The sequence below is a fragment of the Bradyrhizobium sp. LHD-71 genome (assembly GCF_031157255.1).
Lineage (GTDB): Bacteria > Pseudomonadota > Alphaproteobacteria > Rhizobiales > Xanthobacteraceae > P52-10.
In genome coordinates this window covers 56,999-113,080 of the sequence record NZ_JAVIFX010000024.1, presented here as the reverse complement: position 1 = coordinate 113,080, position 56,082 = coordinate 56,999, and the positions used below count along the sequence as shown (strand labels likewise).

The 56,082-nt window shown below is 63.0% G+C and carries 56 protein-coding genes, 1 tRNA gene and 1 pseudogene (2 of these 58 only partly in view); 36 read left to right on the top strand and 22 right to left on the bottom strand.

Going from position 1 to position 56,082, the window contains the following annotated elements:
- Positions 1-595, top strand: the 3' portion of a protein-coding gene (locus tag RCO31_RS24605) for a DMT family transporter (RefSeq protein WP_374991529.1). Its footprint begins 320 nt before the window's first position; the window shows 595 of its 915 coding nt (coding positions 321-915); the start codon falls outside the window, past its left edge; its stop codon occupies positions 593-595.
- A 185-nt stretch (positions 596-780) separates the two neighbouring features.
- Positions 781-2,058 carry a flavodoxin-dependent (E)-4-hydroxy-3-methylbut-2-enyl-diphosphate synthase gene (ispG, locus tag RCO31_RS24600; protein ID WP_308971209.1) on the top strand — a complete coding sequence of 426 codons (1,278 nt, stop codon included), beginning with the start codon at positions 781-783 and terminating at the stop codon, positions 2,056-2,058.
- A 326-nt stretch (positions 2,059-2,384) separates the two neighbouring features.
- Here ispG and RCO31_RS24595 read toward each other — a convergent pair whose 3' ends face one another.
- The 3 genes from RCO31_RS24595 to RCO31_RS24585 form a co-directional block, all read right to left on the bottom strand.
- A complete protein-coding gene (locus tag RCO31_RS24595) occupies positions 2,385-3,992 on the bottom strand; it encodes a Na+/H+ antiporter (RefSeq protein ID WP_308971208.1) in 1,608 nt (535 codons plus the stop codon).
- Positions 3,993-4,147: 155 nt separating this feature from the next.
- The gene (locus RCO31_RS24590; protein WP_308971207.1) at positions 4,148-4,825 is read right to left on the bottom strand and encodes a DUF1345 domain-containing protein; all 678 of its coding nucleotides are present in this window, start codon (positions 4,823-4,825) and stop codon (positions 4,148-4,150) included.
- Positions 4,825-5,763 carry a farnesyl diphosphate synthase gene (locus RCO31_RS24585; protein WP_308971206.1) on the bottom strand — a complete coding sequence of 313 codons (939 nt, stop codon included), beginning with the start codon at positions 5,761-5,763 and terminating at the stop codon, positions 4,825-4,827. The genes RCO31_RS24590 and RCO31_RS24585 overlap by 1 nt, the downstream gene beginning before the upstream one ends.
- Positions 5,764-5,921: 158 nt before the next feature.
- Here RCO31_RS24585 and mtgA point away from each other — a divergent pair, with 158 nt between their 5' ends.
- The 3 genes from mtgA (at position 5,922) to RCO31_RS24570 (ending at position 7,875) form a co-directional block, all read left to right on the top strand.
- The gene (gene mtgA / locus RCO31_RS24580; protein ID WP_308971205.1) at positions 5,922-6,632 is read left to right on the top strand and encodes a monofunctional biosynthetic peptidoglycan transglycosylase; all 711 of its coding nucleotides are present in this window, start codon (positions 5,922-5,924) and stop codon (positions 6,630-6,632) included.
- 307 nt (positions 6,633-6,939) lie between these two features.
- A complete protein-coding gene (gene rpmF, locus RCO31_RS24575; protein WP_024509484.1) occupies positions 6,940-7,122 on the top strand; it encodes a 50S ribosomal protein L32 in 183 nt (60 codons plus the stop codon).
- 132 nt (positions 7,123-7,254) lie between these two features.
- Positions 7,255-7,875 carry a hypothetical protein gene (locus RCO31_RS24570; protein WP_308971204.1) on the top strand — a complete coding sequence of 207 codons (621 nt, stop codon included), beginning with the start codon at positions 7,255-7,257 and terminating at the stop codon, positions 7,873-7,875.
- Between the two features lie 8 nt (positions 7,876-7,883).
- Here the strand turns inward: RCO31_RS24570 and RCO31_RS24565 are convergent, their stop codons facing one another.
- Positions 7,884-8,090 (bottom strand): hypothetical protein, encoded by a 207-nt coding sequence (locus RCO31_RS24565; protein ID WP_308971203.1) that lies wholly within the window; start codon positions 8,088-8,090, stop codon positions 7,884-7,886.
- A gap of 274 nt (positions 8,091-8,364) precedes the next feature.
- On the opposite strand from RCO31_RS24565, the gene RCO31_RS24560 reads away from it, so the two are divergent.
- Positions 8,365-10,074 carry a bifunctional diguanylate cyclase/phosphodiesterase gene (locus tag RCO31_RS24560; protein ID WP_308971202.1) on the top strand — a complete coding sequence of 570 codons (1,710 nt, stop codon included), beginning with the start codon at positions 8,365-8,367 and terminating at the stop codon, positions 10,072-10,074.
- A 111-nt stretch (positions 10,075-10,185) separates the two neighbouring features.
- Here the strand turns inward: RCO31_RS24560 and phaR are convergent, their stop codons facing one another.
- Positions 10,186-10,785 carry a polyhydroxyalkanoate synthesis repressor PhaR gene (gene phaR, locus RCO31_RS24555; protein WP_308971201.1) on the bottom strand — a complete coding sequence of 200 codons (600 nt, stop codon included), beginning with the start codon at positions 10,783-10,785 and terminating at the stop codon, positions 10,186-10,188.
- Between the two features lie 289 nt (positions 10,786-11,074).
- On the opposite strand from phaR, the gene RCO31_RS24550 reads away from it, so the two are divergent.
- The 4 genes from RCO31_RS24550 to RCO31_RS24535 all read left to right on the top strand — a co-directional run bounded on the left by RCO31_RS24550 (position 11,075) and on the right by RCO31_RS24535 (position 13,754).
- On the top strand, positions 11,075-12,250 hold the full coding sequence (locus RCO31_RS24550) for an acetyl-CoA C-acetyltransferase (protein ID WP_308971200.1): 1,176 nt from the start codon (positions 11,075-11,077) through the stop codon (positions 12,248-12,250).
- A gap of 145 nt (positions 12,251-12,395) precedes the next feature.
- On the top strand, positions 12,396-13,121 hold the full coding sequence (phbB, locus tag RCO31_RS24545; RefSeq protein ID WP_308971199.1) for an acetoacetyl-CoA reductase: 726 nt from the start codon (positions 12,396-12,398) through the stop codon (positions 13,119-13,121).
- Positions 13,122-13,197: 76 nt separating this feature from the next.
- Entirely contained in the window at positions 13,198-13,539 is a 342-nt protein-coding gene (locus RCO31_RS24540) for a hypothetical protein (RefSeq protein ID WP_308971198.1), read from the top strand.
- 125 nt (positions 13,540-13,664) lie between these two features.
- A tRNA-Ser gene (locus RCO31_RS24535) sits at positions 13,665-13,754 on the top strand.
- Positions 13,755-13,798: 44 nt separating this feature from the next.
- On the opposite strand, the pseudogene RCO31_RS24530 reads toward RCO31_RS24535, so the two are convergent.
- From RCO31_RS24530 to RCO31_RS24515, 4 genes and pseudogenes are all read right to left on the bottom strand, one after another.
- Positions 13,799-14,206 (bottom strand): annotated as a pseudogene (locus RCO31_RS24530) (IS481 family transposase); the annotation flags it as partial.
- Between the two features lie 99 nt (positions 14,207-14,305).
- Complete coding sequence (locus RCO31_RS24525; protein WP_308971197.1) at positions 14,306-15,511, bottom strand: hypothetical protein; 1,206 nt, start codon at positions 15,509-15,511, stop codon at positions 14,306-14,308.
- Positions 15,512-15,663: 152 nt separating this feature from the next.
- Positions 15,664-16,203, bottom strand: a complete 540-nt coding sequence (locus RCO31_RS24520) for a carboxymuconolactone decarboxylase family protein (RefSeq protein WP_308971196.1) — start codon at positions 16,201-16,203, stop codon at positions 15,664-15,666.
- A 9-nt stretch (positions 16,204-16,212) separates the two neighbouring features.
- A complete protein-coding gene (locus RCO31_RS24515) occupies positions 16,213-17,946 on the bottom strand; it encodes a thiamine pyrophosphate-binding protein (RefSeq protein WP_308971195.1) in 1,734 nt (577 codons plus the stop codon).
- A 594-nt stretch (positions 17,947-18,540) separates the two neighbouring features.
- On the opposite strand from RCO31_RS24515, the gene RCO31_RS24510 reads away from it, so the two are divergent.
- Entirely contained in the window at positions 18,541-19,449 is a 909-nt protein-coding gene (locus RCO31_RS24510; RefSeq protein WP_308971222.1) for a squalene cyclase, read from the top strand.
- Positions 19,450-19,972: 523 nt separating this feature from the next.
- Here the strand turns inward: RCO31_RS24510 and RCO31_RS24505 are convergent.
- The 5 genes from RCO31_RS24505 to RCO31_RS24485 form a co-directional block, all read right to left on the bottom strand.
- Positions 19,973-20,608 carry a glutathione S-transferase N-terminal domain-containing protein gene (locus tag RCO31_RS24505; protein ID WP_308971194.1) on the bottom strand — a complete coding sequence of 212 codons (636 nt, stop codon included), beginning with the start codon at positions 20,606-20,608 and terminating at the stop codon, positions 19,973-19,975.
- A gap of 94 nt (positions 20,609-20,702) precedes the next feature.
- Positions 20,703-22,478 (bottom strand): monovalent cation:proton antiporter-2 (CPA2) family protein, encoded by a 1,776-nt coding sequence (locus tag RCO31_RS24500; protein WP_308971193.1) that lies wholly within the window; start codon positions 22,476-22,478, stop codon positions 20,703-20,705.
- Complete coding sequence (locus RCO31_RS24495) at positions 22,478-23,548, bottom strand: LLM class flavin-dependent oxidoreductase (RefSeq protein ID WP_308971192.1); 1,071 nt, start codon at positions 23,546-23,548, stop codon at positions 22,478-22,480. Before RCO31_RS24495 ends, RCO31_RS24500 begins: the two co-directional genes overlap by 1 nt.
- A 72-nt stretch (positions 23,549-23,620) precedes the next feature.
- Positions 23,621-24,979, bottom strand: coding sequence for an alginate export family protein (locus RCO31_RS24490; RefSeq protein ID WP_308971191.1), 1,359 nt, complete (start codon positions 24,977-24,979; stop codon positions 23,621-23,623).
- Between the two features lie 194 nt (positions 24,980-25,173).
- Positions 25,174-25,827 carry a hydrolase gene (locus RCO31_RS24485; RefSeq protein ID WP_308971190.1) on the bottom strand — a complete coding sequence of 218 codons (654 nt, stop codon included), beginning with the start codon at positions 25,825-25,827 and terminating at the stop codon, positions 25,174-25,176.
- Between the two features lie 153 nt (positions 25,828-25,980).
- Between RCO31_RS24485 and RCO31_RS24480 the strand changes: the two genes are divergently transcribed.
- Positions 25,981-26,874: a LysR family transcriptional regulator gene (locus tag RCO31_RS24480; RefSeq protein ID WP_308971189.1), complete on the top strand. Its 894-nt coding sequence runs from the start codon at positions 25,981-25,983 to the stop codon at positions 26,872-26,874.
- Between the two features lie 270 nt (positions 26,875-27,144).
- Entirely contained in the window at positions 27,145-28,080 is a 936-nt protein-coding gene (locus tag RCO31_RS24475) for a pirin family protein (protein ID WP_308971188.1), read from the top strand.
- 250 nt (positions 28,081-28,330) lie between these two features.
- Here RCO31_RS24475 and RCO31_RS24470 read toward each other — a convergent pair whose 3' ends face one another.
- The gene (locus RCO31_RS24470) at positions 28,331-28,924 is read right to left on the bottom strand and encodes a TetR/AcrR family transcriptional regulator (RefSeq protein ID WP_308971187.1); all 594 of its coding nucleotides are present in this window, start codon (positions 28,922-28,924) and stop codon (positions 28,331-28,333) included.
- Positions 28,925-29,064: 140 nt separating this feature from the next.
- Between RCO31_RS24470 and RCO31_RS24465 the strand changes: the two genes are divergently transcribed.
- The 3 genes from RCO31_RS24465 to RCO31_RS24455 all read left to right on the top strand — a co-directional run bounded on the left by RCO31_RS24465 (position 29,065) and on the right by RCO31_RS24455 (position 31,307).
- A complete protein-coding gene (locus RCO31_RS24465; RefSeq protein ID WP_308971186.1) occupies positions 29,065-29,622 on the top strand; it encodes a DUF308 domain-containing protein in 558 nt (185 codons plus the stop codon).
- 188 nt (positions 29,623-29,810) lie between these two features.
- The gene (locus RCO31_RS24460) at positions 29,811-30,449 is read left to right on the top strand and encodes a class I SAM-dependent methyltransferase (RefSeq protein WP_308971185.1); all 639 of its coding nucleotides are present in this window, start codon (positions 29,811-29,813) and stop codon (positions 30,447-30,449) included.
- Between the two features lie 135 nt (positions 30,450-30,584).
- Positions 30,585-31,307, top strand: a complete 723-nt coding sequence (locus RCO31_RS24455; RefSeq protein WP_308971184.1) for an alpha/beta hydrolase — start codon at positions 30,585-30,587, stop codon at positions 31,305-31,307.
- Here the strand turns inward: RCO31_RS24455 and RCO31_RS24450 are convergent.
- Positions 31,299-31,655 (bottom strand): hypothetical protein, encoded by a 357-nt coding sequence (locus RCO31_RS24450; protein ID WP_308971183.1) that lies wholly within the window; start codon positions 31,653-31,655, stop codon positions 31,299-31,301. The two genes, RCO31_RS24455 and RCO31_RS24450, sit on opposite strands and share 9 nt — an antisense overlap.
- 82 nt (positions 31,656-31,737) lie before the next feature.
- On the opposite strand from RCO31_RS24450, the gene RCO31_RS24445 reads away from it, so the two are divergent.
- From RCO31_RS24445 to RCO31_RS24435, 3 genes are read left to right on the top strand one after another with little or no spacing between them, the layout of a single operon-like run.
- The gene (locus tag RCO31_RS24445) at positions 31,738-32,160 is read left to right on the top strand and encodes a helix-turn-helix domain-containing protein (protein WP_308971182.1); all 423 of its coding nucleotides are present in this window, start codon (positions 31,738-31,740) and stop codon (positions 32,158-32,160) included.
- Complete coding sequence (locus RCO31_RS24440) at positions 32,157-33,053, top strand: alpha/beta hydrolase (RefSeq protein ID WP_308971181.1); 897 nt, start codon at positions 32,157-32,159, stop codon at positions 33,051-33,053. The genes RCO31_RS24445 and RCO31_RS24440 overlap by 4 nt, the downstream gene beginning before the upstream one ends.
- A gap of 45 nt (positions 33,054-33,098) precedes the next feature.
- On the top strand, positions 33,099-33,401 hold the full coding sequence (locus RCO31_RS24435; protein WP_308971180.1) for a hypothetical protein: 303 nt from the start codon (positions 33,099-33,101) through the stop codon (positions 33,399-33,401).
- A 71-nt stretch (positions 33,402-33,472) separates the two neighbouring features.
- On the opposite strand, the gene RCO31_RS24430 is transcribed toward RCO31_RS24435, so the two are convergent.
- From RCO31_RS24430 to RCO31_RS24415, 4 genes are read right to left on the bottom strand one after another with little or no spacing between them, the layout of a single operon-like run.
- Positions 33,473-34,279 carry an SDR family oxidoreductase gene (locus RCO31_RS24430; protein WP_308971179.1) on the bottom strand — a complete coding sequence of 269 codons (807 nt, stop codon included), beginning with the start codon at positions 34,277-34,279 and terminating at the stop codon, positions 33,473-33,475.
- Complete coding sequence (locus RCO31_RS24425) at positions 34,276-35,268, bottom strand: NAD(P)-dependent oxidoreductase (RefSeq protein WP_308971178.1); 993 nt, start codon at positions 35,266-35,268, stop codon at positions 34,276-34,278. Before RCO31_RS24425 ends, RCO31_RS24430 begins: the two co-directional genes overlap by 4 nt.
- Before the next feature lie 14 nt (positions 35,269-35,282).
- Positions 35,283-36,284, bottom strand: a complete 1,002-nt coding sequence (locus tag RCO31_RS24420; RefSeq protein WP_308971177.1) for an ABC transporter substrate-binding protein — start codon at positions 36,282-36,284, stop codon at positions 35,283-35,285.
- A 49-nt stretch (positions 36,285-36,333) separates the two neighbouring features.
- On the bottom strand, positions 36,334-37,086 hold the full coding sequence (locus RCO31_RS24415; protein ID WP_308971176.1) for a GntR family transcriptional regulator: 753 nt from the start codon (positions 37,084-37,086) through the stop codon (positions 36,334-36,336).
- 267 nt (positions 37,087-37,353) lie between these two features.
- Here RCO31_RS24415 and RCO31_RS24410 point away from each other — a divergent pair, with 267 nt between their 5' ends.
- The 8 genes from RCO31_RS24410 to lon all read left to right on the top strand — a co-directional run bounded on the left by RCO31_RS24410 (position 37,354) and on the right by lon (position 45,747).
- On the top strand, positions 37,354-38,166 hold the full coding sequence (locus RCO31_RS24410; RefSeq protein ID WP_308971221.1) for an ABC transporter permease: 813 nt from the start codon (positions 37,354-37,356) through the stop codon (positions 38,164-38,166).
- Positions 38,167-38,168: 2 nt separating this feature from the next.
- Positions 38,169-38,945 (top strand): ABC transporter ATP-binding protein, encoded by a 777-nt coding sequence (locus RCO31_RS24405; protein WP_308971175.1) that lies wholly within the window; start codon positions 38,169-38,171, stop codon positions 38,943-38,945.
- Between the two features lie 65 nt (positions 38,946-39,010).
- A complete protein-coding gene (locus RCO31_RS24400) occupies positions 39,011-39,784 on the top strand; it encodes an aspartate/glutamate racemase family protein (protein WP_308971174.1) in 774 nt (257 codons plus the stop codon).
- Between the two features lie 14 nt (positions 39,785-39,798).
- A complete protein-coding gene (locus RCO31_RS24395; RefSeq protein ID WP_308971173.1) occupies positions 39,799-40,569 on the top strand; it encodes an aspartate/glutamate racemase family protein in 771 nt (256 codons plus the stop codon).
- Positions 40,570-40,623: 54 nt separating this feature from the next.
- Positions 40,624-42,054: a dihydropyrimidinase gene (gene hydA / locus RCO31_RS24390; protein WP_308971172.1), complete on the top strand. Its 1,431-nt coding sequence runs from the start codon at positions 40,624-40,626 to the stop codon at positions 42,052-42,054.
- Positions 42,055-42,294: 240 nt separating this feature from the next.
- On the top strand, positions 42,295-42,633 hold the full coding sequence (locus RCO31_RS24385) for a hypothetical protein (protein ID WP_308971171.1): 339 nt from the start codon (positions 42,295-42,297) through the stop codon (positions 42,631-42,633).
- A gap of 261 nt (positions 42,634-42,894) precedes the next feature.
- Positions 42,895-43,299 carry an Hsp20/alpha crystallin family protein gene (locus tag RCO31_RS24380; RefSeq protein WP_308971170.1) on the top strand — a complete coding sequence of 135 codons (405 nt, stop codon included), beginning with the start codon at positions 42,895-42,897 and terminating at the stop codon, positions 43,297-43,299.
- 15 nt (positions 43,300-43,314) lie between these two features.
- Positions 43,315-45,747 carry an endopeptidase La gene (gene lon / locus RCO31_RS24375; protein ID WP_308971169.1) on the top strand — a complete coding sequence of 811 codons (2,433 nt, stop codon included), beginning with the start codon at positions 43,315-43,317 and terminating at the stop codon, positions 45,745-45,747.
- 204 nt (positions 45,748-45,951) lie between these two features.
- Here the strand turns inward: lon and RCO31_RS24370 are convergent, their stop codons facing one another.
- Complete coding sequence (locus RCO31_RS24370; protein WP_308971168.1) at positions 45,952-46,533, bottom strand: PadR family transcriptional regulator; 582 nt, start codon at positions 46,531-46,533, stop codon at positions 45,952-45,954.
- A gap of 98 nt (positions 46,534-46,631) precedes the next feature.
- On the opposite strand from RCO31_RS24370, the gene RCO31_RS24365 reads away from it, so the two are divergent.
- The 7 genes from RCO31_RS24365 (at position 46,632) to RCO31_RS24335 (ending at position 53,399) form a co-directional block, all read left to right on the top strand.
- Entirely contained in the window at positions 46,632-47,474 is an 843-nt protein-coding gene (locus RCO31_RS24365; protein WP_308971167.1) for a class I SAM-dependent methyltransferase, read from the top strand.
- 341 nt (positions 47,475-47,815) lie between these two features.
- Entirely contained in the window at positions 47,816-48,904 is a 1,089-nt protein-coding gene (locus RCO31_RS24360; RefSeq protein ID WP_308971166.1) for an ABC transporter substrate-binding protein, read from the top strand.
- A complete protein-coding gene (locus RCO31_RS24355) occupies positions 48,882-49,910 on the top strand; it encodes an ABC transporter permease subunit (protein ID WP_308971165.1) in 1,029 nt (342 codons plus the stop codon). The genes RCO31_RS24360 and RCO31_RS24355 overlap by 23 nt, the downstream gene beginning before the upstream one ends.
- The gene (locus tag RCO31_RS24350) at positions 49,904-50,695 is read left to right on the top strand and encodes an ABC transporter ATP-binding protein (protein WP_308971164.1); all 792 of its coding nucleotides are present in this window, start codon (positions 49,904-49,906) and stop codon (positions 50,693-50,695) included. The genes RCO31_RS24355 and RCO31_RS24350 overlap by 7 nt, the downstream gene beginning before the upstream one ends.
- A 17-nt stretch (positions 50,696-50,712) precedes the next feature.
- Positions 50,713-51,855, top strand: coding sequence for an acyl-CoA dehydrogenase family protein (locus RCO31_RS24345; protein WP_308971163.1), 1,143 nt, complete (start codon positions 50,713-50,715; stop codon positions 51,853-51,855).
- Positions 51,856-51,885: 30 nt separating this feature from the next.
- Positions 51,886-52,983: an LLM class flavin-dependent oxidoreductase gene (locus RCO31_RS24340; RefSeq protein ID WP_308971162.1), complete on the top strand. Its 1,098-nt coding sequence runs from the start codon at positions 51,886-51,888 to the stop codon at positions 52,981-52,983.
- A gap of 161 nt (positions 52,984-53,144) precedes the next feature.
- Entirely contained in the window at positions 53,145-53,399 is a 255-nt protein-coding gene (locus RCO31_RS24335) for a hypothetical protein (RefSeq protein WP_308971161.1), read from the top strand.
- Between the two features lie 102 nt (positions 53,400-53,501).
- Here the strand turns inward: RCO31_RS24335 and RCO31_RS24330 are convergent, their stop codons facing one another.
- On the bottom strand, positions 53,502-54,512 hold the full coding sequence (locus RCO31_RS24330) for a LacI family DNA-binding transcriptional regulator (RefSeq protein ID WP_308971160.1): 1,011 nt from the start codon (positions 54,510-54,512) through the stop codon (positions 53,502-53,504).
- 90 nt (positions 54,513-54,602) lie between these two features.
- On the opposite strand from RCO31_RS24330, the gene RCO31_RS24325 reads away from it, so the two are divergent.
- Positions 54,603-55,928 (top strand): MFS transporter, encoded by a 1,326-nt coding sequence (locus tag RCO31_RS24325; protein WP_308971159.1) that lies wholly within the window; start codon positions 54,603-54,605, stop codon positions 55,926-55,928.
- Positions 55,929-55,946: 18 nt separating this feature from the next.
- Positions 55,947-56,082, top strand: partial view of a gamma-glutamyltransferase gene (locus RCO31_RS24320; RefSeq protein ID WP_308971158.1) — the beginning only. The gene runs 1,640 nt beyond the window's last position; 136 of the gene's 1,776 nt are visible here — the first part of the coding sequence; it begins with the start codon at positions 55,947-55,949; its stop codon lies off the right edge, out of view.

Below are 56,082 nucleotides of genomic sequence, written 5' to 3'. Positions count from 1 at the left end.
GGCGGTGATCTTTCTCTACACTGCGCCGTTCGTGGTCGCCTTCGGCGCCGTCAACCTGTTGGGTGAGAGGCTCAGAGGCGAGCAGTGGGCGGGACTTGCGCTTGCCTTCGCAGGCATCGTCATTGCTATCGGCGTGCCGCAAGCCGATGTCGACGCGAGGGTGCTGTTCGGCGACCTGCTCTTGATTCTCGGGGCGCTCGGCTGGGGCCTCACGACGCTCATCTTCAAGATGAGCAATTTGTCAAAGGCGCCGGCGGAAAAGACGCTGATCTACCAGACCGGTGTATCGGCGCCGCTGCTGACGCTCGGTTCCTTGGGTCTGGGTGAGACGCTGGCGCAAGTGCCCGGGCCGGTCGCGCTCGTGTCGCTGGCCTACCAGACCATCTGGGTGGTTGGGATCACGTTCCTGCTCTGGTACAGCCTGATGAAGACCTATGCGGCCAGCAAGCTGACCGCGTTTACGTTCGTGACCCCGCTGTTTGGCGTGCTGGCCGGACATATCGTGCTCGATGAGCCGATTTCGCTGGCCTTCGCGGTTGCCGTCGCGTTCGTGATTGCGGGCCTGTTCCTGGTTAACCGTCCGGCGCGCACTTGAAAGTTCTGTGACAGGGGTCGCAGGGCTAGGGAAAACACCCTAGCTAAGCCCTGTTTTGGGGCGTTTTCCTCCGTTCCAACTGGTTTGGGGGCGGGAACGGCCTGTCCGCCTTGAACCATTCGTTGTTGAAGTTCGGCATATAGGACTGATATTCAGGCCGCAGATAAGCTCCCCGGGAACCGACGATGAACAAACTCGCGAATGTCGCCGCTGACGTCGATATTGCAGGCCCCAGCCCGCGTCGCGTCAGCGTGCCTGTGATCGTCGGCGGCGTGAAGGTCGGCGGCGGCGCCCCGATCGTCGTGCAGTCGATGACCAACACCGATACCGCCGACGTCCAGGGCACCATCGCCCAGGTGGCAGCGCTTGCCCGCGCCGGCTCCGAGCTCGTGCGTATCACGGTCGACCGCGACGAGGCCGCTGCAGCCGTCCCGCACATCCGCGATGGCCTCGACAAGCGCGGCATCAACGTGCCGCTGATCGGCGACTTCCACTATATCGGCCACAAGCTGCTCGCCGATCACCCGGCCTGTGCCGAGGCGCTGGCGAAGTACCGCATCAATCCCGGCAATGTCGGCTTCAAGGACAAGCGCGACACCCAGTTCTCCGCCATCGTCGAGATGGCGATCAAGTACGGTAAGACCGTGCGCATCGGCGCCAACTGGGGTTCGCTCGATCAGGAACTGCTCTCCAAGCTGATGGACGAAAACGCGGCGTCGGACCGTCCGAAGGATGCGCGCGCCGTGACGCGCGAAGCGATGGTGCAGTCGGCGCTGCTGTCGGCCGTCCGTGCCGAAGAGATCGGCCTCTCGCGCGACCGTATCATTCTCTCCGCCAAGGTCTCGGCGGTGCAGGATCTGATTGCGGTCTATCGCGAGCTGGCGCGGCGTTCGGACTACACGATCCACCTCGGACTGACCGAAGCCGGCATGGGATCGAAGGGCATCGTCGCCTCGTCCGCCGCGCTCGGCGTGCTGCTGCAGGAAGGCATCGGCGATACGATCCGCGTTTCACTGACGCCGGAGCCCGGCGGCGACCGCACCCTCGAGGTGCAGGTCGGCCAGGAAATCCTGCAGACCATGGGCTTCCGCACCTTCGTGCCGCTGGTCGCCGCCTGCCCGGGTTGCGGCCGCACGACGTCGACCGTGTTTCAGGAGCTCGCCGGCGAGATCCAGTCGTTCATCCGCGACGAGATGCCGGAGTGGAAGGCCAAGTATCCGGGCGTCGAGCAGCTCAACGTCGCGGTGATGGGCTGCATCGTCAACGGTCCCGGCGAGTCCAAGCATGCCGACATCGGCATCTCGCTCCCCGGCACCGGTGAAACCCCGGCGGCCCCGGTTTTTGTCGACGGCAAGAAGTTCAGGACCCTGCGCGGCCCGACGATCGCGGCCGACTTCAAGGAGATGGTGATCCAGTACATCGATCACCGTTTTGGCGTGGGCAGCAAGACCGCGGCCGAGTAAGCGCCCGAAGCGACTGTTCGTCGTCGCGCCCCCTCTCCCTCGCACGCATGAAGGCGAGGGTGATTAAGAGCCTTACGCCGCCTGCCATTGACAATCGAACCCAATGAGTCGTCCCGGCCAAGCGAAGCGCCGAGCCAGGATCCATGCGCCGTGTCGTTTATCAGGCGATGTGCGCTTGTTGACGTCGTGAACATCCGCTTGCGAACACATTCGGCTCGGTGGTCTTAGGTCCCTGCGTTCGCAGGGACGAACCCGCAATGCTTGGCAGTGACGGCTCAAAACGTCGCCCTCATCGAGTTAGTGAACATCTATTGCAATGATGAACACTACAGCAGCATACCGGCGTGCTCGCGATTGCCGATGCTCGCCTCCTCGAGGTCGAGGTCGTGCTCGATCCGTCGGCGCGTCTCGTCGGTGATCCTGCCGTCGCGCAGCATCGCGTGAAGGAAGTGGCGTTCCTCCTGAATGAGTTTGCGATGCATCTTGCCGCTGAGCAGGAACAGGTCTGCGGCGATTTCCTTCTCCGGGTTCGGAAGCTGTCGCCAGCGATGCTGATGACGAGCCTCGAGCTCGTCGATGATTTCGTCGGCGATCTGATGGCTTTTGACGATGTCGAGCAGCGTCGCGTGCACGTTTTCCAGCGCCTCGCGCCGGGCAACGAGTTCGGCAACCCGCTCGCGCTGATATTCGTCGTTGCCGAAATGGCTGACGCCCAGCAGCTTGACGACCAGCGGCAAGGTCAATCCGAGTCCGACCAGCGTGACGAAGATGACGCCGAACGCGACGAACAGGATCATGTCGCGGTAGGGAAAACCTTCGCCGCCTGGCAGCGCAAGCGGCAGGGCGAGCGCGGCTGCGAGCGACACCGCGCCGCGCACGCCGGTGAAAGCAATGATGAAGACCTGACGCCAGGGTGGCCAGGGATCGCGTTGTGCAAACCTGCCGCTGACGAAGCGGCTCAGATACGTGCCGGGAAAGACCCAGGCGAAGCGTGCCACGACGACGACGACGGAAACCAGCGCGATGGCGCCGAGAATCTCGGTCAGCGGGAACGCCTTCGATTTTTCGATCAACAGCCGCATCTGGAAGCCGGTGAGCAGGAACAGCGCCCCCTCGGTGAGGTAGATCACGAGATCCCAGAAGAAGATCCCCTGCAGCCGCGTTGCCGACGAGATCAGCAGCGGTCCGTTCCAGGAGATGTAGAGTCCGCAGGCGACGGTCGCGAGCACGCCGGAGCCGCCAAGATGCTCGGGCACCCAGAACGCGATGTAGGGCGTGATCAGCGAAAAGATGATCTCGACCTTGGGGCTGTCGGCCCACCTGCGCAGGCGCAGTGAAAGCCAGCCAACAGCGAGGCCGAAGACGACCTCGCTGGCGACGATTGCGGTAAAGGTCGCGCTCGCACGCGACAATGAGAACGCGCCGGTCGAGATTGCAACCACAGCGAAGCGATAAAGGATCAACGCCGTCGCGTCGTTCGCGAGTCCTTCGCCTTCGAGGATGATGAGAATGCGCCGCGGCAGGCGCAGCCGGCGCGCGATGGCGAGCGGGGCGACCACGTCCGGCGGTGCAACGATCGCGCCGAGCAGGAATCCGACGCTCCACGGCAGGCCGATCAGATAGTGCGTGGCAGTTGCCACCGCGCAGGCGGTGAAGATCACGCAGCCGATTGCGAGCAGGGCGATCGGGCGCAGGTTCGCCTTGAAATCGCGCCAGCTCATGGCGACGCTGGCCGAATAGATCAGCGGCGGCAGGATCAAGAGCAGCACGAGATCGGGTGCGAGCTCCACACGCGGCAGGCCGGGGATGAAGGCGAGGCCGATGCCGGTGACGAGCAGCAGGACCGCCGGCGCGATATCGAGCTTCCTGGCCAGCAGCGCAACGCTTGCGAGGACTGCAAGCAGCACCAGGAATATCTGAAAACCGGCTTCCACGAGCGAAGGTGTCCTCCGCGCCCTCCTTCGCCCGTTGACCGGTTCAGGTCAACGCCTTTGCAACGGAAGTAGGGCCGGCACGCGTGCGACTTTCGACGATGTGAGCAGAACACGTTGCTGCCGGCGCAGGCCGGATGGGGCTCGTCGAGCCGCCGTCAAAGCGTGCTCGCCGCGATGTTCACCATCAGCGCCAGCAGTGCCGTGTTAAAGGCGAACGAAACGATGCCGTGCGCGGTCGCCGTCCGGCGGATGCCGCGATCGGTGATCGCGACGTCGGAGACTTGTCCGGTCATGCCGATGACGAACGAGAAATAGATGAAATCCCAATAGTCCGGCTTCTCCTCACCCGGAAACTTCAGCCCGCCGGCCACGCGCGGACGGTAGTAGTCATGGGCGTAGTTGAGCGCGAAGGTCGTGTGCACCATCGCCCAGGACATGACGATGGTCACGACCGCCAGCAGGATCTCGTTCATGCCGCGATGGGATGTGCCGATTTCGGCGACAATGGCGAGAAGGCTTGCAAGCGCAGCTCCCGCGGTGAGAAAGAGGATTGCGAACCGCCCATCGTCCGCGGCAATCGCATGGGTGCGAATGTGCGAGGTGTCCGTGCGCCGGATCATCGCGTAGGTGGTGACGAGATACAGGACGACGGTGACGTCCCAGGCGGTCAGCGTTCGGGTGGTCCAACGCCAGGCCTGCGGCAACAGCATGAGCACCAGCACGCCAGCCGCGACGGATCCGACAAGGCGGATCCGGACGCGGAGAAAGCGGATTGGGCGTGACAGCTCTTGAATGCGATCGAGACTGCGTCGGTCAGGATCGCCGGTGTTCATCAGCTCTGGCGCTCGGCCACAAATCTTGCGGTGGCACGCAGCACGTCGGCGCGGTCCGCAAAGCCGGAGAGCGCGGCGTCGGCCTGGCCGACGAGATTCTTCAGGCGCTGCTTCGCGCCGTCGACCCCGAGCAGCGTGACGAACGTGGTCTTGCCCATGGCGTCGTCCTGTCCGGCCGGCTTGCCGAGCGTCGCCGCATCGCTTTCGAGATCGAGCAGGTCGTCGGCGATCTGGAAGGCCTCGCCGAGCGCCCGACCGTAGCTATCGAGCGCGGCATACTCCAGCTTCGATGCTTTGCCGAGCAGGGCCCCGGCGATGCAGCCGAAGTGGAGCAGTGCACCGGTCTTCATTTGCTGCAACTTCTCGACATCCGGCGGCTGTTTGTCGCCGAAGCGACCTTCGCCGGCGAGATCCATGATCTGACCGCCGGCCATGCCGCCGATGCCCGACGCGCGCGCCAGGGCACGCGTCAACAACAGCCGCACACTCGCATCGCGGTGAACGTCGTCGCGGGTGATAATGTCGAAGGCGATCGTCAGCAGCGCGTCACCGGCGAGGATCGCAGTGGCCTCGTCGAAAGCCTTGTGCGTTGTCGGCCGCCCGCGACGGAGATCGGAGTTGTCCATCGACGGCAGGTCGTCGTGAATCAGCGAATAGCAGTGGATGCATTCGAGCGCTGCGCCGGCGAGCAGCGCCGACTTGTGCGGGACGTCGAACAGCGCAGCGCTTTCGACCACGAGAAACGGCCGCAGCCGCTTGCCGCCGTTGAGACTGCCGTAGCGCATCGCATCGAGCAGGCGCTTCGGTCGGACGATCTCGTTATCGAGCGGGTTGTCGGACAGGAGTTCGAGGAGAAGCGCTTCAGTGGCTGCTGCGGTGGCCTCGAGCCGTTGGACGAATGGCTTGTCGACAACAGGCTTGGCAGTATTGGCGTTCATATCGATCCATCGTGAGATGCTTTTCGGCTGGACATTCGATCATGGCGCGGAACTCGTCAATTCCGGCGAAAGACTTGACATTCCAGACCGGTGACCATCCCGATCAAAGGGTTAATCGTTCAAATCCGCTCTTACCCGCCGGTCCGGTTTTTCGCTTCATGGCCCATCGATTCCGCAGGTTGGCCCGGACGCTGTTCCTCGCCGTTTTCGTGCTGCTGGCGATGCCATATGTCCTGGTTCCAGTCTATCGCACGGGTCATCCCGTTTCGACGCTGATGCTGGCCCGCTGGTTCACCGGCCAGAATGTCACGCGCGAGTGGCTTGATTATGCCGAAATTGCCCCGGTGCTGCCGTTGACCGTGATTGCTGCGGAAGATGCCCGATTTTGCGCGCATCGGGGCATCGATTGGGATGCGCTGCAGGACGCCATCGACGAGATGCAGGATGGCGAGGCGGGGCGGGGCGCCTCCACCATCAGCCAGCAGACGGCGAAAAACCTGTTCCTCTGGCCCGGCCGCAGTTTCGTCCGCAAGGCGCTGGAGTTTCCGCTGGCGATCTGGATCGATTTCGTCCTGCCGAAGCGGCGCGTGCTGGAAATCTACCTCAACATCGCCGAGTGGGGGCCGAACGGTCAGTTCGGCGCCGAGGCGGGGGCACAGCATGCCTTTGGCCGGTCGGCCCGGAACCTGTCGCCGCAGCAGGCCGCCTTGATGGTAGCGATCCTGCCCAATCCGGTAACGCGAAGTGCCGGCAAGCCCCGCCCCGGGTTGCGGAACATCGCCGCCCGGTATGTGGCGCGGGCGCGGGGCGCCCCCGAAATCGCCGACTGCTTGAGACAGGCCAGCGGCACGGCCGCCAGCGCCAGATAGACCGATTTCCGGCCGGAATCCTGCACCGGCCTGCGGTTCTGCGGGCGCGCGCCACCGGTGCGGCCGCCAGCGCCGGATTTACGTCCAGGTTGCCTTAGCGCGGAGGCGGATCCAAAAAGCACACTAGCTTCATGGAGTTGCCAGCGCCTTTAAGGTTCTCGCGTTGGCAGGCGCCGTTATCGCAACGGATCCTAACGTTAGAACCGGACACTAGAATTGCCCGCGGCCATCCTCTATAAGCGCGGCTCATTTCCGAATTTCGACGCGCGCCGGCAGGCGGCGAACAAGAGTTCAAGGACACTCCCCTATGGCCGTTCCAAGACGAAAAACCTCGCCGTCCCGCCGCGGCATGCGCCGCTCCGCCGACGCGCTGAAGAAGCCGACCTATGTCGAGGACAAGGATTCCGGTGAACTGCGCCGTCCGCATCATCTCGACCTGAAGACCGGGATGTACAAGGGCCGCCAGGTTCTCAAGAAAAAAGAATCCTGATCGCACAGCTTATCGTCCGGACTGGACGATAAGCTCGTATCAGGCGTGCATTACGCTGCACGACGAGAGGCGGCGAGGGCCACAAGCGGCCCCGGCTCATGCAGTTCTTGATCGCTTGAGGAAGGCCAGCCGATGTCGATGATCGGTTTCCCGCTGCTTTTGATCCCGCTTGCGGTCGTCAACATCGTCGTCTTCCTGATGGGGCTGGGGCTCGACCGGCTGCAAGAGCCCGTCGCCACGGTCGGTCTGCCGTCGCTGCAGTCATGGACGATTACGTTCAGCGATGTCCTGCTGGCGGTCGGCTTGTTGCTGCTGTTCTTCGAAGTGGTGAAATCGGCCCGCCCAGGCGCCAAATACGTCACAGATCATCTGCTTTCGTTCATCGTCTTTGCGGCGGCTGCGGCGGAATTTCTGCTGCTGCCGCAATTTGCGAATTCGACGTTCTTTCTGTTGATGCTGATGGCCTTCGTTGACTTGATTGCCGGCATCAGCATTCGCGCGGTCCGGCCGAAGCCTGGGGTCGCACGCGCGGCGCCTCCGCCGCCCGCGGCTCCCGCGGAGCCTGTCGTCGCGCGGACGGCTGCACAGACCTCGCAGGCCGCGCCGGAGCCGGTGGCTCCCGAGATTGCCGAGACGCGCGCGCCCGCGCCGCACCCGGAGCGGCCGCAGTCCTCGGCTGAACAGCGCGATGCCCCGATCGCGCCGAATCAAGAAATCCTGCCTCCCGAACCGACCGACACGCCGCGGCGTTAACATCGGCTTCAGGCGTTGCGCGAGACCGCGAAACTGCTGGCGGCCCTGGCCGCGCTGGAATAGCGCGTTGCGGCATCGTCGGGTGCCGCCCGACCGAACTCACGGGTCTGCGGTGCACGAGTCGCTGTCGCAATGAGATGCACCACGAAGCGGGCATCGGGCTGGACCACCCAGTCGTACTTGCTGCTTTCCGTGTCCGGCGCTGTGACCGGCACGAGCGCGCGTCTTCTTGAGACGTTTGGATCGGGAGATTGTTCGGAAAGCACGCGCGACATTGCGATTTTGCCTCAAATTGGGACAAAGTCCGGTTCTTGAGTTGAGTTTCGCAAACTTCGGGCCGCGCATACCTGCTATGGTTGTGATGGAAGACCTGTGCTGCAATACCGCAGGCTTTCCGAAATGTTCAGAAAGGTCACTTAAGCGTGTCTCAAAACCGACAATGCGCCGTGGCGTGCGACCCGCGGCGGTGTCCTTAAAGATGAGGCGTCCGTGGCATCTTCTGATTCGCTTCAGACTGACCACATCCTGGCATCCGTCGAGCACGCCGGATTCGACTGGGACATCACCGCCGACGTCCTGAGATGGGGCGCGGGCGTGAAGACTTTGCTGTCGGGGTTTCCGCCCGACAAGCTCGCCTCGGGTACTGAATTCGCCAAGCACATCGAGCCGGCAAGCTCCGCCCGCGTCGACGCCATCATGAATTCATCGGCGCCTGACAAGGGCGACGGTGTTCCTTATCGCGTCGAATACGGCGTGCGCCGCGCAGCAAGCGCGCCGATGCTCTGGATCGAGGAAACCGGCCGCTGGTTCGCCGGCGCCGACGGCAGGCCGGTGCGGGCGCAGGGCGTAATGCGTGCGATCAACGAACGGCATGCGCGCGACGAGCAACTGATGCGGCTTTCGCAGCAGGATCCGCTGACCGGCGAACACAATCGCACTCGGTTGATCGCAGCGCTTGCGGAAGCGATCGAGGAAGCCCAGCGCTTTCGCTCCTCATTTGCCTTCATGGTCGTGGCCATCGATCGTCTGGCCCGGGTCAACGATGCGTTTGGTTTCGACGTGGCCGACGAGGTCATTCGTGAGGTGGCCGATCGTCTGCGCGCGCGGCTGCGCGGCGGCGATGTGCTCGGCCGTTTTTCTGGCAATAAGCTCGGCCTGATCCTGAAGAATTGCACCGCCGACCAGATGCGGCTGGCCGCGGAGCGCTTTCTCGCCGGCATTCGCGACGACGTGGTCCCGACAAAGTCCGGACCGGTGTCCGTGACCGTCTCGATCGGCGGCATCAACGTGCCGCGCCACGCCCGTACCGCCGATGATGTGGCCAGTCGTGCGCAGGAAGCGCTGGAGGCCGCGAAAGCCCGCCGCGCCGGCTCGTTCATGACATGGCTTCCGAACGTCGAGCGCGACGCGCAAAGGCGCGTCAACATTCGTGTCACCGACGAGATCGTCACCGCGCTGAACGATCGCCGCCTAGTCATTGCCTTCGAGCCGGTGGTGAAGGCGGACACGCGCGAAGCGGCGTTCTATGAATGCCTGGTTCGCATGCGTCACGACGGCGGCCTGATCCTGGCACCTGACGTGGTGCCCGTTGCCGAGCGGCTCGGCTTGATCCGCCTGGTCGATCACCGCGTGCTCGAGCTGGTGCTGGCGGAGCTTGCGACGTCGCCGACGGTCCAGCTCAGCCTCAACATCTCGCCGGATACGACCACCGATCCCGACTGGTGGAGCAGCATCGAGTCGTGCCTGCGCGCGAGCCCCTCGATTGCGCAGCGCCTGATCGTCGAGATCACCGAGACGGTGGCGATCCGCGACATCGACGACGTACGCACTTTCGTCACGCGGTTGAAGAATCACGGCTGCCGCATCGCCATCGACGATTTTGGCGCTGGCTACACGTCGTTTCGCAACCTGCGCAAGCTCGGCGTGGACATCGTCAAGATCGACGGCGCGTTCGTGCAGAACGTCGCGCGCTCGTCCGACGATCGCGCGTTCGTGCAGACGTTGATCGACCTTTCGCGGCGGCTCGAGTTGAAGACTGTCGCCGAGTGGGTGCAGGACGCGGAAGCGGCCAATCTGTTGCGCGACTGGGGTTGCGACTACATTCAGGGTCGCTTCATCGGCCTTGCGACGGACGAGCGGCCCTGGGTCGGCACAAACGACGACTCCGCCCGCAAGGCGGCCGCGCACAGCGTGGTGTGATCGACGCCCTCAGCGCGGCGACGATCGCGATGAAAGCGATATTCGATCTTGTCGGAGAGTGAGCCGCCGGGTGCCGGTGGCTGATGCGGGCTGCGGCAAAGCGCGTGCCCCTCAGGTCTTGTCCTGCTCCTTCGACATCCGCTCGAGCTTCTCCTGCATCTCCTTCATCTGGCGGCGCAGGGTTTCCATCTCGTCGGCGGTCTTGCCGTTTTCTTCGGCAGGCTTGTCGGCAGGCGGCGCCTCTGGGCGTCGCGGCGCCGTAAACGGCTTGAACATCGAAAACGTTCTCTCGAACATTTCCATGTTGCGGCGAACCTGCTCCTCCAGCGGGCCGAATGCGCTCATGCCGCCGAAGGCCTGGGTCATCTGTGTACGGAATTTCTCCTGCTCGCGCGTCAGCGTGTCGATCGACTGCTCGAGATAGCGCGGCACCAGCATCTGCATGCTGTCGCCATAGAAGCGGATGAGCTGGCGCAGGAAGGTCGTCGGCAGCAGGTTCTGTCCTGCCTTGTTCTCCTGCTCGAAGATGATTTGCGCGAGCACCTGGCGGGTGATGTCGTCGCCGGTCTTCGCGTCATAGACCAGAAAATCCTCGCCGTTCTTCACCATCGTGGCGAGGTCTTCGAGCGTCACATAGGTGCTGGTGCCGGTGTTGTAGAGGCGCCGATTGGCGTACTTCTTGATGGTGATAGGCTCTTCCGATTTCGCCATGGACACTCGCACAACAAGATGAAGAGGGACGGGAACCCGTCCGGAAGCGGCCCGGGCAGCGCGTGTTGGCGCGTTGCAATAAAGTAAGCACTTTCAAGAGCCTTCGGCTACCGTTTTGTGCAGGTCGGGTTAACAGCGTCGCCGGGCAGTGCTGCAGCTGGCCGGTCGCGCGCGCGACCATTATCTGCTAAGCGATTGACACGCATTCGCTGGCTTCACAGGATGTGGCGATCATTCCGGCCGCCGGCACCGAGCCAGCTCGAACGGACCACCCTCAGGAGTTTTCCCCATGAAGGACGATGTCGTCATCGTCGGCGCGGCCCGCACCGCCGTCGGCAGCTTCAATGGCTCATTCGCCTCGACGCCCGCGCACGATCTCGGCGCCGCAGCCATCAAGGCAGCGCTCGAACGCAGCGGCGTCGAACCGGGCCGCGTCTCGGAGGTGATCATGGGCCAGATCCTGACCGCGGCTCAGGGCCAGAATCCCGCCCGGCAGGCGTCGATCAAGGCCGGCGTGCCGGCCGCCTCGCCCGCATGGATCGTCAATATGGTCTGCGGCTCGGGTTTGCGCTCCGTGGCGCTCGGCTACCAGGCGTTGATGAATGGGGACTCTGATATCGTCGTCGCCGGCGGTCAGGAATCGATGACCCTGTCGCCGCATGCGCAATATCTGCGCGGTGGTCACAAGATGGGCAGCATCGAGTTCGTTGACACCATGATCAAGGACGGCCTGTGGGACGCCTTCAACGGCTACCACATGGGTAATACCGCCGAGAACGTCGCCAAGCAGTGGCAGATCACCCGCCAGCAGCAGGATGAGTTCGCCGTCGCCTCCCAGAACAAGGCCGAGGCGGCGCAGAAGGCCGGCAAGTTCAAGGACGAGATCGTGCCCTTCACGATCAAGGGCCGGAAGGGCGATATCGTCATCGATGCGGACGAGTACATCAAAGCGGGTGTCACCGTAGAAAGCGTGTCCAAGTTGCGTCCTGCCTTCGACAAGGAGGGCACGGTCACCGCGGCCAGCGCATCGGGCATCAACGACGGTGCCGGCGCGGTGGTGCTGATGCTCGCGAGCCAGGCCGCCAAGGAAGGCAGGAAGCCGCTTGCGCGCATTGCCTCCTGGGCGCAGGCCGGTGTCGATCCGGCGATCATGGGCTCCGGACCGATCCCGGCGTCGCGTGCCGCCCTGAAGAAGGCCGGCTGGAATGCCGCCGACCTCGACCTGATCGAGGCGAACGAGGCGTTTGCTGCGCAGGCCTGTGCAGTCAACAAGGATCTCGGCTGGGATACGTCCAAGGTCAATGTCAACGGCGGCGCCATCGCCATCGGTCATCCGATCGGTGCGTCAGGCACGCGCATTCTGATCACCCTGCTGCACGAAATGCAGAAGCGCGACGCCAAGAAGGGGCTTGCGACGCTCTGCATCGGCGGTGGCATGGGCATTGCAATGTGCGTGGAACGGTAAAGCCGGTGTCATGAAGAAACGCTACATGCCCGGCCCTGCGCCGGGCATGTTCGTCTCGGGCTCAAACTCCATCTAAAGGAGACATGGCCCGGGTGAGCAGGCAACGTACTGTTCACAGCGATGAAGACGTAATGGGAGGATTGTCATGGCACGGGTGGCACTGGTCACTGGCGGCACGCGCGGCATCGGCGAGGCGATCAGCAAAGCGCTGAAGGCGGCCGGCTACAAGGTCGCGGCAAGCTATGCGGGCAATGAGGCGGCCGCGGCCAAGTTCAAGGACGCCACCGGCATCCCGGTGTTCAAGTGGGACGTCGGCTCGTTCGAGGCCTGCGGCGAGGGCATCAAGACAGTCGAATCGGAGCTCGGTCCGGTCGAGGTGCTGGTCAACAATGCCGGCATCACCAAGGACACGCCGTTCCACCGCATGACGCTCGAGCAATGGAATGCGGTCATCAACACCAATCTCGGCTCGCTGTTCAACATGTCGCGGCATGTGATCGAAGGCATGCGCGCGCGGAAGTTCGGCCGGATCATCAACATCTCGTCGATCAACGGCCAGAAGGGTCAGTTCGGCCAGGTGAACTATTCTGCGGCGAAGGCCGGCGACATCGGCTTCACGAAGGCGCTGGCGCTGGAAGCGGCGCGGAGCGGCATCACCGTCAACGCGATCTGTCCAGGCTACATCAACACGGAAATGGTTCGCGCCGTACCGAAGGACGTGCTGGAGAAGAATGTGATCGCGGCCATCCCCACCGGGCGGCTCGGCGAGCCGGAGGAGATCGCGCGCGCCGTCGTGTTCCTTGCGTCCGACGAGGCCGGATTCGTCAACGGCTCGACCATGACGATCAATGGGGGGCAGTACCTCACATAGGCTGCGCGATCCGCCGCGGAACCGGCCGCGATGAAAATCGTTGTCGGCCGAGTGTTGCCGACCGAGGGAGAGCGACATGAATCCGGAACAGCGCGGCGCGCATCCGAAGATCGCGCGGATCTGGCGAGGCCGCACACCGGCCGCGCGCGCCGACGAGTACGCCGCCTATCTATATGAGCACGGCATCAAGCCGCTGGAGAAAAAGGCGCTGGGCGTGCAGTTGCTGCGCGAGGATCGTGCTGGCGAAAGCGAATTCGTGACCATCTCGTATTGGGAGAGCGTCGAGGCGATGTCTCGGTTCGCTGGCGCCGACCCCCGGCGCATCCATCACCTAGAGCGCGACCCTGAGTTCCTGGTCGAGCTTCCCGACGCCGTGCAGATCCTCGACATCGCCGCGAGCGCCGGTCGGACCGGCTGAGCAAGGCTGGCGGGGAGCAGGCGCAAATACCTATCTTTCAAGACGCTTCACCGCCTTGTCTGGCGGGCGAACCTCGCATAGAACGAGCCCGCAACCGGCCGGGAAACCGGCCCGATCGCCCCTTCGGAGAGGTGGCAGAGTGGTTGAACGCACCGCACTCGAAATGCGGCATAGGTGCAAGCCTATCGGGGGTTCGAATCCCTCCCTCTCCGCCACTTGCGGCCATGTCCGGCCCGGACACATCGGTAACAGATCGTACCTAAGACATGGGTGACAATCTCGTGCCGAACGGGTTGTCGAGGGGCTGCAGGGGTCCTCTGCTCGAGATCGAAGTATCCCAGATCGTAGTGCATGAAGCTGACGAGCCAAATACCCTCGTCGACTTCCTTGATGCCGAGTTTTTGGCCGGCCAGGACATGCGAGATGTTGATGCGCTTGCGGTGCAGGCATCGGGGTCCGCATGCGGTGACCAGCACGTCGCGGTCGTGGAACGGATAGGCAGCTCGGGCAGGCCTTGATAAGGGCGCGGTGAGGTCAGGTAGATCTCGGTGGGACACTTCATGGCCAGCGCCTCATACGGCCTTTCGCGATTGAACTCTTGGACGAAGGCATCGAAGCGGTCCTGCTGCTGCACGCTGTTTGCTCCTGGCGGCCGCGTCGCCTCCTTTGCGCTTGAAGCGGCGACGAGCCTGCGCAGCAGTACGCTCGCATGGCTTCCACCGAGCGACCAGCAACGCTCCAGCGCGCTGCAAACTCGTAAGGTGGGCTATTGCGAGAAGCCGATCCCGATCGGCTCACTGCGACGAACGCGCATGGCGTTGGTGCCGCGGACGGGTCCGATGTCGCCGAGGTAGAAGGTCGCGAGAAATGTCTTCTCGGCAAGGTCCACCGTATGACTCCACAGCGTTCGCTCGGGGAGCGGTGCGATCACTCCGGCCGCGCTGCTGTCGGCGAAGGCGCACGCGACAACGTCGATCAGCCCCTGCAGGTCCCCACGAGTATACGGTGCGTGGTGTCTGGAGATAGCGCTCGATAGCAAGCAGACACGCACGAAGCTGTTGTGCTCCTTGCCCATGTCGAGCGCGGGGAACGTCGAGCGATCGGGATAACGGTGCAGGGGGTGGTTGGTGACTATGAACGGCTCGTGCTGTCTGCCGTCAACGAAGCAGTACTGCCCCGTGCTGCCGTCGATCTCGAATACCGTCGCCATTCCCCTGGCGTCCGCGATCAGGAGATGCAGGCCGCTCGTTGGGCAGAAGATCCTTTGCTGCAGCAGGCAGTGCTTGGCCTCTTCCACTGTGGCGCACTGTCCCAACACCATGGCGGGAACCTGGAACTGGCTCAGTCCGGCGTCACGTCCGCCCGCCTGCGGCAGCGGCGCCGCAGGCGCCGATGGATCGGCCAGCACGGTCACGAACAGGCCTGCCTCATTGAGGCCGTCGACCCATGGATTCAGCAGGTCCCAGCCGCTTATGTGTAGGCTTGCCCGACCTTGCTCCGGCCGGAGTTCCGTGATCTGCGAGCGCGCGTTGAACGCGTACTCACCAGGCATGCGCTGCCCGCCATGAAACTCTCGTGGCGTGACCGTGAACCAGTCGTAGTTTCGTGCGACGAGCGGGTGGCCATTGACGCTGAGGCTTGGCGGAATGAACACCGCGGAGCAGCCGGCGCCGCCCATGTCCAAGGGAAGAGCGGTAGTGTCGAAAATCCCCTCTTCCGGATCAACGCCATATGCTTCGCCAACACCGAGGGCCCGCGCATGGCCTGATGGCCAGTTGCGGCGGAAGTAGTCGAGCCGCGCCTTGCCGTAGATTGGCGCGACGTAGCGGGCGAGCTTGACCGCGTAGTCGGACTTGGAGATGTGGCCGATATCGTGTCCGATCTCCTGGTCGCTGCCGCTGATGACGAGATGGCGAAGCGCGATGTAGTCGCCATCGCGCGGCGGCAAGGGGTAACTATCCTTCTCGATCATGTGAGCTCCTCATGAACAAAGGCGGGTGGGTCAAGGTCGCGTAGGCGATGCCGAGACGGTCGAGGAAGGCGAAGAGGTCGTCGGGGGGCGGGCATGGTCGGAGATGGGTTGGTGCTGTGATCGCCGCTGATGTGTCATCCCGCGGGAAATTCTCAACTCGCTTTGGGGGCGGGCCTGATATCAAATCCCTGATTGATGGCGGCGAACATCTGGTAGAAGCCGGACACCACCACGATTTCGACCAGACCGCGCCTGCCCCACAGGCCGGCGGCGCGCGCCTGCAAGTCCTCCGGTACCACCTGCCACGTCGTGGTCCGGGCCAGGATGGCATGCACCAGGGCATAGGGATCGGGGAGGGCATCCTCGTGTCCACTGCCAATCGACTCGATCACGGCGGCGGGAAGGCCGGCGGCGCGTGCGCGCTCGATATGGTCGTGCCATTCGTAGTCGGCGCCGGTGGCACGGGCGATCGTCAGCACGATGAACTGGTAAATCGTGCGCGGCAACACGCCTTCGAATTTCAGGAAGAAGCCGAGCTCCTCAACCCGCTTTGCGAGTTCCGGGTGATTGAGGAGCGCGAGATAGGGACCGCCAAAGTGCTCGCCGTGTGCTGCGCGCCGCGCCGCCATCACGTCGTAGAGCGCTCGCGCATCGGCCGGCAGCGCCGCTGCATCCATGGTCAATACGGTCATGCGTCGCCTCTATTCGTGATAGGACCAGGCGTGGGCGCCGGCATTGAAGTCGGCGACCGGCGTTGGGCAATCCTTATCGGCCTTCACGTCGATCAGCGCAGTTGTCCCGGCGGCGAGCGCCTTGCGGAAGGTGTCGCCGAGCTCGGCCGGGTCACGCACGGTGAAGCCTTGCGCGCCGAACGCGCGCGCGAAGGCGGCCCAATCATGATCGGGGATGCTGGTGAGCTCGGAGGGCAGGGCACCGAATTTCCTGGCACGCAGCCAGACATTGCCGAGTGCGCCGTTGTTGATCACCAGATAGACGATCGGCAGACGATAACGCGCCGCTGTCTGCACCTCGATGCCGTGCATCTGCATGCAGCCGTCGCCGGTGATGACAGCAACGCGACGATCGGGACGCGCGCACTGGACGCCGATTGCGGCTGGGATCGCCCAGCCCATCGGCCCCAGATTGGTGGCTGAGATATACGTGCGCGGCGCATAGGCGCTCCAATAGTGCGCCGCGAAGGCGCGGTGCGCACCGGAATCGACCAGCACGATGCCGTCGCGCGGCAACGCTTCCCGCAACGCTGTGATCGCAGTGGCGGGGTGGATCGGGCTTCCGGGCCTGTGGGTGTTCTCGACGTCGTAGAGACGCGGGCCAGCCTTGATCTCCTCGAGCCAGCTTCGGCGCATGGCCTGGCCCGCCTGCAGCGCCGGCGCGATCGTCCCGGCGCGTTCGTGCATCAGGTCGAGAAAGGCATGGCAGCTTCCTTGCACCACATGTCCGCGGTCGCCGTTGGCGGCGAGCTCGTCCATGTCGGTATTGACGTGGATCATCGTCGCGCGTGAGCGATCGCGGACGGTCCAATGCATGGTGTCGCGTTCGTTGAAACCTGAGCCGAGCACCAGGAGACAATCGATCTCGTTTCCGAGGATCGCGTTCGTGGCGTGACGGGTGCCACCGTAGCCAAACACGCCGAGCGACAGTGCATGGTCCTCGGGGAACACGCCCTTGGCACGCAACGTGGTTGCGACTGGGATCGACCAGCGCTCTGCGATCTCGATGAGCCGCGCCGCGGCTGCGTCATGCTCGATGCCGGCACCAGCCAGAATGGCGATCCGCTGCTTTGCACCGTCGGTGAGGAGCCGCAGCGCTCCTTCGGCCTGCGCGAAGCTCAGCGGCCGCGCATCGGCAAAGAAGCTCGACACCGCGACGTCCTCCGCCGCGCATTCGTCGGTGAGCGCATCGTGTGTCAGTGAGAGGTGCACCGGCCCGCGCGGCTGCGCCCACATCGCAATCAGCGCATGACGAAACCAGTGATTGAGATTGCGCCCCGAGGCGACTGTCTTCGACAGCCGCGTGAGCGGCAGCATCATGGCGTCGTCGTCGAGTGTGGCCTGACTGGCATCCTGAAACTCGCCGCGGCCTTCCATGTCGAGCGGGATTTCGCCGGTCATGACCATCACCGGTGAACGGTCGGTCTTGGCGGCGGCGATGGCGGTCGCCATGTTGCCGGCGCCCGGTCCGCCGATTCCGAGCGCGGCGCCGAAGCGGCCGCTGGCGCGCGCGTGGCCGTCGGCCATGTAGACCGCGCCGCCCTCGTGCGCGGCAATGATCGGCTTGATGTCGGGATGCCGTCCGAGCGCCGGCAGGAACGGGTCGACGAGCCCGCCCGGGACCATGAAAAGATGCCCAAGCCCCTCGGCCACCAGCGCGTCGAGGATGTAGTCGGTGCCGAGCTTCGCCGCGGATACCGTCATGGAATGACCGTGATGTCCTGGTTCCAGGGGGCGGTTGTCGCGGAAATGGTGCCAGCCCCCGGTTAATGAATAGGATCGGCGCCGCGGAGAGTTTTCACCAAGCGGCAACAGTTGGCATTAGCCGGTGCCATTTGGCATAGCTTCGCTGGAGCGGCCCGGTCGGGTTCGACCGAGCCGCGATTACCCTTTCGGGTGTGGGTGTAGTTCAGGGGCAGAGCACAACCTTGCCAAGGTTGGGGTCGAGGGTTCGAATCCCTTCGCCAGCTCCAGAGCCTCAATGAAATCGAAATGTTGCGCTGGACTACATTCCTAGCACTTTGACGCTTTGAGCCCGGTCAACACCCGGTCAACACGAGCGGACGAAAAAAGAGTGGGGCCGGACTCGGCTGATCGTCGAGGGAGGCCATCCTCCCCGATAGCGGACGCGTACGAAGAGGTTGCCGTGTCCGGTTGAACGGATTGCAGACGTAGGCTTGCGCTTGTTGCCTCCATCCGGACGCGATAGCGTTTGAACGCTTCGGGGAGGGCCAAAGCGTGCGCAATGACGTCATCGACTGGCTGCTTGACTCCGATCCGGCGATCCGCTGGCAGGTCATGGATGATTTACTCGACGGACCCGAAGATGGATCGAGACTGGAGCAGACGAAGATTGAAACCCACGGTTGGGGCGGGCGCCTCTTCGAATTGCAAGATAACGACGGCCAATGGGCCGGCGGCGCTTTTGTGCCGGCGGGTTTTACCGAGCAGAAATGGCGCGAAGAGGGTCAGCCTTGGACGGCGACCTGCTGGACGTTGGCGCAACTGCGAGAATTCGGCCTCGATCCCGGCTGTGCCTGCGCCCGTCGTACGGTTCGGCTCATCGGCGAAAATTCTCGCTGGGACCACGACGGAGAGCGCTACTGGGACGGCGAAGTTGAAGAGTGCATCAACGGTCGCACCATTGCTGACGGGGCGTATTTCGGCGTCGACATATCGCCCATTGTGCAGCGCCTGCTTAACGAACGCCAACAAGACGGCGGTTGGAACTGTGAACGCGCCAACGGATCACGCGTCAGTTCGTTTGATACGACGATCAGTGTTCTTGAGGGCCTGCTGGAATACGAACGTAGAGTGGGCGTGACGCCGCAGACGCGGGCAGCACGGCGCGGTGGGGAGAACTATCTGCTGAGCCGAAGGCTCTTTCGTCGGCTGAGCACGGGCGAAATCGTGGACACGCAGTACCTCGAGTTCAGCCATCCTAATCATTGGCGATACGACATCTTGCGCGCACTGGATTATTTTCGAAGTGCGTCCAAGTTCGACCAGTCCGAGCCCGATCAACGGCTAGCTGAAGCAATCGCGCAGGTCCGACGGAAACAACAGGCGGATGGCAGATGGCTAATGGACTGGAAGGTTCGTGGGCGACGATGGTTCGAGCTTGACCCCGGCCCGGGCCAGCCATCGCGTTGGATCACACTACGTGCGCTGCGTATCTTGAAGTGGTGGGAAGCGGCCCAGCAATAGCCGCGCGCTTTTTGGTTTCGATTCCGGCTGAGCTTCGGCAATGCGTTGCTGGCGGGACGACCTCTTTCCAGTGACACTGGCCCGACAGCGGACTGTCCCTCTCGGCCCTAAGACACGATCGGGCACCGGTTCTTCAGCCTCCTTTTGAGCTTAGAGCAGTCTCATCCAGCTACGCAGGGCTCCGTAGTCACTGCTGAACGAGGTCAAGGCAGTCGGACACCACCCGGTCGAACGATTGATCGGCGTTGATCACGGTGTCCGCGCGTTTCGTCATAGCGGAAAAGCGCGAGTGCGACGACTCTAGGATCGCGAGCACCTAACTCTGAAAAGGGGACGACAGCAGCGCCAACGGTATCAATGGAGAGTGCGAGGACCTGCTCGCTAAAAGTGAAGGCTGCGATCATCTTATCAGAATGGCTCATCCGGATTGCGCCCCCTACCGCTCGAATGGCCGACATAGAGGTGGGTTGCTACCGAAAGTGAAGGTTCTGATGGATCATTGATCCTGGTATATTGAATGTGTTTATTGCTTCTCGCGGCCAGCGGCTTGCTCGCGCGCCAGCACCTTCTGCACCGCCGGATCGGCTGCGATTCTGTCATGCAGAGCCTGGACGTTGGCGTATTCTTTCAGTCGGTTAGGCAGCAGCTTTGTTGCCCACCACATCATTGGAAACGCATACGCATCGATGACCGAGCGTCCGCCGTCGAGGATAAATTCGCGTCCATCGAGGTGCCGGTCGAGGATGGCAAATTGCTTCGCCACCAGTTCCTGCCCCGCTTCTGTCACGGCCTTGCGCGCGACATCGCTCGTGTCTGTCGTGTAGCGAGACGGCACGAAGATCGGCCAGAAGGCGGCGTGAACGTCCGACGCGAAGAAAGCGGACCAGCGATGCGCTTCGGCTTCGGCGCGCAGGCCGTGGCCGCCAGCAAGCATGGCCTCAGGATGCTTGTGCGCAAGATAGTTCAGGATGGCGCCGGCTTGGGTCAGAAGCCAGCCGTCATCCTCACGAAGGGTCGGCACCGCGCCGGCGGGGTTCACTGCAAGCAGTTCGTCGGAGCCGTATTGCACCTTGACCGCTTCGTACGACCTGCCGATCCATTCGAGAACAATGTGAGGAGCCAGCGAGCAGGCACCGAGTGCATAGTAAAGCGTAGGCATTGATGGTTTCGTCCTTCTTGCTCTTGTTATTGGCGCCGTCAGCGCCAAGGGGGGCCGACACGCTCCTGTCGAATGCGGAATGTCGTACGGCTCGTTAGCTGCGAGGCCCACTTTGACCCGACATTCCAGTCAACGGTTCGGGGACGGGCTGGAGGAGCAACCTGTCGCGGCCCGACATGGCGTCTCCCTGCACCTGTTCGTCCAGCCGCTCCGTATCGCGCCGGCGGATGTCCTCGGCGGCTTCCTCGATGTCGACCTCGGCGAAGCCCAGCGCGCGCAGGCCTGCCGCTCCCATCAGGTAGGCGGACTCGACCGTCTCGCGAATCTGATAGTCGACACCGGCGCGGATCAGGTCCACGGCATGTCCACGGTCATAGCTGCGCACCAGGAGCCTTGCCTGAGGAAATTCGTGCTGCGCCATTTCCACGATCTGCAGCGCGGCCTTTGGATCGTCGATGCAGATCAAGATCACATCGGCCACTCCGGCGCCGGAGTGGCGCAGGATGTCGAGGCGGGCGCCATCGCCGAAGTAGACCTTGAAACCGTATCGTCCCGCGTCGCGGATCCGCTCGGGATTCTTGTCGATGACGGCGAGGTCGACGCCTCTGGACAGCAGCACCTGCGAAGCGATCTGGCCGAAGCGGCCGAAGCCGATGAGGAGGATCCGCCCCTTCAGATCGCGGGCGACATCGACGCCGTCCATCGATGCCTCGGTGCGAAGCAGCCTGTCCGTTGCGATCATGAGCAGTGGGGTCAGGGCCATGGACAGGATCACGACGGTGGAGAAAAGCGCGTTCTCCCGCGCCTCGATTACGCCGCCCGATGTCGCCGCGGCGTAGAGCACGAAGGCGAACTCGCCGCCCTGCAGGAACATCGACGTTCGGTGCAGTGCCTGGCGGCTGGCGGTGCCGAACAGCCGGGCGACCGCATAGACCACGGCCCCCTTCGCGACCGTGAAGGCGGCCAACATGGAAAGCAGAAGTCGCCATTCGGCCGCGACGACGGCGAGGTCGAGCGACATGCCGACGGCCAGGAAGAACAGCCCCATGAGCAGGCCACGGAACGGTTCGATGTCGCTTTCGATCTGGTGTCGGTAGCTCGAACTCGACAGCATCACCCCGGCGAGGAAGGCGCCCATCGCCATGGACAGCCCGGCGACCTCCATGAGCAACGCCGCACCGAGGACCACCAGCAGCGCGCCCGCCGTCAGCACCTCGCGCGTCCGCGCCCGCGCCAGTAGGGCGAAGAACGGGTTGAGACCCCAGCGCGACACAGCCAGGAGTGCAGACAGCGCGGCAACCGCCACCAGAACACCGGTCCATCCCGCCTCTCCTTGCGAGAGAGGCGACAGAAGGGCGACCACCGCCAGAAGCGGCACGATCATCAAATCCTCGAACAAGAGGATCGCGACCGACTTCTGCCCCTCCGCACCCGACATCTCGCCGCGGTCCTGCAGCGCAGACATGATGACGGCGGTCGAGGACAAGACGAAGCCGGCCCCGGCGATGAAGGCGACCCGACCCGACAAGCCGAACACCACTGCGCCCGTCAGCGCGAGGGTCGCGATCGCGCCGGCGACCTGGGCAAGACCCAACCCGAAGATCTGGCCCCGCATGGCCCAAAGCTTGGGCGGGCGCAGTTCGAGTCCGATCACGAACAGGAACATCACCACCCCGAGCTCCGAGAAATGCAGGATGGACTGGGCGTCGGTAAACAGACCGAGCACCGATGGCCCCACCAGTACGCCGGCGGTGAAGTAACCGAGGACCGAGCCAAGGCCGAGCCGCCGAAACAGCGGCACGGCAACCACCGCCGCTCCCATCAAGACCACCGCAGGAGCGATCGTCTGCCCCAAACCAGCTTCAGCCATCAGATCGTCTTTCCGATTTCGTGTGCTGAGGTCGTTGGTTGCACTGCCGCCCTGACGATCGGCGCGACTTCACTGCCCAGAAGTTCGATCGACCGCTTCATCGCCGCCGTCTCAAGCGAGGCGGTGCTCATCTGGAAGGTGATGCGTGAAACGCCGCCGAGCACCTCGCCGGCGTGAAGTATCTTGGCTGCGACCGTCGCCGGATCGCCGATCAGGAACGCGCCTTCCGGGCTGGCCATGGCGTCGAACTGCTGGCGCGACGGCGGCGGCCAGCCGCGCTCGCGGCCGATCTTTTCCGTCAGATGCGCCCAGCCGGGGAAGAATGCCTCCCTGGCCGCCTTGTCGGTCTCGCCAACGAAGCCCATCGCGTGGACGCCCACTTTGAGCTTGTCGGGCATGTGTCCGGCGTTCATGACCGCCTCGCGATAGAGATCGACGAGTGGTCGGAAGCGCTCGAAGCTCCCCCCGATGATCGCCACCATCAGCGGCAGGCCGAGGGTGCCGGCGCGAACGAAGGATTGCGGCGTGCCGCCAACGCCGACCCAAAGCGGCAGGTGCGGCTGATGTGGACGCGGATAGACGCCCTGACCCTCCAGCGCCGTGCGGAAGCGCCCCTTCCAGATCGGGTAGGTCGTCTGGTTGAGCTTCAGCAGCAGGCCGAGCTTCTCCGCGAAGAGCTCGTCATAGTCCCGCGGGTCCGCGCCGAACAGCGGATAGGCCTCGCCGAACGAGCCTCGCCCGACGACGATCTCGGCCCGGCCCCTTGCGATCAGGTCGAGGGTCGCGAACTCCTGAAAGATCCGGACCGGGTCGGCGGCGCTCAGCACCGTCACCGCGCTCGTCAGTCGAATGCGACTGGTGCGGGCCGCAGCGGCAGCCAAAATGATCGCCGGCGCGGAATCGAGAAACTCGGCGCGATGGTGCTCGCCGATGCCGAAGACATCGAGCCCCACCCGGTCGGCGACCTCGACCTCGTCGATAAGATCGGCCATGCGATCGGTTGCCGACGGAAGCTTGTCCGTCGCGGGATCGGGGAGGATGGCGGCGAAACTGTCGATGCCGATTTCCATAGGTAATCCTTGCAAGCTCATTCGGCGGCGCGGTGTGGGGACACGGGTTCGGGAGCGGCGAGCGATCGCATGTCAGAACCGGTAGTTCGCCATGACGCCGACGAGTTTTATGACCTCCGCCGGCCCCGTCTCGCGAATGAACGTTCCCGGATCGAAGACTCCGACCGAAGCCGCGAGGTTCAGCTCCGGCGTTGCCTGCCACCCTATGGCGATCTCGGCTTGCGTTCCGATGAAGCGCGCATCGCTATCCTTGCCGCTGCGGACGAGCGCACCCGAGATTGCATAAATGCCGTCGCCGGTGCTCTGTCGCCAATAGGCCGTACCTGACAGCGACAACTCGACATCCTTGTGCGGGCGGACCGTAAGGGAAGGCCGCACATGAATCAGGTTGCGCTGTCCGATCGGCGACTGGGAGGCAAAGTACTTGCCCCGGGGAAAGAGCGGATTGAGCGTTCCAAGCTGTGGATCGTCCGGATCATCGTCTCCCGAGATCACGTCTGCGGCGAGCCTGAGGTCGGGCTGCAGCGGGATTTGCGTGAACCGGTAGCCGATCTCGCCACCGATGCCCCAGGCCGCCCTCCGGTGGCCCGCGAACGTCCCACGCTGAATGGCACCCTCGAGGTTCCAGTATGTGCTGCCGGTATCGCCGAATATGCGGGCTCCGATGGTATGGACCAGCTCTCTACCGGCGCCCTGATCGTAGACCGCATTCCGGTCGCGCAGCCCCAAATAATAGACGTCGAAGCCGTTCGCCCGACTATCTCCCAGCCACCACGTCGCATAGGCGCCCCAGAGCGCCTTCTGGGTCGACGTCCGATCGTCGAAATCGTCCAGCCTGTTGTCGACCGGGCGGAAATAGAGCGCCGTCAACTGCCAGGCTTCGGCCGTCAGAGACATGTCGACGCCGTCGAACGCCTGCGGAATGTTGGGGCCATAGCGCGTGTCGACGAAGCGTCCCGCGCCCAGTGAGACGAGCTTGCGGCCCGCCGACAGCCGCACCGAGGTTGCCTCCGCGACATCCGACTCCACCTCGATGAAGGCCTGCAGCATGTCGGCGCCGGTTGTATCGACAGGCCTCTTGGCGCGGTGAACGCCTGAGATCCCGGAGAAGATGGGCTGTGCGAACAAACGGAGCTTGCCCACATGGAAGTCGGCGTAGGGCATGAAGCGATGCCAGACATAACCATCGTCCGGCGCCGCTCCCCAATTGACGTTGGCATAGCCCTCGTAGCGCGACCGGAACTCGACGCCCGTCGTGAAATACGTCGACCCGTCCGCGCTCAAGGGGATGTACTTGAACTGTTCGGTCCATCGCCCCGTCCGCTTCGCAGGGTCTGCGAGATGGGTCCAATTCTCCGGATAACGCTCGATCGTGAGCGTCGGCGCGCGCCCGATATCGGTCCCAACCTGTGCTTGCGCGGCAACAGACACCGCAGCGACTGACGTCGCGAGGACAAGGCCCCGCACAGCCGTCAGTGACCGCTGTGGGCCATTCCAAACGGAGCGACGCGGTTGATGGCGGACGTGGGCTTTTTCAGCGGCTCGTCGAGGCGGGATGACGAGGGCCGGCCAGCACTCAGCGCTTGCAGAATGCATCCTGCAGGACTCTCGCCACCCCGCCCGCATCAGCCTGCGATGCCCGGCACCGGCGTGTTGAGCAACTGCTGCTCCCACAAATACGCGATGCCGCTGCCGCCGAGGTGATCGATCAGGATCTGTGTCAGTTCTTCGGCATGCTCGGTGCGTGCCCAGTCGCGCTGCCACTCGCCGGCCAGCGCCATCCAGGTCATCGGGTTCGCGCCGGCCGCGATCATCCGCTGGATGGCAACCTCGTGCGACTCGGTCGAAACGCCGCCCGACGCGTCGGTGATCACGGTCACGTCCCAGCCTTCGCCGGCGGCCTGGATGACGGGCATGGCGACGCAGACTTCGGTCCACAGGCCTGCGATGATCAGCTGCTTGCGGCCGGTTGCCTTGACGAGGTCGACCACCTTCTTGTCCTCCCAGGTGTTCACCCAGGTACGGTCGATCACCTCCTGGTCCGGGAAGACGTCCGTGATCTGCTTGAAAAGCAGGCCGCCACGCGCCGCAAGCACGCTCGTGAGGATAGTCGGAACGTTGAAAGCTTTCGCAAGCTTCGCGAGCGCGGTCACATTATTGACCACGGCCTGCGGATCATGGCTGTTCACGTTCGTAAGCTGAAAAGCTTGATGATCGATCAGAACGAGGACCGAATCTTCGGGACGAAGAAGCGAGGCAAGGCCGTTACGAAGGGTCATTTACTGCGTCCTTTGCTGCCGCTTGGAGCGGCATTTGGTTTTGCGGAGACATGCGCCAGCGGCTGACGCTGCCGGGCGCACTTAGACGTTCCGTTGGGGGACGAGGTAGTGCCATAGTCCGGCACGCTGTGTCGCGAAACGAGGAACGCCAACTTGGACATCGAGGATCTGCAGACATTCGTCGCCGTGGCCGATGCCGGGGGCGTATCGGCCGCCGCGCGCCAGCTCGGCGTCTCCAAATCGATCGTCAGTCGGCGGCTTTTACGGATCGAAGCGGAGTTCGGCGTCCAGCTTCTTGCGCGAACGACCCGCGGTGCCGCACTCACGGAAGCGGGAATCACGTTCAGAGATCATGCGGCCCGGGCCAGCGCCGAGATCGACACCGCCAGGGAAGCGATCCTCCCCGCCGGAGAGCTGCGTGGCCGCCTGAGGGTTGCCATGCCGCTTACCTTCGGCCCGACTCACTTCGCTCCCGTGCTCGCGGAAATGGCGCAACAGCACCCGCAGCTCCACATTCACACCTCCTACAGCGATCGCTTCGTCGATCTGATCGCCGAAGGCTTCGATTGCGCGATTCGGGTTGGTTACCTTCAGGACTCGAACCTGATCGCGAAGCGCATCGGGCCGATCTATGGAAAGCTTGTCGCAAGTCCGGACTATATCAAAGCGCACGGTTCGCCTGAGACGGTAGAGCAACTCGTCAACCATCAGGCCCTCATGCAGGGAACTGAGACCTGGCAGTTTTTGGATGGCGACAAGATCGTCACGGTTCAACCGCAGGGCAGATTCAAGGCCGACAACGCTGCGGCGCTTGCCGCAGCGGCAGTGGCAGGGCTCGGCGTCGCCTGGCTCCCCGACTGCACCACACATCAATATGTGGCCTCCGGGGCGCTCGTTCCGGTGATGACACGATATCCCCCGCCTTCGGCAGGTGCGTATGTCGTCCGACCGCCGGGTAAGTACCCCACACGGAAAGTCCGGGTCCTCATCGAAATGCTGATCGAGTGCTTCACACGAAATCCGGACATTTGGGGTCTTGACCGTTAAAGCACGAACAGGGCGAAGCCTTATTAAGGAACTGCGTTCGACGATTGCTCTACTGCGAGCCGCCGAGTTCGATGACATTGCCTGCGCGTTCCACTTATCGCGACACAGCTTGACGTATCACAGGGCTAGTTGGGCAGACGGTCGCCGCCCAGTTTAAACATTCGTCGGGTCGAAGCGCTCTTCTCGCTCGCGCGGTCCGGATTGATCGAAATCGGGCATTCGCATCGGCAAGGGTGAGGCCTCCCGGAAATCCGAGAGAGAATGAGGCGCATGAGTTGGAACCCTGCAATCGAACCGGGCTGTCCCGATGAGGTCGGCCTCGACGCAATCGAAACGCTCATCGTCCCGCGTGCGCGAGACCTCGGCGGCTTCGAGGTTCGGCGCGCCCTGCCAGCACCCAAGCGGCAGATGGTCGGGCCGTTCATCTTCTTCGATCAGGCGGGGCCAGCCGAGTTCCTGACCGGACAGGGCGTCGATGTCCGGCCGCATCCGCACATCGGTCTCGGCACCGTCACCTATCTGTATCGCGGCGACTTCCATCACCGGGACAGCACCGGGGCCGATCAGACGATCCGTCCTGGCGAGTTGAACTGGATGGTCGCCGGGCGCGGCGTGACCCATTCAGAGCGCACATCAGCCGCCGCCCGAAGCGGCCCGAACAGTCTGTTCGGAATCCAAACCTGGCTGGCACTACCCGAGCGTCACGAGGATATGGCACCGATGTTCGAGCATCATGGCAAGGAGGCGCTGCCGATGATCGAGGATAGCGGCGTCTCGCTCCGGCTCATCCTCGGAAACGCCTATGGTGAGAAGGCCCCCGCGACAATGTATTCGGAGACGTTCTACGCCGATGTGGCGCTAGAAGCAGGAAGCCGACTGCCGATGCCGTACGATCACGAGGATCGGGGCCTCTACATCGTCGAAGGCTCGATCTCGATCGCCGGCCAGGATTTCGAGGCAGGCCGGATGATGGTCTTCCGACCCGGCGACAGGATCACTGTCGCGGCTGGTGACAGAGGCGCGCGGCTGATGATTCTCGGCGGCGCGACCCTTTCGGGTCCCCGCTACATCTGGTGGAATTTCGTCGCATCATCGCAGGAGCGCATCGAAGAGGCCAAAGCCGAATGGCGCGCGCAGAACTGGGGCAAGGGGCGCTTCGATCTCCCGGTCGATGACCGGGATGAGCACATTCCTCTTCCGGACTGACCGACACTGGTGAGGGAATCGCCGGACACGGCTCGGGCGATCGAAGACGACATGAACAAGGCCGCGCTGAGGACTTCGCGTTGACGCGTAAGAGTTCAAGCTAGCCACTCAACCACACCATCACCGACGAAGGTCAAGAGGGCGAAAGCGTAAACGCAAACGTAGTTCTCCGTTTCGTCGTCTCTAACGTCACAAGCCCTTTGAAGCGACCGGAGACTTTGACCTCTCCGGGCTAGTCGACGTCATTCGATCACTTCGGCCGACCGTCTGGCAGCAGCTTGGCGACGTGGGAGCTGACGATTGCGCCGAACAGTCCGGGGTCGCTGAAAGCCCGCGCCGAGAGCATTGCCCCATGAACCGATGCCATCAGCGCCTGGGCCTCTTCTTCCGGTCGCTTGTCCAGGCGGAACACGTCCTGCTCTACGCCAGCCCGGAGCACCGCGGTGAGCCATCCCGCGAGATGACGGAAATGGGCGCGGACGCGTGATGCGACCTCTTCCGGCAGCATCTGCATCTCGGTGGCGAGCATCGCGCAGACGCAGAAGGGCAGCGACGCATCTCGAATGCACGTCTGCCAGAAGTTCAGATAGGACTGCAATTGCTCGGCAGGGCTTGAGGACTGTTCTTGAAGGGACGTTAAGCCCGCCTCCGCCTGCCGCCTGTAGCGGTCCACCAGCACCGACACCAGCTCGGCCTTGGTCGGGAAGTGATGGTGGATGCTCGCCTTCCTGATGCCGATCGCAGCGGAGATGTCAGCATAGCTGAACCCGTTGTAGCCTCCCCTGACGAGGAGAGACTGCGCGATGTCGAGGATCTTGTCCGACGTCGAAGTCATTGATTTCATGTCGCTATCTACCTACCTACCGGTAGGCAAATCGTCAAGCTTTCCTCAAGTGCCCGGTCCTCACAACAGAGTGCTCACGCGTCAGGTTGACTTGCGAATGGTCTCTACCTACTAGTCGGTAGACAAAAGGAGTCACCCTCATGCAAAGCCGACCTTGGGCCCAATCGGGCTGGTTGCGATCCTATTATTTCGTGCGCGCCGTTTTCTCGATCGCCTGGATTGCCGCCGCCATTCTCCTCAACGGGCAATCTGGCCCTGTCGCTGTTCTGCTCGTGATGTATCCGGCATGGGACGCTCTCGCTAATCTGGTCGACGCCCGGATAAACGGCGGCCTCAGAGCCAACCCGTCCCAAGCATTGAATGTCGCGGTCAGCACGATCACGGCGTTCGCAGTGATTGTGGCGGTCATCACCAGCACCTATGCCGTTCTGGCCGTGTTTGGCGTTTGGGCGATCCTCTCGGGTCTGCTGCAATTGTACACGGGGGGCAGGCGCTGGCGTCACTATAGCGCGCAATGGGCAATGATCCTGAGTGGGGCCCAGTCGGCCCTCGCTGGCGGCTTCATGATCAGCCGCTCCTTTGGCGCGGTTGCGCCGACGATCCTGGACATCGCCCCCTATGCGGCGTTCGGCGCGTTCTACTTCCTGCTTTCGGCATTCTGGCTTTTCATCACCGCCCATCGAAAGGCAGACGCGTAAGCGCTGCGCGCCTCCCGCCGCGAACGCGCTCGCGACGCAGTGTCTCGCTACGGGGCAATGAAGTTGTTCGTCGTCCACTCCTCGGGGCTCGGTGTGCGTGGCTCACCGCGCCGGGCGGCATCGTGCGCGACCGACGTCGTTTTCAAACCGCGACATTTCTGCGCTATGGATGCTTGCGAGGAGCAATCATGAACGCAGCCAGCGACGCCCGTTTCTGGGACCGGACTTCACGAAAGTATGCCAGGGGTCCGATCGCCGATCAGGTCGGCTATGAGCGGACGCTGGACAGGACCCGCACGCTGTTGGCGCGCAGCGACAAGGTGCTCGAGCTGGGCTGCGGCACAGGAACGACGGCGCTGCGGCTCGCCGGCCATGTGCAGGACTATCTCGCGACGGATGTTTCCGCCGGAATGATCGCGATCGCCAACGAGAAGCTTGCCGCCGAGCCGACCCCGGCACTTGTCTTTCGCACCGCGACCGCAGAGACGCTGCCGCCTGACGCAAAAGCATTCAACGCTGTTCTGGGGTTCAACTATCTCCACCTGGTTCGCGACCTGCCGGCCACGCTGCGACGCATCCATGCCCTGCTTGCAGCCGAGGGCGTGTTCATCTCCAAGACGCCCTGCGTCGGCGACATGAACCCGCTCATCCGCCTGGCCTTGCTGCCGGCGATGCGCGCAATCGGCATCGCACCTTATGCGGGCGTCTTCCGGGCGGCGCAGCTGAGCCAGCTTATATCTGCCGCAGGTTTCGACATCATCGCCACGGAAAGCCACGCAACGAAGGGCAACGACAACCGTCCTTACATCGTGGCCCGCAAGCGGTGACCTGAACCGGAGCGCCGTTACTGTCTTCGCCGATCCCTGCGAAACCGCGCGGCCACGCCTGCAACGACGTCGTCAACGATCTCCTGCAATTGCGCTGGTCTCGCCCCGTCGCGCGCCTGGATCGAAATGCCTTGCATGACGGCAGCCAGGTGGGAGAAGCAGTTTGCCGACCCCGCACTGGCAGGCTTCCGCATGGTCGGATTCGATCTGCGCGGCCACGGGGACTCCGACAAGCCGACTTCACCTGAGGCTTATGCCGATGCGGATCGATGGGCGGACGACGTCGCGGCTGTGATCGCTGGCGCGAAGCTCCGCCGGCCGGTGCTGGTGGGCTGGTCGCTCGGCGGTTTCGTGGCAGGCGCCTATCTCCGAAAATACGGCGGTTCGAACATTGCCGGCATCAATCTGGTCGATGCCGTGACCAGGCTGTCGCCAGATCTTCTGACCGAAGAGGCGGGCACGTTCACCCGGACCGCCACCTCTCGAGATCTTGCCGAGCGGACTGCGGCCACGGCGGACTTCCTCGCCGCTTGCTTTCATCGGCCACCGACGGCGTTGGAAATGCAGCGCATGCTGGTCGTCAATGGCATGACGGCACGCGCCGTGAATGAGGGTTTCGTCAAGACGGTAACGTCCGATCTCGAACCCGTCTTCAAGGACTATGCGGGGCCAATCCTGCTGACCCACGGTGTTCATGATCGCCTTGTCCGCTTGGTGATGTCCGAACGGATCAACGCGGTCCACGCGAACAGCCGGCTCTCGCTTTTTGAGGAGAGCGGACACAGTCCCTTTTTCGAGCAACCGGTCCGATACGGGCAGGAGCGCGCCGCGTTCGTGACGGCCGCGAGTTCACTGTAGATAACGGGCCGCCACCAGAGCTTCAGCGCGCAAAGCTTCCGCACGATCCATCTCGTTCAGCCGCTCCAACTCGGCGGCCGCGCGTTCGCGCTCCTGGATGTCTGCGAGGATGACATTTCGCACGTCCGACCAGCTCAAAAGAAGCCGCTCGACTTCCGCCGCTCGGCTATCGAAGTCATGAGGGGTCCACGTCGTCTGCGCCGTATGGATCGGCGGCGCTTCGGCATTGTCGATCGCCGCCACAAGCGCCCGAATCACCTTCGCCTCAAGGGGCCGCCGGTGCTTCATTGCCACGCGCAAATCGGCCCGCAGCCGCGTCTTCATCTCGGCCGCCGCATCCCCTGACATGATCGGTCTCTCCTTCCAGTTCTGACTGAATAATCCCTATTGCTCCTTATAGGCACCTAAGGAATAATATGGAGTACGAGAAGTGTCCGACCATCTTCTCACCGTCGAGCAGGCCGCAGAACAGCTGAACCTGCATCCCAAGACCGTGCTTCGTTACATCCATGACGGACGTCTGCCGGCCACGCGGGTCGGAAAGTCCTATCGTATCCCTCGCGCCAGGCTCGACGCCTTCGCCGGCATCGCCGGCGGCAGATCCGAAACGGTGGCCGGCGTGCGGACGACGTGCATCGTCGACGTCCCCGACATCTCCGTGGATCGAGCGCAGCGGATGGCGACGTTCCTCCATTCTGCAGCGTTGGCCGGCAATGCCGAGACGCCGCCGCTGCACCTTGAAACGGCCTTCGACCCACTTGCCAAAAGCATGAAGGTGGTGGCGATCGGTAGTCCGTCGGACGTGAGCAAGCTGCTGGAGATGCTGCAACTGCAACTGAGACAGCGATCATGAGCCGCGTCGTGTACAGGCGTGCCGACGCGGCTGTGGTTGTTCAGGCCCGCTACAGGGACGTCCTCGATCGATGGCCGGTTGAGAAAACCGAATTGCAGGTGTCGACAAGCCACGGTTCGACATTCGTGTTGGCCTGCGGACCAGAGCGCGCGCCGCCGGTCCTGCTGCTCCACGGCTCCCAGGCCAACGCGGCCTCCTGGATGTGCGATGTTGCGTCATGGTCGACGAAGTTCAGGCTGTTCGCCGTCGACATGATCGGCGAGGCAGGCTTGAGCGCTCCCGTTAGACCCGAGCTTGCCAGCGATGCGCATGCCCGGTGGCTCGACGATGTCTTCAAGGGATTGGGGTTGTCGCGTGCTGCCTTCATCGGCGCGTCGCTCGGGGGATGGCTGGCGCTCGATTACGCCAAGAGAAGGCCGGCAGCCGTTGACGCGCTGGTGTTGATCTGTCCGGCCGGCATTGGGCGGCAGAAGAACTTCCTGCTCAAAGCGCTCCCGCTTCTTCTGCTTGGCCCTTGGGGCCGGCGCAAGACGCGCGAACTGGTGTTCGGTCCGGCGCCAACAGTGCTGCCGGAACATATCCAGCCATTCGCAGACCTCATGGACAGCATAGATCGAGCGATCAAGCCGCGGATTGTCAGCATTCCCAGGCTGACGGATGCCGAACTCAGCAGACTCACCATGCCGATTCTGACGATCATCGGCGGGCGAGATGTTCTCCTCGACTCGAGGGACACCAAGCAACGGTTGCAGCGTGCCGCCCCGCACGCCGAGATACGCTTCATCGAAGAAGGCTATCATTTCCTGCCGGACCAGACCTCGCGGGTTATGGATTTCCTGGAACGGAGCCTTTCAGCGCGACTCGCAAACGACACATTGATGCCGCATAGTTGACGCGCCATTCGAATCGAAGGCTCAATAAAGGACGTGCTCAAGAAAATGTATAAATCGATCCTCGCGGCTCTCGCCATTGCGATTGCCGGCGTCACTGCTGCCTCTGCGATGCCGGCGTCATTGCCCGGCCAGGCAACTGTGTCAGTCGAATCGGACGTCATCCAGGTGCAGCACCGTCACCACCACCATCGTCGCGATATCCATCGGCCCCGCCACCATCATCATGGTTTCGTGCCCGGCCGGCGCTATCGCAGCGCACCTCCGGGATGGCACCGCCATCACGCCCGCCCGCGCGATTGGCGGACACGCGGCTGCATCATGGCGGGGCCGATCTGGTTCTGCCCGTAAGTCTAAAAGCCCGGCTGACGCCGGGCTTTTACTTTCTGGGATTGCGAGCTGCCTTTCACGACCAGAAGCGTTCACGCAGCCATCCAGCCGCCATCGACCATCAGAGTTGCGCCGGTGATGAAAGAGGCATCCGCGCTGGCAAGGAAGAGTGCCGCGCCGGCGACGTCGTCGGGGCGGCCGAAGCGCGGCCACGGTGTGCGGCGGCGCGCACGATCGAGCACGGTTTCGTCAAGCAGACGGCCGCCCTGCCCGGTGACAATCTTGCCCGGAGCAATCGCGTTGCAGACGATGCCGAGCTTGGCATAATCGCCGGCGATCTGTCGCGTCATGTAGTCCACACCCGCCTTGCTGACGCCATAGGCCAGGTCGTCGGGCGCGGCGATCATGCCGTGTTGCGATGACATGTTGATCAGGCGTCCCCGCACTTCGTCGCGTGGTTCCTGACGGGTCATCTGGCGGACCGCGGCCTTGCAGCAAAGGAATACGCCGGTCAGGTTGACCGCCAGAACGCGCTCCCATTGATCCTGCGTCAGATCGGTCAGGCGTTGTGCATGGCGGATACAGGCGTTGTTGACCATCACGTCGAGGCGACCGAATTTGCGCGCAGTGAATGCGACGAGCTCCATGACTGCGGCATCGTCCGACACGTCGGTCTCAACATAGTAAGCTATGCCGCCTTCGGTGGCGATGACGTCGACGGTCGGTTCACCACCCTCCAGCACGGTCTGCGAAACATCCGCGATGACGACCGTCGCGCCATGTCGGGCGAAGCGTCGCGCAATCGCCCGGCCGATTCCCGAAGCGGCTCCCGTGACGATGCATACCTGCGTGTCGAGCCGGCGATCGACATGCTCGGGTCCTGAGGTGGAGTCACTCATGGCAAAGCCGTGTCCTTGGGTGCGAAGCGGGCCAGTGGGGCGTGGTCGGCGACAATCTCGGCGAAAGCCTTGGCGAGATCGTACTGCGGGCGAAATGACGTGTCGGCCATCAGGCGATCGATGCCCATCGGCGCACGGTCGAAATCCTCATAGAGATTGACGTTCGAGTCCGTGCTGATCATCCATCGCCAACCGGGCACCACGGTTTCCAGACGCGCGCACAGATCGGCCAGCGACCAGCGGAAGTCTGCTGCGAGGTTGTAGACGCGATGCGGAAGTTGGGGTGCGTAGAGAACGGCGGCAATCGCTGCCGCAGCGTCGCGCGCGTAGAGCCAGTCACGCGGTGCCGGCCGCGGTAAGCTCGCCGGCACGCCCTCGCACGCGAGCCTGATCACCTGGAAAGGCGCGCTGAGCGTATCGCGGACGCCGGTTGCGCGCTCGAAGCGACCGTAACAGGTGCCGAGACGGCCGACGACAACTTCCATGCCGAAGGTCTCGCCCAGCCGCAGCGCGCAGGCTTCGCCCGCCTGCTTGGTGATTCCGTAAAGAGACGTCGGCTTGAGCGGTGAGGTCTCGGTCAATACGGAAACCTCGCGCGCGCTCGCGCCATACGCTGCGCCGGAGCTGAGATAGACGACACGCGAAACCCGCGCGCCGGCCGCGCAGCGGATTGTCTCTACGACGCTGCCGATGTTCACGGCGATGATCCCGGAGGGATCGATACGCTCGCGTGCCTGGTCGGCGGTGATCGCGGCGCCGATCACCACGCGATCGACCGGATGATCGGCGAACACGCGCGCGAGCGCGCCGTGGTCTTTCAGATCGAGTGCGATAAACGAAAAGTTGCCGGGTGCGCCGGCAATAGCGGTCAGGAACTCCGCCGCCGGCGGAGTCCGGTCAAGGCCGATGACCCGCTCGCCGCGGGTCACCAGCTCTTCACACAAGGCGGCGCCGACGAAGCCCGACGCGCCTGTTACAAGGGTGGCCAATTGCGACAGCGCCTTCAGTTGCCCAGTTCGGACCTGGATTTTCCGGTCGCGGCCTCAAGCAGGCTGTAGTCCATGAACTTTGCCACGTCTGCCGACACGTCGCGGTTGATGTAGTTGATCTCTCTCATCATCTTCGCGATCGCTACCGCTTTTTCGCGATGCATCTTGTGGTCGGGCTCGAGATTCTTGATGGCGCCCTCGGCGATCGCCTTGTCCAGTCCGGTGACCTTGTTGATGACGGCGACCCATGCATCCTGGTTTGCGGCCACATAGTCGTTGACCTTCACGATCGAAGCCACCGTCGAGACCAGCGCGGGCTTCCGCGCCGCGATGACGTCGGAGCGTGTGACGATCAGGTTGGTCAGCTTTCCGGCCGGCTGGTCATAGGGCAGGGTGAAGAGCTTGCCGGCGCCGACCTGCTGAATCTGCGTTGCGAACGGTTCGACCGAACAGATCAGGTCGACGTCGCCACGGCGAAGCGCCTGGGCATGATCAGAGGGATTTGGAATATTGACGAACTCGACATCCTTGGCGAAGTTGATGCCCTGCTTGGTGAAGGCGCCGCGCATGTGAATGTCCTGCGCATTGCCGCGCGATGCGGCGACCTTCAGCGGCTTCCCGGCCGCCTTCCTTTCGGCGATCAGCTTCTTCAGGCCATCCCAGTCGTTCGCCTTCACCGGAAAGTCGTTGGTGGCGATGATCTGAGAGCCGCCATTGACCTGGCCGGAGATCGCAACGATGTCGAAGCCTTTGTCGAGCGCCGTGGCATAGTGCAGGTAGGTCACCTGTGCGACGTCGATGCTTTTCGACACAAGCGCGGTCAGAACGTCATTGCCGGTGGTGAAGCCGACGACGTCGAGGTTGATGTCCTTGGCATATCCTGGCGTCAGGGTCAGCGGCGTGCAATGCGCACATTTGGCATAGCCGAGCTTGATCGTCTCCTTGTCGGCAGCGGCAGCCGGCATCGACAAACTTGCCGAAACGGCAAGAGCAAAAAACCACTTCATGATACGCATTGAACATCTCCGACTTCGGGGTGAACGGGACAAACAGCGAGGCTTTCCATCAGGCTGCATTACGCGGGGCATCGGAACTCTTCTCGATCGACCGGGCGACGACCTCAGCGGTGTGCGCGACATGCGCTGCAAGAAGCTCGCCGGCTCGCCGTGAATCCCGCTTCTCAATCGCTTCGAGGATGCGGCGGTGCTCCTCGATCGACTGACCCCAGCGGTCTTCGAGCCTCAATGCGAAGTACCGGACCTGTTCGGAGCGAGCGAGCAGCGCGGCATGGGCGTCGGCCAGTGGCACATTGTTGGCGGCCAGCACGATCGCACGGTGAATGTCGCGGTTCGCTGCGTAGTAGGCCATGCGCTCGCCGTCGCGATGATGCTGTTCAATGGCCTCCTGCAACGTCCGGAGCTCGTCCAGCCGCGAAGCAGTGATGCGGCTCGCCGCAAGTTCGGCCGAAAGCCGTTCGATGCCGGCCAGTGCTTCGAACAGATCGGAGATTTCGGAAAGGCGCATCGTGCGAACGCACGCGCTGCGGTTCGCCCGCAGCTCGATCAGGCCCTGCTGCGCCAGAAGCTTCATCGCTTCACGCAGTGGTGTTCGCGAAATGCCCAAGGCCTCCGACAGATCCTTCTCGACCAGCGCCGAGCCGGGAGGCAGGTCGCCTCTGATGATCATGTCGCGCAATCGCTGTGCGGCTTGTTCGTGCAGGCCTGTACGCCCCAGCTTGAGGCTGTCATCGGCAAGAAAGCTCCGCACCTTGCGCGGACGGCCACGCTTCGCGGCAGGAGTTTTCGGCTTCGCTGTCATTGAAGCGTTCCTACCGAATTCGAGCGCGCCTGCTCCATCCAATTGTGCGGCGAAAGCGCGATTTATGTAGGCAAAAACTGCTTATTCCGTAGTCAATAAGCGGAAATGGTATGCAACATGCAAAATGTGCTTGTGGTCGCGAGAGAAGGCTCGATATGCAACGGCCGGCCTTGCTTCCCGCTTTCTTTCTTCGCCAGCGGGAGGAACGAACGCAGTCAGGAGGACGCAGTGCGGGCGGCTACCGAACGGCTCTATCCAGCGCCTGGACTGGCGTGGCGACAAATCCAGTCGAAGATCGAACGGATCACGGTCCCGTTGCTCATCCTCATCGGCTGGGAAGCATTCTCGCGTTCGGGCTATCTCCCGCCCGCGCTACTGCCGCCGCCATCGGCCGTGCTCGCTGCACTGGCGGACTGGATGTTCGCCATCGACGGCAGCACGCAGGACTATGCCGGCACGTGGATCAGGCACGTGCTGGCGAGTTCGAGCCGTGTTGCGGCGGGCTTCGGCATCGCCGCACTGATCGGCGTGATTATTGGCACGGGCATCGGCTGGTCGCGCTTCATCGAAAAGACAGTCGAGCCCACGTTGCAGATGTTGCGGCCGATCCCGCCGGTGTCATGGATCCCGCTGGCCATCATTTGGTTCGGCATCGCTGACAAACCGGCGATCTTCCTGGTGTTTCTCGGCTCGTTCTTCCCCATCCTCATGAATACCATCCACGGCGTGAAGACGATCGACCGCAACCTGATCCGCGCGGGGGCGATGATGGGGGCGTCGGAGCGGCAGCTGTTGTGGAACGTCGTGGTGCCCGCGGCGCTGCCGTCGATCTTTGCGGGACTCCGCATCGGCGTCGGCTCGGCCTGGATGTTGACCGTGACCGCCGAGATGGTCGCCGTGAAGAGCGGCGTCGGCTACGTCCTCTGGGATACCTACTATTTCCTGCGCTACGACATGGTCATCGCATCGATGGTCTCGATCGGCTTGCTCGGCTATCTCTCGGATATCGCCATCAAGCTGCTCATGAACCGGGTTTTGCGCTGGCAGCGCGCGTCCACCATCCAAAGCCGGGAGGGCTGAGCGTGGCCGAGATTGTGATTTCGAACATCGTCAAGTCGTTCACCGACCGGCAGCGCAACGCCGACATTCTCGCAGTCGACAACGTCAGCCTGACAATCAACGACCACGATTTCGTCTGCCTGCTTGGACCGTCGGGCTGCGGCAAGTCCACGCTCCTGAACATGATCGCGGGCTTCGACAAGCCGACGTCCGGCCGCATCGAAGTCGGCGGCGTTGTCGTGCAGAAGCCCGGCGCCGATCGCGGGGTCGTATTCCAGCAGCCGACTCTGATGCCGTGGCTGAACGTCGCCGACAATGTCGCCTTCCATCTGAAACTCTCCGGGATTCGCAAGGCCGAGCGCCGCGCCCGCGCGCAGGAGTTCATCGATCTCGTCGGCCTGAAGGGGTTCGAGGCCCACTTTCCATCCGAACTCTCGGGCGGTATGAACCAGCGTGTCGGCATTGCGCGGGCCCTGCTGATGAATCCGCGGGTTATTCTGATGGACGAGCCGTTTGCGGCGCTCGATGCCCAGACCAAGATCGAGATGCAGGAAGAGCTGGTTCAGATCTGGCAGCGGATCAGGTGCACGATCGTTTTCGTCACCCACAGCGTCGATGAAGCGTTGTTGCTCGGCAACCGCATCGCCGTGATGAGCAGGCGGCCCGGTCGTATTCGCGACTATTTCGACTTCGACATGCCGCGTCCGCGCGACGTGACCAGTCCGGAATTCAACGAGGCCAAGCGCCGTGTGTTGGGACTTATCCGCGATGAGTCCCGGATGTCGAGGCAGGCCGCGTAAGGCCTTCCTGAAAGAAGCCCGGCCGCCGTCGTGCTGCCGTGCGAGGCTTGTCGGAGAGTACAACGATGCCGCTGAAGGCCGCGCGCCTCGGAATGCTGACGCCGTCGTCGAACACGGTGCTAGAGCCCATGCTGATGCATATGATGCGGGATTGTCCCGCCACGACGGTCCATTTCAGCCGGTTCAAGGTCACTGAGATTGCCCTGTCCCGTTCGGCGCTCGATCAGTTCGCAGCCAATACGATGCTGCAAGCGGCGGAGCTCCTTGCTCACGCCAAGGTCGATGTCATTGCGTGGAATGGAACGTCGGCCAGTTGGACAGGACTCGAAAGCGACAGGCAGCTGTGTCGCGATATCGAGGCGGCCACAGGCATTCCGGCGACGTCGTCGGTTCTTGCGCTGGACGAAATTATGCGATCGGTCGGATTGCGAAACGTTGGTCTGGTGACGCCCTATACGCGTGACGTGCAGGACAAGATCATCACAAATCTCGAGGCTGGCGGTTTCCGGTGCACGTCCGAACGATGTCTCGAGCTGAGCGACAACTTTTCTTTCGCCGAGGTGACGGAAGAGGCGATCGAAGGCCTGGTCACGGCGGTCGCAGCAAAAGGCTGCGATGCGGTGGCTATTGTTTGCACGAATATGCGCGGCGCGCGCATCGCCGCGCGCCTTGAGAAGCAACTCGGCATTCCAGTGTACGACTCCGTCGCCGTGACTCTGTGGAAAAGCATGCGGCTGGCGGGCGCTGCGATGTCCGGATTGCGCGAGTGGGGTAGTCTTTTTTCTTCCGAGACTGAGGCGTCGGCTGCCGCACACGCGGCGACCGCGCGCCGCTCATAAGGGCAGCATTCATCATGCGGATATTGCTCCTCAATCCGAATACCAGCGACGCGATGACAGCGCGGATGCTCCAGACTGCGGAGGCGGCAAAGGCGCCGGGCACGACCATGGTGCCGGTGACGGCGACCCGCGGCGTTCCTTATATCGCCAGCCGCGCTGAAGCCCAGATCGGCGGTGCAATCGCACTGGAAATGCTCGCGGAACATCATCACAGCGTCGACGCGGCGATCATCGCAGCGTTCGGTGACCCGGGCCTGTTCGGCGCGCGCGAGTTGTTCGATATCCCGATCGTCGGCATGGCCGAAGCCGCAATGCTCAGCGCGTGCATGCTCGGGAGGCGCTTTGCCATCGTCACCTTCGCGCGCGCTCTCGGCCCCTGGTATGAAGAATGTGTCGCGATGCACGGCCTGACAGCTCGCTGCGCCGGGGTGACTATGCTGGACAGTCCGATCCGGCAGGTCAGCGATGTTCAGGAGGAGAAGGAGGACCTGCTCGTTCAGATGGCGTTGCGCGCGGTCCACGAGCGCGATGCGGATGTCATCATCATGGGCGGCGCGCCACTGACCGGCCTGGCGCCGAAGGTCGCGAACCGCATTCCGGTCCCCGTGGTCGATCAGGTTGCTGCCTCGGTGAAGCAGGCCGAGTTGCTGGTGGGATTGGCCACGGTCAAGGCCTCCGCGGGAACGTTTCGCAGGCCGCCGGCGAAATCGACCATCGGGCTGCCTGACGCGCTCGCACGCAGGATAGAGCACAGCGATGCCGATGCGGAGCTGAAGGCGGGTTGATGAACGTGCGGCCGGCGCCGATCACGGGCAAAGTCGCTTCGACAGGAGCATTCAATGGCTGAATTCGATGTAGTGATCCGCGGCGGCACAGTTGTCACGGCAGCCGACACATTCCGCGCGGATGTCGCCATTTCTGGCGGGCGCATCCAGTCTGTGGCGCAGAATATCAAGGGAGGCGCGAAAGAGATCGACGCGGGCGGGCTGCTGGTCATGCCGGGCGGGATCGACAGCCACGTGCATCTGGCCCAGCCGTCCGGAGATGCCGTGATGGCCGACGATTTCGAAAGCGGGACGCGCTCGGCGATCGCAGGCGGGACGACGACGGTCATCCCGTTTGCACTGCAGCCGCGCGGCGCCTCGCTTCGCGGCTGCGTAACCGATTATCACAAGCTGGCCGATGGTCGCTGTTATACCGACTATGGCTTCCATCTCATCATTTCGGACCCAAGTCCCGGCGTGCTCGGGCAAGAGCTGCCGGCGCTGGTCGCGGACGGTTATACGTCATTCAAGGTGTTCATGACCTATGACGACCTGGTCCTCAGCGATCGCCAGATGCTGGACGTGTTCGACTGCGCGCGCGACTGCTCGGCGCTCGTCATGGTTCATTGCGAGGGATACGACGCGATCCGCTACATGACGGAACGACTGGAGCGGTCGGGCAAAACCGCGCCCTATTATCACGCCGTCTCGCGCCCTGAATCCGTTGAGCGGGAAGCGACGCATCGTGCAATCAGCCATGCCGAGCTGACCGACGTTCCAATCATGATCGTGCACGTCTCCGGGCGGGAGCCCATGGAGCAGATCCTGTGGGCGCAACGCAAAGGGTTGAAGATCTACGGGGAAACCTGTCCGCAATACATCGCGCTCACGGCGGAAGACCTGAAGGGCCTCAACATGGACGAGACAGGCGGCAAGTACGTCTGTTCGCCGCCGCCACGAGACAGGGCCAGCTGGGACGCAATCTGGGAAGGCTTTCGCGCCGGTGTGTTTCAGACGTTTTCTTCCGATCATTGCCCGTTCCGCTATGACAGCGCAGAGGGCAAGCTCCATCCGAAATCCCGTACATCGTTCCGCTGGGTCCCGAATGGAATTCCAGGCGTGGAAACCCGGATGCAGATCCTCTTCTCGAAAGGCGTGAATGAGGGGCGCATCACGCTCAATGAGTTCGTGGCGCTGACGTCGACCAATCACGCCAAGATGTATGGGCTCTACCCACGCAAAGGCTCGATCGCACCCGGCTTCGATGCCGACATCGTGCTGTGGGATCCGCAGCGCACGACAACCATTCGGCAGGAATTGCTGCATCACGGCGCGGATTATACGCCTTATGAGGGCCTCGAAGTCACAGGATGGCCCGTCATGACCCTGCTGCGAGGCAACGTCATGGTGCAGGATGGCGAGATCGTCGGCAAACCGGGGCAGGGTGCTTTTCTCAAGCGCGACCTTTCGCCATTTGCTGCGCCCAGACACCGTTCCGCTGGTTGATTTCAGATAGGTCTGCCTTTGGCAGATCGCCTGCATTATTGAACGGGTGCGCACGTTTATGGCGGATCCCCGACACGTGAACGGTGTCGTCTCGTCAAGCGCGCTGCAAGAGCAAGCCGGACGTGCACGGAACGGCGGTCGAAGGTCCCGGTTGTAGAGCACAGAGGCGCTTGACGGATTGCATTGCCCATGCCGCTCACAATCTATCTTTCGAAGGTTCTTGGACTCGCCCTCATCATCATGGGTGCGGCCATCATGATTCGAAGGCGTTATTTCGTCCCGGTCTTCGGTGCCTTCGTTGAGGAGCGCCTAACGCGCGTTGTCATGTCAACCATCGAGCTTCTGGCGGGACTTTTCCTCGTCGTGGCGCACAATGTCTGGTCGTCGCCGCCGGCAGCGATCATTTCTTTGCTGGGCTGGCTCGCAGTCATTGAAGCGACCGCCTACCTGATTCTCCCTGACGATCTGGTCGAGAAGGTCATTGGTACGTTCAACACGCCGGCCTGGTATCTTGGCGGCGGCCTGTTTGCGATCATGATCGGCGTTTACCTGGCCGGTTCTGGCTTCGGTTGGTGGTGAGAGGTCGCGCCAGAACGCCGTCGATGCGGCTGATCGAATATAGGCCCGATCAAGACGGCTCGTTCGTTGTTGGCGGCAGAATTTCGCTCAGGTTTTAAATTCCAGGTGCATAGCCTGGCGCCATCACCGCGTCGGCCGAAGGCCGCGCCGCCGCCAATAGTGGATTTAAGAGCACGGCAGCGAAGAACCAACCTGCCAACTCCGCGTTATCCAGAACTGCGGGTTCCGCTGACGGGGGCCTGACAGGAGGATTGGACCGAGATGGCCGCGCCGAAGGCGGACGCATGGATGTGGTCGGAGGCGTGCGAGATGCTCGCACGCGCGGAACGTCTGCATCGCCAGTTTTTCCAACTGCAGCGCTCGAGACGCACCCCGGTCTGGGAGCCACCTGCGGACGTCTTGGAGACTGCGCGGCATGTCCTGGTCCTTGTCGCACTGCCGGGCGTCGACCCTGATCGGGTCGAAGCCGTCATAGAGGATGGCGAATTGGTCATCGCCGGCACGCGCACGCTTCCGGCGGAGCTCCACGATGCGATCATTCATCGGCTGGAATTGCCGCAGGGGCACTTCGCGCGACGTCTCCCGCTGCCACCGGGTCGTTACGACAGCATTGATCGCGGCGCAGTGAACGGATGTCTGCTGATCCGTTTGAACAAGGCGGGATGAGAGTGGAGTGGTTGCATGGTCATCGACGAAGCATCGACCGAAGCCGAATCCGCTGCAGCAGCGTCCGTCCGCGATTCCGGCAAGACTCCGACTGAGCTTCCGGAAGATGCGTTGATCCTCATCCCACTGCGCCAGGTCGTGCTCTTTCCCGGCATTGTCTTTCCGATCACAGTCAGCCGTCCGCGTTCGGTTGCGGCGGCGCAAGAGGCCATTCGCGGCCAGCATCAGGTCGGCATTCTCGCGCAGCGCGATCCCGAGCTCGAAGAGCCGGACCAGATCGACCTCTACCGCGTTGGCACCGTGGCGAACATCGTGCGCTACGTCACCGCCGCTGACGGCTCGCATCATCTCGTATGTCAGGGGCAGCAACGATTCAGAGTGCTGGAGTTTTTGGGCGGCCGGCCATTCATGGTGGCGCGCGTGCAGCGCATTGAGGAGCCGGATACGCAGACGCCCGAGATCGAAGCGCGATTCCTGAACTTGCAGCGCGAAGCTGTCGAAGCGTTGCAGCTTATGCCGCAGATTCCGCAGGAGCTTGTGGCGGCCGTTCAGAATGTCGCTGGTCCTGGGGAATTGGCAGACTTCGTCGCTGCCTACATGGACTTGAAGCGGGAAGAGAAGCAGGAAATTCTCGAAACGATCGATGTGAGTGCTCGCATCGAGAAGGTGTCGCGCCTGCTGGCCGAACGTATCGAAGTTCTGCGTCTGTCTCATGAGATCGGTGAGCAGACAAAGGTTGCGCTGGACAAGCGGCAGCGCGAGGTGCTGTTGCGCGAGCAGATGGCGGCTATCCAGCGTCAGCTTGGGGAGGGCGACGGCAAAGGGGCCGAGGTGGCGGAGCTTTCGGAAGCGATCACCAAGGCGCAAATGCCGAAGGATGTGGAGGAGCAGGCGCGTAAGGAGCTACGCCGACTGGAACGAATGCCCGAAGCGGCTGCCGAGTACGGCATGACACGCACCTATATCGATTGGCTGATCGAGTTGCCTTGGGCTCTGCCGGAGGAGAAGCCGATCGATATCGCCGAAGCGCGACGGATCCTTGACGAGGATCACTACGGACTGGAGAAGATCAAGCGGCGCATTGTGGAGTATCTCGCGGTCCGCAAGCTCGCGCCGCATGGCAAGGCGCCCATCCTGTGCTTCGTCGGGCCGCCGGGTGTCGGAAAGACATCACTTGGACAGTCGATCGCTCGCGCCATGGATCGCAAGTTCACGCGCGTCAGTCTCGGCGGAGTGCACGATGAAGCGGAAATTCGCGGCCATCGACGCACCTATATTGGCGCACTGCCCGGCAATATCATTCAGGCCATTCGAAAAGCCGGTGCGCGCAATTGCGTGATGATGCTGGATGAGATCGACAAGCTCGGCGCCGGTATTCAGGGCGATCCGTCGGCAGCCTTGCTCGAGGTGCTCGACCCGGAACAGAACAACACGTTCCGTGACAACTATCTCGGCGTTCCATTCGACCTGAGCGCAGTCGTATTCGTGACGACCGCCAATATTCTCGACACCGTTCCCGGTCCGTTGCGCGACCGAATGGAGGTGATCACCCTGGCGGGTTACACTGAGAACGAAAAGCTGCAGATTGCGCGCCGATATCTCGTACGGCGGCAATTGGAAAACAACGGGCTTCGCGAAGGTCAGGCCGACATCACTGACGACGCGCTTCACGCCATCATTCAACGGTATACGCGCGAAGCCGGCGTGCGAAACCTGGAACGCGAAATCGGCAAAGCACTGCGCCATGCCGCAGTGCAGATCGCCGAGGGGAGCACCGAGAAGGTACGTATCGACGCGAGCGATCTGGCCACCATTCTTGGGCCACCGCAATTCGAGAACGAGGTGGCGATGCGCACCAGCGTTCCGGGCGTTGCGACCGGCCTCGCCTGGACTCCGGTGGGCGGCGACATTCTGTTTGTCGAGGCGACACGCATTCCCGGCAACGGCAGGCTGATTCTGACCGGTCAACTGGGAGAGGTCATGCGCGAGAGCGCCCAGGCCGCGCTCAGTCTCGTGAAAAGCAATGCGAGCGCCATCGGCGTCGATCCCGCGCTGTTCGAAAAGAGCGACGTTCATATTCACGTTCCGGCGGGTGCCATCCCTAAGGACGGGCCGAGCGCAGGCGTGGCGATCTATTCAGCGCTCGTATCGTTGCTGACGGGCCGGACGGTCCGCAGTGATACGGCCATGACCGGCGAGATCAGCCTGCGCGGCCTGGTGCTGCCGGTCGGAGGCATCAAGGAAAAATCGGCGGCTGCGGCGCGGGCCGGGCTCAAGCGCGTGATGATGCCGGCCCGCAATCGCAAGGACCTCGAAGAAATTTCAGAAGAGGTGCGCGACAAGCTCGAGTTCGTCTGGCTGGAGCGCGTCGAAGACGCGATCTCTGCCGGCCTTGAAGAGCGGAAGGTCGAGCCGCCTCCCGGCACGAGCGGCGCACGCGCCGCGTAGGCGGCGCCACGAAAGCAAATCGCGACAGGCAGGCCAACGATCTAGTGTCCCGAATCCGAAGTTCGCTATACTTTGCAGCGAGCTCAGAGCGAACTTCGGATTCGATCAGGACACTAGCAAGTTTATGATTCTAGTGTCGTTTATGGATCAGAAATTCGCACGATGGACTCGCGGCAACGATGGTGGAATTTCTGATCCACGACACTAGCTGCGCTCCACGGCCTTTGCGGCTGTGTCGAGCGCAATGGCGATCTGTTCGGCGGCGGCCTCGTCGAGCGGTCCTTGCCTGAGGCGCAGTCGCATGGCGAGTTTCAGATTTTCCATAGCCCGCACGACCGGTGCCGGTACACGTGCTGCTGCGCTTTCACCGCCGGCGGTTCCGCCGCGGGACAGAAGCTCGTCAGCGGCAACACGATTGGCGATGAGAAAGGCTTCGCCTTCGGAGGTGATGCGATAGCGTTTGCGGCCTGTCGCCTCCGGTTCGATCGCCGCATAGCCCATGTCGTCAAGCCACGAAAGCGTCGGATAGATCACTCCCGGGCTTGGGCTGTAGCTGCCGCCGAACCGCTCTTCGATCGCCTTGATGAGTTCGTAGCCGTGCCGCGGCCGCTCCGCGATCATCGCCAGCAGCAGAAGTCGGAGTTCTCCGTAGTCGAACAGCCGACCGCCGCCATGGTGCTGGCCCCGGCCGTGTCGCCGATGTCTGCCTGAATGGCCCCGGTGATGGTCCGGCGCCGCGAAATGGCGGCCTTCGCCGCCGAAGTGTCTGTGATGTCTGTGTCTCATGTAGTGCGATATATATCTCGATATATCTAAAGTCAAGATATATCTGGATGCCATCCTGGCGGTTTTGCGCCAGCTCTTTCTGCGAAGCAGACCCGCGTATGCAGGCGTTCCGAAAGGTGACGGTAGAGCTTTCATGTCCGGTGATGAGCGGTGAACAAAGCCAGCTTCGGGACTTCCGCGATCGATTCAGCGCGGTCAGCGGGCGCTACGAGCGCTTCCGGCCAGAGTATCCCGAGGCCATGGTGCGTGCGCTCGCAACCCATATCGCTGCCTCACCCGGATCGGCCGATCATCCGACCATCGATATTGGCTGCGGCACCGGCATTTTCACGCGACAGCTGGCGCGAGCGTTGCCGGCCGGCTTCCGCGTCATCGGCGTCGAACCGGCGCCGCAAATGCGTCGCGCCGCCATCGATCGGTCAGCGGACCTCGCGATCACCTTCACCGATGGCACGGCGGAGGCCTTGCCGATCGGAGACGGCGGAGCGCGGGCGATCGTCACAGCTACCGCGGCGCATTGGTTCGACAGACCGCGATTCTATGCGGAGGCGTCGCGTGCGCTCCCATCTCGCGGCGTTCTCGCGATCGTCGAATACATCCGCGATGCCGTCTATTCGCCCGCCGCTGCAGCGGTCGAGGATTTCCTGGCGCGAGAGGGACCGCCGAAAGCTTATATGCGGCCCGACTATGCGGCGGAGCTTGAGGCGCTGGAGGAGTTCGAGCTTAAGGACGTGTTGACCCAAACGCTCACGTTACCGCTCGACATGGATGGTTTTGTGGGACTTGCCCTGTCCTCGTCTCACGCCAAAGGCGTTCTTGTCAGACTGGGCGAAGCGTCGGCCATATCCGCGCTTCTCGCGATCGGCATGCGACTCGCGGACGGCGACGGCACGATCGCATACGGCTACAGGTTTCAGGCCTTCATCGCCGATCGATTTTGAAGGCATCGAAGGCCGCCGTAAGATTCGCCGCCGCAGTTCTGTTGTTGACGGCCCAACCACGTCCGCACCTTGGTGTCTTTTGCACAAACGCACGCTCTTGTTCGCGCGCGGCGCGCTTCAGACAATCATCCTCTCCGTTCCGTAACACCTTCGAAATTCCATTTCATTGACGAAAGCGGCGGGCGCTCGCATGATTTGTGCACACCAAGCGGACCTGCGCGCGACTGTTTCGCGCGGTTCGCGACTTCAACAAGACGACCGGCACGACAGCTGACTGGCGCCGCGCAAACGCTTGCGCGCGAGCGCTCCCGGCTGGCCGGAGCAAAGCAGGGGTGCGCACGATGTCGAATGATCGACCAGGCCAACTCAGTCGCCGGGCATTGCTGGGAGGAAGCGCTGCAGGTCTTCTCGCTGCACCACTCGGCATTCTCGGCGCACAGGCATTTCCGTCGGGACGGTCGCCGATCGATTTCTCCGAGTTTCCCCTCTGCCGCACGTCCTCAGAAACGGCGACGGCGTTGAGCGGCGCGCCCCGCAAATTGCGCCTGTCGTGGAACGCCAACGCCGTTTGCCTTGTCACAGTGCCTGTCGCGATCGATCACGGCTTCTTCCAGAAGCAGAATCTGGACGTCGAGCTCGTCAACTTCGCAGGTTCGACCGATCAATTGCTCGAGGCGATTGCAACCGGCAAATCCGACGGCGGTGTCGGCATGGCGCTGCGCTGGCTGAAGCCACTCGAACAGGGATTCGACGTCAAGATCACGGCGGCGACGCATGGCGGTTGCATGCGCGTGCTCGCGCCCACCAAGTCCGGCATCGCTGGGCTCGCGGATCTGACGGGAAAGACGATCGGCGTCGCCGATCTTGGTGGTGCCGACAAGAATTTCTTCTCGATCGAACTTGCCAAGCGCGGCATCGATCCGAACACCGACGTCGAGTGGCGCGTGTTTCCCGGAAACCTACTGCGCCTTGCGGCGGAGAAGGGAGAAACGCATGCGTTCCTGTCGGGTGATCCAGTCGCCTATCTGTGGCTGAAGGACGGCGCCTTCAAAGAAGTCGCCTCGAACCTGGACGGCGAATACAGAGAACGCTCCTGCTGTATTCTCGGCCTGCGCGGCAACCTCATGCGCGACGAGCCTCTGGTCGCGCGGGCAGTGACGCAAGCCATTCTCGATGCCGCGATGTTCACGGCGCAGAACCCGGAGCTCGCGGCCAAAGCGTTCTCGCCTTATGCTCCGAAGGACGCGACCTTTGATGATCTCAGGTCTCTGGTCGGTTACCACACCCATCATCACCATCCGACGGGGGCGGTCCTGAAGGGCGAGCTGAAAGCCTACGCCGACGATCTCAAGCTGGTCTCGGTTTTCAAGAAGACCACCGATACGACGAAGTTTGCGGAGCGCATCTATGCCGACGTCCTCAGCATCTAGGGCTGCGACGTTCGATGAGACCGGTCCGACGGAGACAAGCCCCGCGCAGGCGGTTTCGCGGCTTCCCGTCAGCGGCTGGGGCATCGCCGCGTCCGCAAGCTGGCTCGGGGTGACAGCAGTCAGCCTCGCACGCGACGATGTGGGCGACTGGTCGCGCACGGCGACTTTCGCGTATGGAGCGGCTGTCGTTGCGTTGGCTGCCTTTGTCGTTTCGCTTGCCGGCGCGCGTCTTGGTCAGGCAGGGACCTGGTTCGCGCACCGCACGCCGTGGCTGATCGTGCTCGGGCTCGGTCTGGCGCTGTGGGAGCTCGTCACTGCCAAATTAGGTTGGCTTCCGTTGCCGTTCTTTCCGCCGCCGCAGGCGCTGCTGGAGGTCTATCTTGACGATTTCGGCAAGCTCGGCGCGAGCGTGCTCGCCTCGGTCAAGCTGCAGATCTCAGGCTATGCGATCGGCGCCGTCATCGGATTCCTGACCGGTGTGTCGATCGGCTGGTCGCGCAGCGCGGGCTATTGGGTGCATCCGGTGCTGCGCTTCATCGGCCCATTGCCGGCGACCGCCTGGCTACCCGTCGCCTTCTTCCTGTTTCCGTCGAGCTGGAGCGCCAGCATCTTCCTGATCGCTCTTGCGACGGCGTTCCCGGTAACGGTGTTGACATGGTCCGGCGTCGCCAGTGTGCCGTCGAGCTACTACGACGTGGCGCGCACGCTCGGTGCGACGCCGTGGTTCCTGATTCGCAAAGTCGCCGTACCCGCCGCCATGCCGCACATGTTCGTCGGCCTGTTCATGGGACTCGGGGCTTCATTCGCCGTGCTCGTGGTCGCGGAGATGATGGGGGTGAAGGCCGGCCTCGGCTGGTACCTGCAATGGGCGCAAGGCTGGGCAGCCTACGCCAACATGTATGCGGCACTCATCGTCATGTCGCTCCTGTGCTCCGGCGCGATCACGCTCCTGTTCAAGGTTCGCGACCGCCTGCTGTCCTGGCAGAAGGGTGTCGTCAAATGGTAGCGTTGGCGCAGCAAGTACAGCACGCGACGGCTGGCGCTTCGCTCGAAGTCGACAACATCAGTCATCACTTCGCGATCGAAGACAGGCGCCTCGACGTTTTGGACAAAGTGAGTTTCCGTGCTGCACCGGGCGAGTTCGTCGCACTGCTCGGTCCCTCCGGCTGCGGCAAGTCGACGTTGTTGCGGCTGGTTGCCGGGCTCGAGCCTCCCGCCGCGGGCAGCCTGAAGGAAGACGGCATCGCCATCGCCGGCCCTGATCCGTCGCGGGTGGTCGTGTTCCAGGATCCGACGCTGTTTCCGTGGCGCACGGTACGCGACAACGTTGCACTCGGACCGGAAGCGCAGGGAGGCCTGAAAGCGAAGCGCGCGCGGATCGATGAAGTTCTGGCGCTGGTCGGTCTGTCGAGCTTCGCCAAGGCCCTCCCGCACCAGCTCTCGGGCGGCATGGCACAGCGCGTCGCGCTGGCGCGCGCGCTGGTGAACGATCCGCGGATTCTGATCCTCGATGAACCGCTCGGTAAACTCGATTCCCTGACACGCCTGACGATGCAGTCCGAACTCGTGTCACTGTGGCAGCGCGCAGGCTTCACGACGCTGCTTGTCACGCACGATGTCGAGGAAGCGTTGTTTCTCGCCAACCGCGTCATCGTCTTCAGCGACCGGCCGGCGCAGGTGAAGGCCGACCTTCCCGTCGATAAGCCCTATCCGCGTCATCGCGGCGATCCGGACCTGGCCGAACTGCGGCGACAGATTCTCGGTCTGCTCGGCCTGGACGCGACCTGGTGATCTGACGGAGCTCCCTGATGGATGCAACGACCGGTTTTTTGGACAAGGCACGCCTGCTCGCGTCTGATTTCGCCAGCCGCGCCGAGCAACACGATCGCGAGGCCAGCTTTCCGTTCGAGAATTTCGAGAAGCTTTTCGAGGCCGGACTTCTGTCGCTCACCGTTGCACGCGGCTTCTGCGGCCACGGTGCCGGCGCGCGCGAAGTCGCCAAGGTGCTCGGCCTCATTGCTGAGGGTGATGCGGCGACTGCACTCGTGCTGGCGATGCATTACATCCAGCACTTCATGATCGCTCGCAACGACCGCTTTCCGCTTCATCTCGCCAAGAAACTGTCGTCGGAATCGAATCGCGGCGTGGCGCTGATCAATGCGTTGCGAGTGGAGCCTGATCTCGGTTCGCCCGCGCGCGGCGGACTGCCCGCGACCACGGCGCGCAAGATGGCCGACGGCTGGCGGATCAGCGGCCACAAGATCTATTCAACCGGAGCGCCGATCCTGAAATATTACGTGGTATGGGCGAAGACCGACGAACCGCAACCGCGCGTGGGTTCGTTCCTGGTGCCGGCAGGCCTGCCAGGCATCCGCATCGTCGAGACCTGGGATCACCTCGGCCAGCGCGCAAGCGGCAGCCATGACGCCATCTTCGACGACGTCGGCATTCCGCTCAACCACGAGATCGATGTGCGATTGCCGGAAGCCTGGAAGGGGCCGGACGTCGTGCAGAATGCAATTCACAGTATCTTCGTTGCCGCGATCTACGATGGCATCGCACGCTCGGCGAAGACCTGGCTGGTCAACTTTCTTAAAGCTCGAAAGCCCGCCAATCTTGGTGCGTCGCTCGCGACGCTGCCGCGCGTGCAGGAAATCGTCGGCGATATCGAGGTCCGTCTCGCGATAAATGCGCGATTGATCGAAAGCGTTGCCTCCGACCAGGACGATGGACGCCTGGTGACGGTCGCAGAAGCCCATGCGGTCAAGCTTACGGTCACGGGTAACGCAATCGCCGTCGTCGAGGCGGCACTATCACTGTCCGGCAATCACGGTCTCTCGCGCACCAATCCCCTCGAACGCCATTATCGCGACGTGCTCTGCGGCCGGATTCATACGCCGCAGGACGATTCCATCAAGACCGCGGCCGGCCGGGCCGTCCTGCAACTCTGACCCTGATTCCAGCCGCTACGGAGAGCACCCATGTCACTCGAATTCATCGGCTACATCGGTAACAGCAATTCGTCCGAGATCATTCCCCGCAACGGCCCTGTGCTGGACGTTGATCATGTTGAGACCGTTGCCAAGGCACATGAGAACGCCGGCTTCGACCGCGCGCTGCTGGCGTTCCATTCGGATCTGCCGGACTGCCTGCAGGTGGCTCAGCATGCCGCATATGTCACCGAGCGGCTGAATGTGTTCATCGCGCAGCGGCCGGGTTTTACCGCGCCGACCGTGTTCGCGCGTCAGTTCGCCACGCTGGATCACCTGACGAAGGGACGGGTTTCGCTCAACGTGATTACCGGCGGCGATCATGCCGAGCTGGTGCATGACGGCAACGCCGTCGCTGACAAGGATGAGCGCTACGTCCGTACGAGTGAATTTCTCGATGTGGTGCGCGCCGAGTGGACGAGCGAGACACCATTCGACTACGACGGCAAGTACTATCAGGTGAAAGGCGGCTTTTCCCAGATCAAGCCCTATCAACCAAACGGCATTCCGGTGTTCATCGCCGGCGCGTCGGATCCCGCAATCGAGGTTGCCGGCAAGCACGCGGACGTGTTTGCGCTCTGGGGCGAGACCTACGACGAAGTGCGCAAGGTCATCGCGCGTGTCCGCGCGGCGGCCGTCAAGAATGGGCGGCCTTCGCCGCGCTTCAGCCTGTCGTTCCGACCGATCATTGCCGAGACCGAGGAAAAGGCCTGGGCCAAGGCCGACGCGATTCTGGCAAAAGCCAGGGCGCTGCAAGACAAGACCGGGTTCAAGCGCGCTGAGAATGGCCCGCCGAACGAAGGATCGAAGCGGCTGCTGGCGCTGGCCTCAAAGGGCGCTCGTCTCGACAAGCGGTTGTGGACCGGCATCGCCAACCTCACCGGGGCTCGCGGCAACTCAACGTCGCTGGTCGGCACGCCCGAGCAGGTGGCGGAGGCCTTCCTCGACTACCACGAACTCGGCGTGGACATCTTTCTGATCCGCGGCTTCGATCCGCTGATCGATGCGATCGAATATGGCCGCGAGCTCATTCCGCTGACACGCAAGCTCGTCGCCGAACGTCAACGCGCTAAGGTCGCGGCCGAATAGCCGGCACAGCGACGGTTCAAGAAGCGGTGGATCGGCAGAAGCTTTCTGTCGGGCCCGTCTGCGCGCTGGCTTCGATTCTGACCCGGCCGCATGTGATATTCCTCACATTTCGCCGAGCGTCCTGTCAGTAGGTTTCCCCCGCACCTGCTCGGGGGAATTCGATGGACAATGATGATCTGAAGATCGGCGACCGCGTGCGGCTGACGCCGCTCGGCGAGCAGCGTAATGCCGGATTGAAGATGCGCACCGGGACGATCAAGGGGCGGACCAGAGGCAACGGTTATTATGTGCTGATCGACGGCAACAAGACCGCGAGCACGCTTCATCGCAGTTACGTCGAAGCGGAAGCCGCTGAGCCTGGCCAGGCGACGAGCTGTTTCACTCAACGCCCGGAGGCAGGCAAATCAGGTTGCTGATGTGGTTCGGCGACTCTCGTCCCACTTCGACCAGAGTTCGTCGAACAAGTTTCTGAACGGAGTGGTGCCACAGGTCATGCTACCGCGTGGTCGCGTCGGCCATCAGTATCTGCGGTTCGTCGATTGCCTTATCCGCAAGGTCGGCAGGATCGGTTGCCGCACCTCCAGGGAATCATTGGCGAGCCGGGTCATGAGCATCTGGACACTTTCCCTGCCGACAGTCTCCCCGTGCAAGTCCAGCGCGGTGATGGGAACGGGATAGTCGCGCGCGATATCGCTGTCGGAGAGAGCCGCGACCATCAGGTCGCCGGGTATTTCCAGGCCGAGCTTTCGCGCGGCTTCGCCTACGCCATAAGCAAATCGGCTCGTGGCCGCGACGATCGCATCCGGCTTGTCGCTCGTCAGGGACAGATCGGCGAGAGCCTGGTCGTGGGCTCGGTCGGGGCCGGCGCTTTCTGGAAGACGGGCCAGTCTTGGTTTCAGCTGGCGTTTCTCGCACCAGTCGCGGTAACCGCGGGCGGCCTCGATCAGCCACATGTTTTCGTCGGTGCCGCTATAGAAAGCGATCTGTTGCGCGCCGTGGTCGGCCATATGGTCCAGGAGGCCTTGCATGCCTCCATAGTCGTCCCGCCTCAGGCACCACTCGAGTTCCGGCCTTCCGGGGTCGGCGTCGGCAAGCACGTAAGGTGTCCTTTGCCGGATCAGTGATGTCACGGCAGGGTCGTTACGGTGTGGCGCGACAACGATGCAGCCGTCCATTGGAAAAACCGGATTGTCGCGCTCCTCGAGTCTCGGCAGATGCAGCAGTCCGTAGCCCTGGCTCAGTGCCGCTGTCGCCGCGCTGCCTGCGAGCCGAATATGATACTCCGTGCCGTGCATTGAGCCGCTGATTGCATCCGACGGGCGGAAAACGATACCGATGACCCGTGTCTGCCCCGTCCTTAGGCTGCGGGCGATGGGGTCGGCGTTGTAACCGACGCGTTCCGCCGCTTCGAGCACGATCCTTTTCGTTGCTTCGGACGCGCGCCCCTTCCCGTTCAGCACGTGCGAGACGGTGGTGATGGACACGCCCGCCGTTTCGGCAACGTCCCGAATTGTTACGCGCGGCTTCAACGGTTCCCTCCCGGCACCGGACCTTCTTGACTCTGCAAAAACGATTTGGCAAGCCTGATAAAACGTTTTGTCAATACTAGGAGGAAATTCATGAGTGCTTCGACGGCCGATTCGGCGGTGGCAGGAGCCGTGCCGCAAAAGTCATCTCCGGTGCGGGTCGCAAGCGCCAGCCTCATCGGGACTGCGATCGAGTGGTACGACTTCTTCCTGTTCGGCATCTGTGCTGCGCTGGTCTTTCCGCGCGTCTTCTTTCCGACTTCGGAGCCGACGACCGCCTTGCTGGTATCTTTCGCCACGTTCGGCGTCGCCTTTCTCGCCCGCCCGCTCGGTGCCGTCTTCTTTGGACATTTCGGCGACACGGTCGGCCGCAAGGCAGCCCTTGTGACAACCCTTCTCCTGATGGGCATCGCAACGTTTCTGATCGGCCTTGTGCCTGGCTATGCAACGGCCGGAGTTTGGGGGCCCCTGATGCTGGTCGTTCTGAGGCTTTGCCAGGGTGTCGCGATCGGTGGCGAATGGGGCGGCGCGGCGTTGATGGCCATCGAACACTCCCCGGAAGGCAAGCGTGGCTTTTATGGCGTGTTCAGCCAGATCGGCAATCCGATCGGGTTCTTTCTTTGTAACGCCGTCCTCCAGGTCGTCATCTTCCTGACCTCCGAGCAGGCATTCCTCGACTGGGGCTGGCGTATCGGCTTTCTCATGAGCGGTGTGCTTGTCGCATTCGGACTGTATGTGCGGCTCAGCGTGACGGAATCCAAAATCTTCCTTGAGGCCCAGAAGGCCGGGACGAAGAAGGAGAAGAGCGTTCCGCTGGCCACGCTCTTTCGCGAGCATTGGCGGGTCCTGGCGCTGACTGTTCTTCTGCAGGCTGCGTTCTCCTTCGGCGCGTATGCTCTCATTTCCTTCTATGGAGCCTACACGCAGGGAACTCTGCGGCTTCCCGCCAGCTGGGTGTTGATTTCGGGCATGTGCGGCGCCGTCGCGTGCATTCCGGCGTACTTCTTCTTCGCGCGCCTTTCGGACCGGGTCGGCCGCAAGGCGGTCTACGTGATCGGACTGCTCGGTTGGCTGATCATCGCCTTCCCGTTCTACTGGCTGATCAACACTCAGACCCTGACCGGGATGATCCTGGCCAGCGTCCTCGCGTGGTCCATTGGCCATGCGGGCACCTACGCGGTCCAGTCGAGCTATCTCGCCGAAGCCTTTCCGACGTCGATCAGGTACACAGGCGTTTCGGTCAGCTATCAGCTGGCATCGGTGATCTTCAGTGCGCCCTCAAGCTTCATCGCCGTCTGGCTGCTCTCGTCCTTCGGGACCGTCTACGCCGTCTCGGCGTTCGTCGCTGTCGGCGCGCTTCTCAGCCTGCTCAGTCTCTTAAGTCTGCGAGAGACCTACCAGTCCGAACTGAATGCCTGATCGTCAAAGGAGAATCCCATGAAAATCTCCAGCCAGGCCGTGACCAGAACGGCCGCGGAAGGAACCAACGGCGCGGTCGCGGCCGCGCGCCTGCAAAGCGCCGAGGCAGGTATGGAGATGCTGGAGCAGGGCGGCAATGCCGTCGACGCTGCCG

Coding starts and splice junctions, on each gene's coding strand:
- RCO31_RS24465 (WP_308971186.1), top strand. CDS start 29,065: ATGCAAAGCCGACCTTGGGCCCAATCGGGCTGGTTGCGATCCTATTAT.
- RCO31_RS24430 (WP_308971179.1), bottom strand. CDS start 34,279: ATGAGTGACTCCACCTCAGGACCCGAGCATGTCGATCGCCGGCTCGAC.
- RCO31_RS24505 (WP_308971194.1), bottom strand. CDS start 20,608: ATGCCTACGCTTTACTATGCACTCGGTGCCTGCTCGCTGGCTCCTCAC.
- RCO31_RS24495 (WP_308971192.1), bottom strand. CDS start 23,548: ATGGAAATCGGCATCGACAGTTTCGCCGCCATCCTCCCCGATCCCGCG.
- RCO31_RS24325 (WP_308971159.1), top strand. CDS start 54,603: ATGAGTGCTTCGACGGCCGATTCGGCGGTGGCAGGAGCCGTGCCGCAA.
- RCO31_RS24435 (WP_308971180.1), top strand. CDS start 33,099: ATGTATAAATCGATCCTCGCGGCTCTCGCCATTGCGATTGCCGGCGTC.
- mtgA (WP_308971205.1), top strand. CDS start 5,922: ATGGCCCATCGATTCCGCAGGTTGGCCCGGACGCTGTTCCTCGCCGTT.
- RCO31_RS24415 (WP_308971176.1), bottom strand. CDS start 37,086: ATGACAGCGAAGCCGAAAACTCCTGCCGCGAAGCGTGGCCGTCCGCGC.
- phbB (WP_308971199.1), top strand. CDS start 12,396: ATGGCACGGGTGGCACTGGTCACTGGCGGCACGCGCGGCATCGGCGAG.
- hydA (WP_308971172.1), top strand. CDS start 40,624: ATGGCTGAATTCGATGTAGTGATCCGCGGCGGCACAGTTGTCACGGCA.
- RCO31_RS24350 (WP_308971164.1), top strand. CDS start 49,904: ATGGTAGCGTTGGCGCAGCAAGTACAGCACGCGACGGCTGGCGCTTCG.
- RCO31_RS24395 (WP_308971173.1), top strand. CDS start 39,799: ATGCGGATATTGCTCCTCAATCCGAATACCAGCGACGCGATGACAGCG.
- RCO31_RS24520 (WP_308971196.1), bottom strand. CDS start 16,203: ATGACCGTATTGACCATGGATGCAGCGGCGCTGCCGGCCGATGCGCGA.
- RCO31_RS24550 (WP_308971200.1), top strand. CDS start 11,075: ATGAAGGACGATGTCGTCATCGTCGGCGCGGCCCGCACCGCCGTCGGC.
- RCO31_RS24455 (WP_308971184.1), top strand. CDS start 30,585: ATGACGGCAGCCAGGTGGGAGAAGCAGTTTGCCGACCCCGCACTGGCA.
- RCO31_RS24485 (WP_308971190.1), bottom strand. CDS start 25,827: ATGACCCTTCGTAACGGCCTTGCCTCGCTTCTTCGTCCCGAAGATTCG.
- RCO31_RS24460 (WP_308971185.1), top strand. CDS start 29,811: ATGAACGCAGCCAGCGACGCCCGTTTCTGGGACCGGACTTCACGAAAG.
- RCO31_RS24540 (WP_308971198.1), top strand. CDS start 13,198: ATGAATCCGGAACAGCGCGGCGCGCATCCGAAGATCGCGCGGATCTGG.
- phaR (WP_308971201.1), bottom strand. CDS start 10,785: ATGGCGAAATCGGAAGAGCCTATCACCATCAAGAAGTACGCCAATCGG.
- RCO31_RS24365 (WP_308971167.1), top strand. CDS start 46,632: ATGCAGGCGTTCCGAAAGGTGACGGTAGAGCTTTCATGTCCGGTGATG.
- RCO31_RS24450 (WP_308971183.1), bottom strand. CDS start 31,655: ATGTCAGGGGATGCGGCGGCCGAGATGAAGACGCGGCTGCGGGCCGAT.
- RCO31_RS24340 (WP_308971162.1), top strand. CDS start 51,886: ATGTCACTCGAATTCATCGGCTACATCGGTAACAGCAATTCGTCCGAG.
- RCO31_RS24470 (WP_308971187.1), bottom strand. CDS start 28,924: ATGAAATCAATGACTTCGACGTCGGACAAGATCCTCGACATCGCGCAG.
- lon (WP_308971169.1), top strand. CDS start 43,315: ATGGTCATCGACGAAGCATCGACCGAAGCCGAATCCGCTGCAGCAGCG.
- RCO31_RS24475 (WP_308971188.1), top strand. CDS start 27,145: ATGAGTTGGAACCCTGCAATCGAACCGGGCTGTCCCGATGAGGTCGGC.
- RCO31_RS24440 (WP_308971181.1), top strand. CDS start 32,157: ATGAGCCGCGTCGTGTACAGGCGTGCCGACGCGGCTGTGGTTGTTCAG.
- ispG (WP_308971209.1), top strand. CDS start 781: ATGAACAAACTCGCGAATGTCGCCGCTGACGTCGATATTGCAGGCCCC.
- RCO31_RS24355 (WP_308971165.1), top strand. CDS start 48,882: ATGCCGACGTCCTCAGCATCTAGGGCTGCGACGTTCGATGAGACCGGT.
- RCO31_RS24370 (WP_308971168.1), bottom strand. CDS start 46,533: ATGAGACACAGACATCACAGACACTTCGGCGGCGAAGGCCGCCATTTC.
- RCO31_RS24380 (WP_308971170.1), top strand. CDS start 42,895: ATGGCCGCGCCGAAGGCGGACGCATGGATGTGGTCGGAGGCGTGCGAG.
- RCO31_RS24420 (WP_308971177.1), bottom strand. CDS start 36,284: ATGCGTATCATGAAGTGGTTTTTTGCTCTTGCCGTTTCGGCAAGTTTG.
- RCO31_RS24335 (WP_308971161.1), top strand. CDS start 53,145: ATGGACAATGATGATCTGAAGATCGGCGACCGCGTGCGGCTGACGCCG.
- rpmF (WP_024509484.1), top strand. CDS start 6,940: ATGGCCGTTCCAAGACGAAAAACCTCGCCGTCCCGCCGCGGCATGCGC.
- RCO31_RS24385 (WP_308971171.1), top strand. CDS start 42,295: ATGGGTGCGGCCATCATGATTCGAAGGCGTTATTTCGTCCCGGTCTTC.
- RCO31_RS24585 (WP_308971206.1), bottom strand. CDS start 5,763: ATGAACGCCAATACTGCCAAGCCTGTTGTCGACAAGCCATTCGTCCAA.
- RCO31_RS24515 (WP_308971195.1), bottom strand. CDS start 17,946: ATGACGGTATCCGCGGCGAAGCTCGGCACCGACTACATCCTCGACGCG.
- RCO31_RS24510 (WP_308971222.1), top strand. CDS start 18,541: ATGGATGATTTACTCGACGGACCCGAAGATGGATCGAGACTGGAGCAG.
- RCO31_RS24400 (WP_308971174.1), top strand. CDS start 39,011: ATGCCGCTGAAGGCCGCGCGCCTCGGAATGCTGACGCCGTCGTCGAAC.
- RCO31_RS24525 (WP_308971197.1), bottom strand. CDS start 15,511: ATGATCGAGAAGGATAGTTACCCCTTGCCGCCGCGCGATGGCGACTAC.
- RCO31_RS24500 (WP_308971193.1), bottom strand. CDS start 22,478: ATGGCTGAAGCTGGTTTGGGGCAGACGATCGCTCCTGCGGTGGTCTTG.
- RCO31_RS24590 (WP_308971207.1), bottom strand. CDS start 4,825: ATGAACACCGGCGATCCTGACCGACGCAGTCTCGATCGCATTCAAGAG.
- RCO31_RS24360 (WP_308971166.1), top strand. CDS start 47,816: ATGTCGAATGATCGACCAGGCCAACTCAGTCGCCGGGCATTGCTGGGA.
- RCO31_RS24345 (WP_308971163.1), top strand. CDS start 50,713: ATGGATGCAACGACCGGTTTTTTGGACAAGGCACGCCTGCTCGCGTCT.
- RCO31_RS24570 (WP_308971204.1), top strand. CDS start 7,255: ATGTCGATGATCGGTTTCCCGCTGCTTTTGATCCCGCTTGCGGTCGTC.